The following is a 45,110-nucleotide window of genomic DNA, read 5'->3' as shown; positions in this document are numbered from 1 at the left end:
TATATACCCATTATATCGGAATTCCGCTTATCGTTTTCTCGGTATTCTGTTTGCTGAGCAAGCCAGGGTATCTTGTCAACGCACCAGTTTTTGGGGCTATGATAATTAGCCCTGCATTGTTTGTCTGGATTGTTGGTAACGCGTTTTATATTAAATTAGATCTGAAGCTTGGCGTAGTGATGACTGTCATCACCGGTGTCATGGTATATTTTGCTCAACCCATTGCACAGTTTGGAGTAGGCACATGGCTTGCTGTTTCGCTAGGCATTTTCATTGGTGGGTGGGTGCTACAATTTATAGGGCATCACTTCGAGGGTAAAAAGCCTGCGTTTGTGGACGATATTATGGGGTTGGCCATAGGGCCATTGTTTGTACTTGCTGAACTAAGCTTCGAGTTAGGTCTTAGAGATGGACTTAAACAAGAGATTGAGCGTCGCTCTGGCCCAGTAAGGTAAGCGCTTCTGTGCAACCCCCAGTAATTGGATTGTTCAACTATTGGGGGGGCCTTTTGAAAATGTTATCGTGTTTTTTATACTTGGTTTGAAGACCTAAGCGTTCATTTTCTTTAATGTCTCTTTGCGTAGCTGAAGTTTTGATTCAGCGAAAGACTGCCTAGGCAACATCTTCAATTTTTCAGCATAGCTCATAGCCGTGGCTAATACTTGCTCTTGAGGCACTGCCGCATCTAAAAAACCGGCTTTTACCGCTTCGCCACCTTGGTAAATACGGGAAAAGAGCAAGGCTTCAGTTTGGCTTGTATTAGCAAGTCTGGCTTTGGCTAGTTCCATACCGAAAGGCGGTAGTACCATACCAATTGCGGTTTCATTAAGACCATATTTAGTATCCGCATCTTTACCAATACGCAAATCAGCGGCCATAAGCATAATCGCGCCCAAGGCAATACTGTGGCCTTCTGCTGCAACAATCACTGGTAAGGGAAAGCTATAAAGGCGTACGATTAGTTTAGCGCCTTTTGACACCAGCTCGTGTTGTTTGGCTTTGTCGTCGGCTTTCATTACCGATAGATCGAACCCACCACAAAACTTGCCTTCACCTCCGTGAAAGACTACTGCTTTTGCATTTTGCTCTGCTTCATCTAGGGCGTTGTTGAACTGCTCTATAAGCTCAAAGCCTACGGCGTTAACTTTTCCGTCGTCAAAGGTAATTACTGCAATATCGTTATTAATAGCTAAATTAAACGCCATGGTATGTCCTATAACTTTCTGGGTAGGAATAAATGTACTTCACACTTTTTCGAGCGCAACTTTCTAGCAGTGATTGTAGGTAATTGATATCTTTTATGATAGTGCTTTGCGCCTCATCTTCGGGATATGTGCTATGAATATCGGTGATAATTCAGGGAAGTTCTGCAATAAGCTTCTTGCTAAATCGGCGTTGCCTACGTCGTGCTTCGCATTGTTCGCTTTTTACTGCATCCGTTAGTCTCACTATTTGCTTTAGGCACTGGCTGTCTTCAATAAAACAACATTGATAGGGGATGTACGTTTGTCATGCTAAAACTTCAACTTTAGCTGCTTTTTTCGCCATTGCTTCGAGCGTTGGTTAAGTGCGTAAAGTGAGACACTTTCATTCGCTATCTGCTTGGCAAGATTTAGTGCGGCGCAGGCTTGTTCATCGGTTAGGTTTTTATAGGCTGGTGAAGGGATAGAGTCATACCACGCACAATTACAAATATTGTCCAAAATGACTCTTATGAAGCAGTGATCATGACGAATTGGCCAAGTGTTTTTCTTCGTTGATGCAATAGAAGGGAGCACGTTTTTCGCGTAATGTAAGAATTCTTGAAGGTTTTTCGTATGTTCTGGTGATTTTGAACGATCAGAGTTTGGAGGCTGGGTAAGAAGGAGAGATGTTTCCATTTTGTGATTTTGCCCTTCGTCTAACATTCGTTTAGGAGAACTACTAGTGCCACATAACACGAGGTTACACGACACCAGAAAAATTCAGAGTTACACTATTTTTAGTTTTGTTTTTAGTTTTGTGGCTTAGAGCTAAGTGTTCGTTTTACATTACTTGGTTGGTTAATGCGCCCTTACTTGAAAATTTTCGTTATAGAAGTTGCTGTTGATCTCAAGTAACTTAAATATTGAAAGCGTTGACAATAGAGTCATTGATAATAACGCCAGAGTTATAGACGCCATTAAACGCATTCGTCCTGAACTTTCCGTGCATGGCTTAGGGGGGGCAGTAAAAGGCTTGGCTATATTATCAATGACTTTGATGACAGAAACGAAACGCCCTTTTGGACTGAATACAAAGACTACGTAGTTGAATTTAACGATTCGTGGCATGTGCCGGATCACAGCGGTGGTGCCAGCGCATATTGTCTATCTTCAGGCATTGGCAAGCCTGAAGCTTACCGTGCAAGGTATTTATGACGGTGAAATTTACGTGGTTGCTGAAGCGTAAACCGCAAATAGAACTTTAAAGCGATAACAAAAGCATATTAATAAAAGGGATAAAAATGATAAAACCTTCTTCGCTAGCCTGTTTGTTAGCAGCGTCACTCGTTGTAGTGCCAGCCACTGCCAAAGATTATCTAACGAGTGAATTTCTGCCCGAGTGGTTCAATGCCTCATTAGTAAAAGAGGCAAAGAGCTTACCTCGAACTCGAGTATATCTACCTGCATTTCCGATAAATGCTACCGGCCTAGGAACATGGTCTGAGGCGCAGGCTGATGACGATTACTGGTACTTCACGGTAGATATCGGCTCTGAGACTCCTGTTGAATGTTGGGCTTTTCAAGATTATGACGGCTTAGCTAATTCTCTTGTTAACATGATGAAATACTCAATAAATAACGTCTCTGCAAACGCTAACAAAGCATTAGAAAGTCAATATAACTTCAGCTTAGATATTTCAACCTTAGGCAATGTTCCCGTATTCAGTTACGACATTCTTTATAATTTAGGTGAGTCTGATGAGCGCGTTTCCGGTTTAATGAAGGGCATGTCCGCGGAGTCTGCGAATGGCTTGCAGGTTTGCTTACACAATGAGATTGGCTATCGAGATACGTTCAAAGACGTATTCACATCATTTGTTAATGCGGTAGATAAAACGGCTAAAGTGCATCCTTTCTTTTTAGCAATAAATGGATTGATAATGGAGGACGAACTAATAGGTGTTGTGTCTGAAAAGTTCTCTAAAGACGCAGATGGTGATGTAGAAATTGTAGAAACAACTTCTATAATTCTGCCTGTTGACGCTAGTACAGTTTCACCTACCGATTCCAAGGTGAAGTCATGGAGTCATGCCGATGGCACCCTAATTAATACTTTTGAATTTACTGTGGAAGACAAAGAATTAACCTCATCCATGGGAGTTTCTAAGTCAGAAGGAAAATGGGTAATAGAAGGAGAAATTCACGGGCAGACAGTAACGTCAGAGCTTTCATATGATGGTGTATTTGTTTCGAATTTCGGCGTCTATCTTGAAACGGAAAAGTTAGCCAATTCAGACAAAGACTCTTTGAGCTACAACACGTGGAGCGTTGACCCGGACCCAACTCAGCCGGCAACTACAGTTATACGCAAAAAGGGCCAGAAAAATGGTTTGTTGCAACTACTGGCTGAATTTCAAAATCATAAGATTGAGTATACTGTTGATGATAACTTTATAATGGAAGAAGCGGTAATGAAAATAGGGCCTCTTAATATAGACGTTATTCCTATGTATGTGTCAGGTAAACCGACTGACTTATAAGGTGTCCAGTTACTCACAATGAAGCGTAGAAGTTTGAATATGGGTTAACGAAGGGATGGGCGATTCGCTCGGAGAATGGAAAGCTATTTTAAACATGCCAGAGCCGATCATTATTCGCTCAGAACATTAAACATTAAGCGCCGATCACCAAACTTTGCTTACTCTGTAACGCGCATTCAGACTTGTTGCTTTGCGTTTTGCGCTGTATACCTTACACTTGCGCCGAAAGTAACGAAAAGGGCAGTAAAAATGAAATTAAGTGACGTGAAAAAACTTCACCAAAAGAAGTACAGAACTCAGTTTGGCTTCTATTTGGTAGAAGGTGAGCACTTAGTTTTAGAACTGTTAAAAGTTTCGCATAGAGATAACAAAAGTTCGAGCAATCAAAGTGGAAGTGTTAAAAGTGTAAACAATACTACGCTTTACATCACAGCAGATTATCAACAATGGGTTAAAGAGCATGTTTTATCGTCTAATGCTCAGGTCCAAGTTGAAATCGTGTCTTCTCAACAAATGCAGCAATTAAGTGATACAAAATCCCCACAAGGGATCATTGCTCGCGTTCCACTTTCAAACATCGCGTTGCTGCAACCAAATACAGTAGCTAATAACCCCACTTCTGAAAAGTATATTTACCTTCATGAAGTTCAAGACCCCGGTAATTTGGGCACTATATTAAGAACCCTAGCATGGTTCGGTGACTTCACACTCTTGTTAAGCCCAAATAGTGTAGACCCCTATAATTCTAAGGTCGTGCGTTCAAGCATGGGGGCTATTTTTCACGTTAAAATGGAATTAAATGTGCCGCTTGAAAGTTTAGGAGAAAGATTTGAACGCTTCGCTTTCTTAGATATGGATGGCGAAGAAATTACCTCGGACACTTTCAAAGATTATCAGTGCTACCTTTTTGGCAACGAAGCCCGTGGAGTACCTGTTGAAGCTCTATCACAGCTTGACGCAACGGCATATACCATTGTCGGAAGCGGTAAAATTGATTCACTAAATTTAGCCAGTGCAGTAAACATTTGCGCTTATGAATTAACCCGTTAAGCACCGCACCTCAACTCGATTACGATAGGAATTAACCATGGCATTACAATGGTTCCCTGGGCATATGCACAAAGCCCTAAAAGAAATTAAAGAGTCGCTTAATCAAGTAGACATTCTTATTGAGGTGCTTGATGCGCGCATTCCGTATTCAAGCGAAAACCCTGAGATTGCAAAAATACGCGGCGATAAGCCCTGTATCAAGATCCTGAACAAGTTCGACTTGGCAGACCCAGAAATCACCGCACGCTGGCAAGAAAGCTTAGAAAAAGAACGCGGCGTTAAAACCATTACAACGTCTAGCGACAACCCGGGTAACAGCAAGCAAATTATGCAGCTTGTTAAAAGTATTTGTTCGTATAAGGAAGGTCAACCCAAAGCGATAAAAGCCATGATTACGGGTATTCCCAACGTAGGGAAGTCAACGCTAATTAATATTTTAGCCGACCGAATAATTGCCAAAACCGGCAACGAACCGGCTGTAACAAAAAGCCAGCAGCGCATTAACTTGGGCAGCGGTATTATATTGTTTGATACACCTGGGGTACTGTGGCCTAAACTTGAAAACCCCCATTCTATTTATCGATTAGCGTCATCAGGCGCTGTTAAAAATACGGCGATGGAATATGACGATGTTGGTTTTTTTGCGGCGGATTACCTGATTAAAGCCTACCCAGAGGTCATGAAAGAGCGCTATAAATTAGATGAGCTACCAGATACTGAAATTGAATTTCTAGAGGCTGCCGCCAGAACCCGTGGGGCTATACAAGCTGGTGGACGGGTAAATCTTCACAAGATATGCGAGATTCTGCTTAAAGAACTGCAGTCGGGTAAACTGGGGCGGATTACGCTAGAAACCCCAGAAATGCTAGAAGTCGAAAAAGAAGAAATGGCGCTAGCAGCAGCCAAAAAAGCAGAAGCCAAAGCTAAGCGCAAAGCAAAATTCAAAACCGGTTCGTTGACGCCAGATAAAAAGGACAGGAAAGAAAAACGAGAAGAAAAGCGTCAAGAGCAAAGCCGCAGAATGCGTGGAAATAACAAGAGATAAAAAATAAATTTAAAAAAACTGCATCCAAGCAGCCTGATGAATCGTTAAGTGGTTTACTAACCGGCCTAACGGAAGAGTTAATTGCAAATCCTTTCGACGCTTTGGCACCTATCATTTACGACCCGCATCGCGTAGCTGACGTACTGCTGGCTTCAGAGGCTCTACATTTTCCATGGTGTTGCCACTAACACCAAATGAATACGGTACATACAGTAAAGCCGAATTCCTTACCGCTGGTGGCGTATTAACGGGTGTTGCGGCAGCAAGCCCAAGGTTGTATCTGGGCGCAAATTTGGCGCGCTCTTACCACAATTCGTTATAAACGCTTGCGCCAATAAAGTGAGTAGCGATACGATTAAAGTCATGACCGAAGCGATAGTAAGGAAGTGACGTTGGACAATACCAAGTACTTTGATAAAGCATTGTTTAGTGAGTTAAAACAGAAAGCAGCAGAGAGTGCTCGCCGACGAGCTAATTTTAACGTTCACAAATCTTACGCTGATATGGTTCAGCGTCTTTTCATTGCAATGATGCCAGACTCCTACGTACGACCCCATCAACACGTACAGCCTCACAAATGGGAGTTTTTCATGGTGGTAGAAGGCGAATTAGATATTTTATTTTTCGACGATGAAGGCCTCGTAAAAAATAAAGTAACGCTAACGGCAAATGGAGCAACCAGCGGTATCGAAATCCCCCCCAATACTTGGCATGCAACGGTGTGCCATCGCCCAGTAGTTTTTATGGAAGTTAAACAAGGTCCTTATGAAGTGACTGATGATAAAGGTTTTGCGAGCTGGTCTCCGCAAGAGGGGAGCGATTTAGTACCACGTTTTCTAGCGATGCTAAAGCGTGCAGAAGTTGGCTCTGAAGTTAATTGCTTAAACTCGTCCCTTTCTTAAATAAACTAGTTCCAGTCCGTGTTGGGCACTTTCCTTTTTGGAAAGTCATTGCTATTGCTTATCTACATGGTATGGTTAAGGATAAGTAACAGAAGGCCGCTACAGTATTTTTGAAAAGTACTGAAGCCGCAACATTTCGCTTAGTCGCGGCAGAGTGCCGTTGGTACAAGCACATTGTAAAAAGAGAATTATCATGCAAAACGTTTCAACTGGCTATTTTTATAATTTTAATTACTGATTGCACCTGACCATCGGTGTTCAGGGGCAAATATTGGCTTCTGGGCACTGCAGGTAGAACGTTTTGCAAAAGCCCAGAAGGTATCACCATCTGGGCTTTTTTAATGCCCGAAATTCTCGGTAAAAGACAATGAAAGAAATCACACTAGGTGACATTAGAAAGCAGCATAGAGTTAAGCAAGAAGTTGTAGCAATGGCGTTATCAGTAACGGCCTCTGGTGTAAGCAAGTTGGAATCGAAGCGTATTCAGGATGTTTCACTTCAGCGTGCTGCAGCTTATTTAGCTGCGGTTGGTGGAAACATGAAAATTGAAGTGACAATGCCAGATGGCGCTACCCTACAAGTAGGATAGTAGGGAGGAACTCATACTAAAAATGGCTAATCCAACCGCTACTGGGTTGGACTTGCCATGCTTTTTTTGGTCAACTTTTAATACAAGTTCGCACTTCGTGTTTTATTGATAGTATGCAGCGCTGTTTTCTCTAAATCGGCGCGATGTAGCGAATGTGTACAGCCACTCATTAAATGAAATTCCTCGAGCACTTTGTTCATTGTAAAATGGGCTAGGTGACGATACTGGAAAGGCATTGTCTTCACAAAAGTCGTTTAGCACCATGTGGCAAGTGCCTTCACCAAGGTAGAATTGATAGTTCCATGTGAATGCTGAAAGAGCATGAACTGACGCATTTGCTTGAAGCTGCCAGCCGAGTATGTAACCTAAATCCGATTCTGTTACACCCCATGTTGTTGGATCTAAGTTACCTCTTGCGACCTGATCTGAGATTTTAGAGAACTGAATTTGAACAATATCGGTACCCGTTGAGTATTGGGCAAAACGATTCCAAGGGTATTGATAAGCTAATCGCAACATCACCTGCTTATTAAGGGTAAGATGATTGAAGTTGCCAATTAATGACTGAAAGTTTCTTGGCAGCGTATCTTCAATCCCCCAAGGACCCTGATAATTCAGTACTGTTCGCGTAAAGCCACGGGATATGACGCCAAGCGATGCATCAGCGAAAAGTGCCACTTTTGTGCGACCAAATAGTGACTGGAAGTAAGGAAAGTTAAACGTAGCGCCATAGCCCCCGGCACTACTACCACTTAGTAATACTTTTTGGGGTGATAAATCATCGTTGTTCAGTTTTTCTTTTATCCATTGCATAACAACCAAGGCGTTGTCATGGCCTCGATGACTTAAAGTGACTTCAGCACCCGGTACACCAGTGACGATACCAAGCTCATCAACATATTGCGTTTCTTTAGAGCCTATGTGTAAATCACCAGTACAGTATGGAATAAACACTTTTGACCATGATTGGAATGGATTTTCTTCGGTATCTTCAAATATACCGCCTGATACAAACGGCGTATTCTCTACAACAACAGAAGGATTGTATGCCGCACGTGACATAGGGTTGTTGTCAAACTCTAGCTGCACTGAAGCAAGGCAGGTCGCATCATCCCAACAAGCACCTCCACCATTGAAGTAAATCAACAGATTATCACTTTCGCCTTGTTCGAAATAAAACGAGAATGGATTGGGGGTTAACCCTTCAGGCCCTGGTAGAGCTGGAAGAGAACACGATGGGTAGGCGGTTTTTTCTCCGACGCCGGGTATTGATACAGTAACTTCGTTATCAGGTGTAATTTGCTCCCATTGAGCAAAAGCATTATAAGCGCAAAAACTGAGTGCGATTAAAGCGATATAACGAAAACGTTTAGCGTAAGAATGCATAAACAATTCCTTTTGAAATAAATAAACATGGTTTGAAAAGCGAGGTTGAAAAGGCTTTTATGAAAGAACTGTACTTCCTAGCATCCTTTCAAGTGACCCTATTAATACTCTATTACTTTGATGTACAGCGAGCGTTAATTAGACGGGTCAACAAACGAATCCATGAATAAATACTCATGGTGACGGTAGCCTTATATGTAGGTTAAAGCATTTACACTTGCTGTCTAGAGTTATGTGTGTGATTTAAAGCACTGAATAACAGATTTATACGACTAATCGCTTTAACTCAGGTACTTCTCGGTTAAAATATAGCTAAGTCGATTACAAGGAGTCTTAAATGGCCGTTCACGAAATTACTCATCCTCTTATTGCGCACAAATTAGGTCTTATGAGATATGCCAAAATTAGCAGCAAAGATTTCCGCGAACTTGCTTCGGAAGTGGGAAACCTCTTGACCTATGAAGCAACCCGAACTCTACCTACAGAGCGTGCCTCAATAAAAAGTTGGTCGGGCGACGATGTGGAAGTAAGACAAATTAAGGGTAAAAAAATTACGGTCGTGCCCATTCTTCGTGCTGGTTTGGGTATGCTGGAAGGTGTATTAGAACTTATTCCAAATGCAAAGATTAGTGTTGTTGGCCTTTACCGCGATGAAGATACGCTCCAGCCTGTCGCTTATTTTGATAAAGTTGTTAAAAATATAGATGAACGAACGGCTCTAATTGTTGACCCTATGCTTGCCACCGGCGGAACTTTGATCGCTACTATTGATTTACTCAAAGAAAAAGGTTGTCGCAAAATTATGGGGCTATTTCTTGTAGCTGCCCCTGAAGGCATTAAAGCGGTGGTAGATGCTCACCCTGATGTGGATATTTTTACAGCCGCCATCGATGATAAATTGAATGATAAAGGATACATATTGCCTGGATTAGGCGATGCTGGGGATAAAATTTTTGGCACAAGATAAAAGTACACGCTTCTAGAAATTTAAACGGCTATTTATTTTGTAACGTGTCGCTGAACGTTGCACTTAAATTTCCGCGTTAAACGTCTAAGTTAGTGTTATAGTCAAAGGGTAGTCAAAGCGCACGTTTGCTACCCTTTTCTGTTTTAATTCAGGGTAGTAAGTCTCGTTAGAAGAGCTAATATTAATGAATAAAACCAAACTTACCCTTAAAGATGTTGCAGAGCAGCTCGGTGTTTCGACAGCAACGATTTCAAATGCATTCAATAGGCCCGATCAGTTATCAAAAGCTAAGCGCGAAGAAATTTTAGCGCAGTGCAAAAAAATTGGTTATAGCGGTCCGAATAGAGCAGCACAAATTTTAAGGAAGGGAACCTCGAATATAGTGGCCCTTGTGCTCGCCGACAGTATTTCTTATATGGTGAGCGATCCTGTCGCGAGTACTTTTATCAAAGGGGTTTCATCCGCGCTTCAGGAAAATGGTAAACATCTACTGTTATATGCGGGTGATTCCGACAGCATTTTAAATGTTGTAGACTTTGTAGATGGGTTTATTTGCTATGGCCAACCACGCAATAACAATTTGGTAAAAGAGTTGGCAGTATCGCCTAAACAGGTTGTTACAGTTGACTTTGATATTGACAAAAAACCTTCAATAAACATTGATAACGAAAAGGCAGCGTACCATATTGCTTGTCATGCGCTTAATGAAGGAGACAATGTGGCAATATTTGGGCTGCGGCTCATTGATTCGCCATCTACATGCCGTATTTACGATAATGCTTTAATTGACGTTGAAAGTTCAATTGCTCATCGCCGTCTGGATGGATATTTAAAAGCGGCTGAAGAACAGAATATTACCATAAGTAATGAGCGTATTTGGCACTTGCCTGAGAGTGATAGACATTTTGCCAGACAGGCCGCCAGGGAACTACTGACCAGCTCACCAAGACCAAATGTGGTTTTATGTATGAGTGACATCATAGCGTTAGAACTACTTCACCTAGCGTTAGATATGGGGATAAAGGTTCCAGAAGAACTCAAGATAACAGGGTTTGATGGTATTGAAGAAGCCGAGCGCTCACGTCCTAGCCTAACTACAATCTGCCAGCCAAGTGCCGGCAAAGGTGTTGAAGCAACTAAAGCATTACTGAATATGATCTCTTCTAAGAGTACTTTGCCTTTCGAGTTGCGGGTTGGGGAGACAGCGTAAGTAGGTTTCTATTACAAACTTTACCCAGGCTTAGATGGTAAACACGGGAACGGTGCCGCACGTGTTTTTCAATTTTTTTGAACCTTCATAGTGATGCGTAAAAAGCTCAGAAAAGCCTGCGATTACTACTTTTGTTTCAAGCTTATTCACCCTATAACAAGCTTTAGTGCTAGCACATTGTCTGATTAAATTGGAGTTAACAAGCCAGCCTTTAGCAGAGTTATATCCTATATGATGAGTAACGCAGGTTTAAGGGTGATAGCATTCTTCTCTATTTCACCTGCTAATGGTGTTAAATTTCGGTTTTGTTACCATAATTAAATAACAGTGCTAGGGATTGAGTATTAGCATATACAGAACTTAATTGTTTAAGTTTGTGAGTGGAAGTTCATGCGGATACTAGACGTACTGTTAAAAATAAGTGATAAATTTATAGGGGTGTAGAAGAAATAAAAACCTTGGTACGTGAACGCAGAATGGTTAGAAAGCAAGCTGACATAGACAGCTCGCTTCAAACTAAACCTCACCTTTTAATAACAGTGTGTGCTTTATATTAAATGAAGTGGTTAAGCCGTAACTTGGCGCTATAAGTCTGGTAGGCTAATCCCATACCAGCGCTTTAAAATGTTTACGGCACATTGATTCATAAGTGTCATTACCGCCTATCTGAACTTGGTCACCATTTTTCACTGCATTGCCATTTTCATCTAAGCGCACCACAAAACTTGCTTTTTTACCGCAATGACAAACGGTTTTTAACTCGGATAGTTTATCTGCCCAAGCCAGTAAATAGTGGCTGCCTTCAAAGGTTTCACCTAAAAAGTCAGTTCTTAGACCATAAGCTAGAACTGGCACGCCAAGTTCATCAACAACGTTTACTAGCTGCTTTACTTGCGCCTTAGTTAAAAATTGTGCTTCGTCTATAAATACGCAGTCAGGTTTGCGTACTTCGCAGTCTTGGTATATTGATGCAAACAAGTCGTCACCTTTTGCATATAGTTTTGCATCTGCTTGTAATCCAATACGAGATGTTACCTTTCCCACTCCGTATCTGTCGTCTAATGCTGCGGTATAGATGACTGAGTGCATGCCGCGTTCGCGGTAATTATAAGCTGACTGAAGTAAAGAGGTAGATTTCCCTGCATTCATAGCAGAGTAATAAAAATAAAGTTGAGCCATGGCGATTAGTGATTTTCGTTATACCAAGAGATTAAGTTTTGGGCATTCATGGGTTTAGCGAAGTAAAAACCTTGCAGATAATTAGTACCAAGTTGAGATAGATGAAATTTTTGTTGCTCTGTCTCAATCCCTTCCGCAATGGTTTTGCAGCCAAACTCTTTTGCCATTAAAAGTGTTGCTCTTATTATGGTATCACTCTCTTCAGAGCTATTCTGTACAAAAGATCGATCAATTTTAATAAAATCACATGGCATCGATTGTAGGCGACTTAACGATGAGTAACCTGTACCAAAATCATCATAGAAACTTTAATGCCTCGGGCTACGAGTTCATTGACTTTCACTCTTACCGCGCCCTTATCACTTGCGAAAAGGCTTTCAGTAATCTCTAAATGAAGCCGCTCTGAGGAGATTTGTGTAGTTTTTAGTGCATTGTCTAACGTCTTTAGAAAACTATCATTGAGGAGTTGGGAAACTGAGACGTTAACAGAAACTGCGAGGCCTTGCTTAAATTGCCAATGAGATAAATCTATTAACGCACGATTCAGTACCCATGCCCCTATTTCTGGCATAAGGCCACTGCGCTCGGCTAGCGGAATAAATATGTCTGGAGAGATTTGCTCATCGTCGCATTTCCACCTAAGTAATGCCTCGACCGACGAGAGCGTGTTTGAATTCACATCTAAAATTGGCTGATAAAAAACGGTCAATTCACGGTTGTCGATTGCGCAGCGAAGCCGTTCGCAAAGTTGTTGATCACGTTTTACCTCATTGTGAAGCACTTCGCTGAAAACACCGACAGAGCCACGCTGCTGACGTTTTTGATCGTACATAGTCAAATCTGCCTGTTGAATCAGGTCAACGGCAGTTTCTCCATGTTCGGGAAACATAGCAATGCCAATTGTGGCATCAAGGGTAACTTGGTTATCATTAGCAATTATAGGAACGGTAACACCGCTGCGCATAGCATGGGCTACCGCTCTTGCTGTATCGACATTAGCGTAGGGGATAACTGCAACGAACTCATCACCTCCCCATCTTCCTAAGTGATTTTCTTCTGTGTAATTTTGTAATCTATTGGCAATTTCTGCCAGTACTATATCTCCAACTTTATGGCCTAAACTATCGTTAACCTGTTTGAATCCGTCTAAATCGATAAACAATAGCGCTAATGAATTTTCAAGTGCGCGAGTGGTGTCGAGTAAGTTGTTTAAATGCTTTAAAAAACCGTTCCGGTTGAGCAGATTGGTTAACGGGTCTCTATTAGAAAGCTTGTATAAATCCGCTGTTCGTCGTTCTACTTCGCCCTCGAGGTTAGCGTTAGACGCATCAAGTTTTTCGTTTGATGCTATAAGCAATTTATTAACTTTTTCTGTTTCGCTGCGTTCAATTTTCATTTGCTCTACGAGACTGTTGTTGTTTGCCTTGAGACGTAGTGTGCTAATAAAAAATTTGTGATATCGAAATGCGCTTAGGAAAATACCAAACCAAAAAATCAACCCTAATACGCCTAAGATGAAAAACTTCTCTTCCTCATCAACAATGGCACATATCGACATGGGGACCAGCAATGCGGTGGAGTAAAAGCTTACAAGCGTCTTACTTGGCGATAGCACAGTGCCTGCACCGCCAGCCATTGCTGCAAGTACCACCATGGTAGCGGCCATTTCGATGGTTGTCATAGTTGAGTAAAAGAGGACTGAGTACAAAGCCCATATCACTCCCGTGCTGTATAGACCTGCAGAAAATCGTATTAGAGCGGGGCGAGGGTTATAAGGTTTCTCAGCTAACTTTACACGCCAGTAGAGTGAATCAAAGAGGCGAAGAATAGAAACACTCACCATGACGCCCCACAATTGTAATTTTTGAGTAAAGATGGAAGGAGCGTCGTTTTCGAAGAAAAAGACAAGCCCAGAAAAGGCGAAAATTGTCATTAGAAAGCCGACAAAACTGTTACCAATGAGCATGTCTGTGGTGTCTCTTTCTATTTCTATTTTCGAGATAACGTTTTGCTGCTTACTCAACCTATTAAAACCTTTAGCTGGTACTTATGGTGTACATAAGGATTGTTTATTGCACAGACAATGCCTCTTAGACATCGGTACTTATTCTACATTAATGAGCGTAAATACTCGTTGAAGTTTAAATATAGTACGTTTTTTCTCTTGTAGAGTGAATCGGACCAAAGTCCAAATTTCTATCGTGTACCGACTAATAGCGATGCTTTTCATTAACAATCGCGCTTTCCTGCTTGGTATTTTATTTTAAGTGAATGTTACTGTTCTTATATTGCTGAACTATCATTTGGATAATGGTCGCTATATTAAATTGTGAAATTATTAATACTTTTAGGTCGGATATTTTTTATTTAAGTGAAAATATTTCACAGGTTGTTTACAAGTTTGTTTTTTTGTTATAGATTCTTAATCGATTAAGTTACTTGCATTACCACTACCCTTAATTAAAGGGGAAGAGTCTATGTAGGATTTAACAACTCCACACATTGCCGGAGAAATTATGAAAAAACATCACACACTCAATGCACTATCTCTCGCTATTTGTACGGCGTTTTCTGGATCTGTAATCGCACAAGAGTTAGCGACAACTGACACGGATGCGAAGTCAAAAGAAAAGTTTGAACAAATCGTTGTTACTGCAGCGCCGGGTGGCGCTACGATGCAGGAAGCAAGTGTTTCTGTAAGCGCGTTTGACGAAGAAGACATTCTTAAACTTGCGCCTCGTTCAACTGCTGAAGTATTCCGAGCTCTTCCTGGTATTCGCGCAGAATCTTCAGGTGGTGGTGGTAACGCAAACATTACTATTCGGGGTATTCCACTTGCGACAGGTGGCTCTAAGTTTTTGCAACTACATGAAGATGGTCTTCCAGTACTAGAATACGGCGATATCAACTTCGGTAATGCAGACAATTTTTTACGCTATGACTGGTCAGTAGCGAACGTTGAAGCTGTGCGTGGTGGTTCAGCATCAACATTTGCAAGTAACTCGCCTGGTGGTGTAATTAACATGATAAGTAATACAGGTGAAGTAGGTGGTGGGGCTATCGGAACTTCATTTGGTGTTGACTATGAAGAATTTCGTTTAGATTTTCGCTACGGTGGCGAAATCACTGATGATCTTTACTATCATATTGCAGGTTTCGCTCGCGGTGGAGAAGGCCCTCGTGAAACAGGTTACAACGGTGACCAAGGTGGTCAAGTCAAATTTAACATCACTAAGATGCTAGATAATGGCCACATCCGCTTCTACTACAAAAACTTAAACGATAAAGTTTCAACTTATCTTCCTTCGCCAGTACTCGTAAAAGGTGATGGCGAGTACGGTCCTGTGCCAGGTTACGACGCTAGCTCACAAGCATTAAACTCAGCTTACAATACTAACATTTCTACTTTTGACAGCTTCGGTAACCCGGAAAACCGTGACGTTCGTGACGGGATCGAATCAAAAGTAAATTCATTCGGTGTGGAGGTTGATTTGGAAGTAGCTGAGAATTTGTTCTTACTAAACAAGTTCCGTATTTCTGATATCTCGGGCGGTTTCATCGCGCCATTCACTGATGGTTTCCCGGCGGGCCCTGGGGATGTTTCGAATTTCGCTTCTGCACTGTGTGCTGGCGCTACCGACGGCGACGGTAATGCACTGAACTGCGACAGCACAAGCGTTGTGCTTGCAAACGGTCCTGGCGCAGGCGAAGTGTATACTGGACAAGCGTTCACTAACCTTCAGTTCGACACACGCATTAATGATCTTGGCAACATGATCAACGATTTTAGCTTGCGTAAAGAATTTGATAACGGTATCGACCTGACAGTAGGTTACTACTACTCAAATCAAGATATCGCCACAAGCTGGTCTAGCTGGCAGACGTTTATTCAAACACTCGATGGTGACAACTCTCAATTGCTCACTATCACTGATGCTGACGGCGTTGAGCTAGTATCTGATGGTTTACTTTCGGCAAGTTTCCTTTCTTGGGAATGGGACCTTAATTACGTGACCAAAGCGCCTTATATGAACGTTGGTTTCGAACTGTCAGACAACATTCTTATCGATGCCTCAGTACGTCACGATACCACGGAAGCTTCTGGTGAACTTATTAATTCTTGCTGTGGTGGTAACGCAGATTTCGACCTAAACGGCAATGGTGTCATTGAGCAAATTGAAGACGCGTCTGCGACTAATAGCGGCTTTATTAGTGGTGGTGTTATCAACTTAAACCGCGCCGGTGCGGCTTCTCAAATCGTAAATTACAGTGCGAATAACACATCTTACTCAATTGGTGGTTCATATTTACTGAGCGATAGCCAAACTTTCTTCGCTCGTTACTCTAAAGGTGGCCGTGCGATTGCTGACCGTTTACTTCAGATAGGCGGTACATTAAACGCAGATGGTAGCCTAACAAGCACGACTTCAGGTTACGATACTACCAAACAGTTCGAGATTGGCTATAAGTACGGCACGAAAGACCTCATGGTTAACGCTACCTTGTTCGATACTGTTACTGAAGATACACAAGCAGAAGTGACAAGTGGTTTGACTTTCATGCGTGAGTACGAAGCAACAGGTCTTGAATTAGAAGGGCGCTGGAATGCGACTGACAACTTTGTGGTGTCAGGTAACTTAACGTGGACAGACGCAGAAATTAGTGACGACGTTAATAACTCTGCACTAGTGGGTAACACGCCACGCCGTCAAGCAGACTGGATTTGGACGATTACGCCTGAGTACGTTACAGATTACTGGTCAGTGGGCGCTTCATTGCAAGGTTCTACTGAATACTATGTTCAAGATAACAACGACCTTAAGCAAGAAGGTTACAATCTAGTAAACCTGTTTGCTACTTATTGGGTAAACGATCAGTTCTCTGTATCACTAAATGTGAACAATGCAACTGATGAGTTTATCATTACAGAATCTGAAGAAGGCTCTGCTGAGGTGGGAAGTTACGTACGAGCTCGTCCTTTGAATGGTCGTACTACCGTACTTTCACTTAAGTATATGTTCGATTAAAGCTAAAAATACAAAGCGCCCAATATGCTTAAAGACCCGTTAAGCATAGGGCGCTAAGAATTAGAACCTTTTAACGCCTACAATACTGTGGGCGTTTTTATTTGTGCTGATTGCTGCCACTTTCTCCTTGTTCGAGTTGCTTGGCTATGGCGGCGGAAAGACGGTCTATCAAATAAGCATGTTTTTTATGGATAACGTGAACTAATTTATGCTCTACAAGTGGAACGTACTCTATCCCTGACTGCTCAAAAATAGCTTTTTCTGAATAGTCACTCGGTAAAATAGCGTAATCAAATCGGCCATTTAACAATAGATTGATAACGTGATTAAAGTCATCAAACTCAAAGATGTTGGCATTTAGTTTATCGGGACTTATCTGCATATTAAAGAAGAAGCGCGTGGTAACGGCTATTGCTTTTTCTGGGTCTTCTATAATATTTTTATCGCACTGAACTCCTCTAATGCATAGTAAAAATGACGCGCCACGGGAAAGTGCAGGGGGAACAATAACAATATTATTGTTAGGTTGAGAGGCTACTTCATAGCGAATTATGTCTGCATCTGTCATCCCTTGATTCAAAAGCCTAAGCCCTCGTTCACCGCCGACTCTTTCAAATGTTACGTCTATTCCAATATCGCTGTAGGCGCGTTCGACAAGAGGTTTGTAAAAATTCTTAACGCGAGGGTGGTTTAACTCACCAACAACAAATCTTTGCTCAACATCCTGAGCATTAACATTTGTCAATAACACTAACGATAATGTTAAAAGGAAAAAGAAAAATGAAACGCTTTTATTCATTGAAAATAGCGTCGTGTTCACTGCATAAATCCTTGCTTAAAAAGGTAGGGTTACTGAAAGGATAGAGCACGAATTAAACAATGAAAAGCGAGGTGATGTTTGGCGTGAAGTTTTGGATAAATAAAAAAGCCCTGTCACCGAAGGTGACAGGGCTTCGTATCAACAATATTGCATTATTGCATATTACGCAGCGTTTTGACCGCCATCAATTGCTTTAAGCGTTTGTGACGCTGGAACAAGTTCCATATCGAACGTGTATTCGTCTACACGAACTGCTAGCTTGCGTTTTTCATTGTAATCATGAAGCTTAGCGGCTTCATCAGCTGTTACAACGCCTTTTTCCTGTAGTTTGTTAAGCGCATGCTCAAAAGAGATAAACGGAACAACAGGCTCTTTGCGAAGTGCTTTTTGCACTTTACCTAGAAGATGCGCTACTGCATGCTTCGCTTTAAACGCTTGCTCGTTAATGTCGTTACCATCACCTGGGCTTACACGAACTAAGTGGGTAAGCTGGTCTTTCACGCTATTATCTTGCATAGACGCAATTGATAGCTCACGTACTAAGTCGTCGCTAATACCCGCTACACTGTTGGTGTAAGTGTTAGTAAGAAGACGCATTAAGCCGCGTGTTGCTGTGTTCGGGAAATTGTTGATGAAGTTAACAATTGCCTGATCAGCTTGTTGCAAAGACCATTGCATAGCGTATTCAAAGTACGGAAGTGCAAGCTTTCTGTCTTCAATACGTTGCTCGTAGAAACGAATCGCTGCCATTGCACCGTATAGATAGCTCATTACGTCACCTAGACGTGCTGATAGAAGCTCTGCTTTCTTAAGGTCACCGCCTAGTACCGCAAGCGACAAGTCAGCAAGTGGTGCTAGTTTTGCAGAGATGCTATTTACACGCTTCTCATACTTACGAACTTCTGGCAATGCAGATTCGCTCTCACGTAGGAAAGGAAGATAGCCTTTACCTAAGCTGCGGAACGCATTCTTAACGCTGAAGCCAACTGTCTTACGAAGTACCTTGTTAAACTCTGTATCCGCTGAACTTTCGTTACTGTGGATTAGGTCAACCATATCTTTAAGGTAAGGGTGACAACGCATTGCACCTTGACCAAAGATCATCAGGTTACGAGTAAGAATGTTCGCGCCTTCTACCGTAATCGCGATAGGAAGTGCAGCATAACCGCCCGCCAATGTATTTTGAGGGCCACGCTGAATCGCTTTACCCGCTTGGATATCCATAGCTGAGTTCATTACGTCGCGACCGAGTTCGGTCATGTGGTATTTAGCAATTGCCGTTACAACTGATGGCTTCACGCCTAAGCCAAGACCTTCAGTAGTTAACACACGCATCGCTTCAAGTAAGAACGTCTTACCAGCGATGTCTGCCATTTTCTCTTGAATACCTTCGAAGCGGCCAATTGGAAGACCAAACTGCTCACGTACGAATGAATACTCTACTGTGCCTTTAAATGCAGATTGTGCTGTAGCCACACCCATTGCTGGAAGTGAAATACCACGGCCTGCACCTAGGCAGCTAACTAGCATCTGCCAGCCACGACCAATGTTCTTTTGACCACCAATGATGAAATCCATAGGAATGAATACGTCTTGACCACGAGTAGTACCGTTGTAAAAACGTACGCCCATAGGGTCGTGACGGTTGCCAAGCTCAACACCTGGATGTGACTTAGGTAGAAGGGCACATGTAATGCCTAACTCAAGCTTGTCGCCAAGAAGTTGGTCTGGATCGAATACTTTAAATGCAAGACCAAGTACTGTCGCAATTGGTGCAAGCGTAATGTAACGCTTGTCCCAGCTTACACGTAAACCGAGAACTTCTTCACCGTTGTATTCGCCTTTAGTTACTATAGCCGCATCTGGAATAGCGCCCGCGTCAGAACCAGCTTCTGGGCTAGTTAGCGCAAAGCATGGAATATCGCGACCGTCTGATAAGCGAGGTAACCAGTAATCTTGCTGCTCGGTTGTACCGTAGTGCATAAGGAGCTCGCCTGGACCTAGCGAGTTCGGAACCATTACGGTTACCGCAATCGCTCCGCTTTTTGCCGCAATAGTTGCAACGATAGTTGAGTTTGCATACGGGCTAAATTCAAGACCACCAAATTTCTTTGGAATGATCATAGAGAAGAAACGGTTTTTACCTAGGAAATCTAGGATTTCCTGTGGAATGTGCTTACCGTTACCAAGTTCGAAGTCATCGACTATGTTCAGTAACTCAGTTACTGGACCGTCCATGAATGCTTGTTCTTCCGCGCTCAGTTTTGCCTGAGGGATATCGCGAAGCGCCTGCATGTCAGGCTTACCCTGATAAATTGAAGATTCAATCCATACATCACCCGCATCTAGGGCTTCTTGTTCTGTAATTGAAATTGGAGGTAATACTTTCTTTAAGCTAGTTCTGATACTCATAATAACTCATCCGCTCATCTGACCAGTTGTTTTGGTTAATACTACACCTTATTTGAAAAAGATCAAATTTTGTAAAAAGTGGCTGTTTTACAGTTCTTTATGTTCCATATCGGAGCCTAATTAATACGTAAGTCTTAAACAATCGTTTAACATTACTCAAATTTAATGGTTAAAAAGTATACAAAGCTGTGGGGCGTAACAGTTATTTCGCGACAGTCGCGATAATCATTCGCTAATTCGCTTCAAGCTCGTTTTAATTACTCGCATTGTCTTTTATAGTTAGCGCTATTCAGCAAGGAGAAGTAAAAAATGCGAAGTCTTTCACAACCTCTCGCCAAGTTTGTTTTTAATAGTATGGTATTAGCGAGCATTATATTTTCCGGACTGGCCTCTGCAAATGGATACGCCGTTGCAAACATTGGGTATGGAAATGTAGATACTGAAGCAGATAACGATGCCGATGTTAGCTACTCTGCGGCTTTAGGATATCAATTTCATCGTCAATGGTACGTAGAAGGGGGGTATCTCTCTCTTATTGACGCGGATAACGATGAGCAATCTATTTCATCTAAAGGCCCGTATTTGGCATTGCTTGGCAAAGCAAGTAGCCAAAAAGGTGAGCTTTATTATAAGTTAGGTATTGCGAGTATTGATGTTGAACATGCTTCCTTAGAAACTTCTGCTTGTGGCGCTGAAGCTACTATTTGCGCTTACGATGACACTATTATTGCGGGACTAGCTGGATTAGGTTTTGATTATTATCTAGGGTTGCAGTCGATGGTTCGCATTGAATATACTTACTTTGGCGGTAAGGATGACTTTTCTGCACACATTGTCAACCTAGGCTTTCGTTACAATTTCTAGAGCGACTGATTCTAAAGCGACTAAAACTTCATGAGTTGTGACTCACTATTTATTTAGTATTTATCGCTTTTACAAGTACGAGAATGTAGTGGGTATAGGTTCTTGATTACTCGATGTTACCAAGGATAAAGAGAACAATAGGCTTTTTTTAAATCCAAAACCCGTTTGGTCGTGTAAAAATGAGTAAATTCACAACAACGGATTTAAAATGAAAAACGAATTAGACAGCAAGTTTTTACTTCAGGTTTTCGATAAAATACGCCAACACGGTGCGAAAGAAAACGAACAGTATAAGCTTAACGGTATAACAGCGTTTACAGATCACGACGGATATACGCTTTACATTGAAGATGTTAACGTGAAACTTCAGTTTGGTTTTCATAACCAGTATCACTTTGACTATGACTCAAAAGATCAATACGAGTCTTTTGAAAAAAAACTAAAGCAAATTGATAAAGAGTACTAAGTCATATTAAAGAGTATTAGGTCATATTTTTTATGTTTTTTTCAAAACTTGGTGAAAAATAAGTGACTAAGTAATTGAGCATTGCAGGTGGTAATACCGTGAAGATTTGTAATGCGCCGCCTGCACTTACTTTCGTAAGCAATTTCTATAGCAACCATCTGGTTGATTAACTGGCCCAATTAGCCCCGCTAAAAACCTTCTGCTACAATGCCGCCCACTTCATTTTATAGGAAAGAGACATTGGCGGCGGCAATTAAAGCTCCTAAGTTTAAATTGGCATTCCTTGGCCCTAAATTCTGGCCCGTTTGGTTGGGCGTTTTTATTCTATACGCTATTACTTGGTTACCTTTGCCTGTAATTCGCGCTATTGGAGGCGGTGCAGGAAAACTCATTGCACTTATCGTGCCTAAACGTGCGAAAGTTGCAAAGCGCAACCTACAGCTTTGGAACCCGTCTTTGTCAGAACGTGAAGTAGAATCTCTTTACAAAGAAAACATCCGCAGAACAGGTATGGCGCTGTTTGAAACTGCTATGGGGTGGTGGTGGCCCGACTGGCGAGTTAAGCGCGCGTTCGAGATAGAGGGTACCGAGCACGTAGAAGCAGCTCTTGCAGACGGTAAAGGCGTTTTCGGCATGGCACTCCACAACATGAACCTAGAATTCGCGTGCCGTGGTATTGGTTTTTATCATCCGAGTATCGCGTTTTACAGAAAGCACAACAATCCATTAGTTGACTACCTCCAATATCATGGGCGAAACCGTTCAAATAAGTACATGATTGACAAGCGCAATGCTAAGGCACTTATTGCTGCCCTTGATGATAAAGAGTTGTGCCTATATCTGCCTGATCAGGATTATGGCCCGCGACAAAGTATTTTTGTGCCATTTGGCGGCGTAAAAGAGACTGCAACAACAACAGCAACACTTATGTTTATTAGACGCACAAATTCTGAGCCTATGCTCATAACATCCCAATACACTAAACGCGGCTATAAAATAAAAATATACCCGCCACTTTCTGAACTTGGTGAAATGGAAGATGCCGAGGCTTTAACACTGCTAAATCAGCATGTTGATACAGCAGTGAAAGAACAGCCAGAAAGTTACTTGTGGATGCACAAGCGCTTTAAAACTCGCCCAGAAAGTAACCCAGAATCGCTTTATAAATCATTGTAGGTGGCATTCTGAGAAACCGTAAAAGAAAAACCGCTGACTATATTTAGGTAAGCCGTTTTCTGAAATAGTCAGCTAAGAATGAAAAGTTATAGAAAGCCACAGTAGACCTTATACGCTAAACACAATGCCTATTTTGTGTCGAAATAATGCGATTCGATAAAAATAGATAAATAGGATAATAGGTTTATTTCAGCCGGTTCGACTAAAATATAAAAATTCGTATAGATTTGAGCCGGAAGAAAAAGCTTAGATCTGGTTTTTACGTGACGACAGATTGGTAGGTTATGGGACAAACGAGTTATTCAAGTTCATCATTTTGGGCAAAGCAAATTGGTATTGCGGTAGTGCTTGTAATCGCTGCAGGCGTGCTTATTTATATGCTACAGACACACGAACAATCTCCTACGCCTGCTTCACAAAAAGAAGAGAAGTCCGTATCAAAGGGGCTTAGCGAGTTTTATCGCGATTTTCGTATGTCTTCAACTGACCCATTGAAAGAAGAGCAGGGCGATTTCGTGTTGGATATTGCCGGTGTAGATCCTAATCTCGATAGCAAATTATCGCAGATGTCTAGTCAAACGCGGCCCGTTGAAAAAAATTGGACCGGCGAGCACAAGTACCGAACCTTTCAGGAAGGCAACACGCTTCGAGAAGCTATCTCACAGTATGCGCAGGCAGAAGGCATGCAGTTGATTTGGAATCTGGAGCAAGACTTTGTAATCAAGCATCAATTTCAATTAGATAACACGGTAGCCGGGTCTTTAGCTAAAATCGCAAGCGCTATAGACAGTAGTTTTGAGGGCGAAGTTAAAGCCTACTTATGCGCAGGGCAGCGATCTTTAGTTGTTACGGCTGTTGAAACCGACTTTTTAAAGAATAAATGTCGAAGGGTTCGCGGGTAGCACCTTTTCATTTTTCACTTAAATTAGGAATTCATTAGAGGTTTACAGTGAATTCCAAAAATAAAGACTAACTCCCCATGAGGGGAGTTAGTCTTTTGGTTCTTAAATATTTCCCGCAGTCTTTGCAGTTTATAGCGCCAATGGCTAGCGAAATGATAGCAATTTACTTACTCTGCGGGTTTGCCAAACAGCGTATGCCAATGTTGTCTTACTTGTTCACGTATAACATCTAACTCTTCACTTTGGTCAGCATATTTAGTGTCGGCAAGGGTTAGGTGATGATACTGCTCTCGAAGCCGCAGGTACGCATTTTGAAGCTTCTGGGCAGTCTTGGCGTCAATAATGTTTGCCTTAGTTGCGACCTCGAAAATCCGAAGATTGTCTGGAAATTCCGTCATTTCAACAACTGTTTGAGCATTAGCGAGAACAAGGTACTGGGCCATGAACTCAATGTCGGTAATGCCGCCTTCACACTGTTTTAAATCGACTTTTTTAGTGTCTTTTGATAGAAGATGCTCGCGCATCTTAATCCGCATTTTACGCACATCATCAGACAGTGTTTTTGAATCTCTCGTCTGACAAAGGATTGTATGTCTTACACGTCTAAAATCACCTAAAAGTGATTCATCTCCATAAATAGCTCTTGCTCTCACTAAGGCTTGATGCTCCCACGTCCATGCTTCTTCTACCTGGTATTTTTCAAAACCGTCAATGTGGCAACACAACAACCCGGCGTTGCCAGAGGGACGTAAACGTAGGTCGGTTTCATAAAGTTGTCCAAACAGTGTTTTTGTATTGAGAAGGTGCATAATGCGCTGTGCTAGTTTTATATAGAACTGCTGAGCTTCAAGAGATTTTTTCCCGTCGGTAACGCTCGTGCGTGGCGCATTGTGTAAAAAAACTAAATCTAAGTCCGAGCCGTATCCCAACTCGTATCCACCTAATTTACCGTAGCCTATAACGGCAAAGCCCTTGTTGTTACCTTCAAGATGCGAAGGGGCGCCATAGCGTTGTCGCATTTGCACCCACGCTGCATTTACTACGTGTTCTAAGATGACCTCTGCTAATACGGTAAGTTTATCACTCACGTTATTAATCGGAAGGGACTCACTGATGTCACTGGCAGCGATGCGAAGTTGTTGACAGAGCTTGAACTGCCTCAGCCCGTCCATCAGCATTTCCACGTCATCCTGCTCTATTCGTAACATTGTTTCACGTAGTTCCAGCTGGTATTCCTGCTTACTGGTTTGAATGTCTGTATTTTGCTGCCCTAAATATAGCGGGGTAAGGAGTTCGTCTAGCAGCAGCGGGAACCGCTTAATTTCTTGAGCAATCCAGTCGCTTCTCTCGCAAAGTCTTACCAACTGTTTAAGTACATCTGGGTTTTCTAGCAACAGATCAAGATACGTTGTGCGACCGGTAATTGCCTCGATTACGCCAAGTAAGCGGCTTAGTACCTGAGCCGTATGATTAGGATGTTGGTTAATTAATACATACAATATTTCGGGAAGAAGCTTGTTAAGCGTATCTTCGCCTCTTTGACCTATACGATAGTTTCTTTGTTTCTCTTTAAAAGCGACAAGGATAGCGAAAATTTCTTTAGTGTCTTTCAAAGAGAGGTGATCGCTAAAGGTTTCAGCAAACTCTTCTTCTTGCAACGAAAGGCGCCACGCATCTTGGCATGCAGTAAATAGCTGGTCTTCGTCTGAATGTGTGTCATGAGATTCTTCAACTAGCTCATTGAAATGACCATGAATTCGCGCCATGGCATCGTCTAGCTGCGTTAAAAACTCACTGTAAGTGTTAAAACCCATGACATCGATTAGTGCAGCTTTCTGCCAAGGCTCCTCTGGCAATGTTTGAGTCTGACGGTCTTGGCTTTGTTGTAACGTGTGTTCTACTTTTCTCAGTAAAAAGTAGTCTTGCTTAAGTTGCTGCGTTACGTCGTTCTCTACAATATCTAACTCACTCAAAACATCTAAGGTGCGAAGTAATGACTTACTTTGTAAAGCAGGCTCACGACCACCGTGAATAAGCTGAAAACTCTGGGCAAAAAACTCTACCTCTCGAATGCCGCCTGCACCAAGTTTTATATTGTTACTCAAGCGTCGCCTGCGAATTTCAGTAGCAATAAGCTTTTTCATGTTGCGCAGCGCATCAAGCGTCGTGAAATCTAGATAGCGCCTAAATGTAAACGGATGCAGAATACTCTTTAGCCATTTTACATTGTCTGAATTGTCATCATTTATGACCCGCGCTTTAACCATAGCAAAGCGTTCCCAATGCCGGCCTTGGTCCTGATAATAGTCTTCGACAGCTGCGAAATGCATTACTAAGGGGCCAGAATCACCAAACGGACGTAAGCGCATATCAACGCGGTATACTTGCCCATCGTTGGTTACCTTATTCAACGCTTGAATAAGCTTTTGGGCGAGTTTTGTGAAAAATTGTTGATGTTCTATCGCTTTACGACTTCCATTGATTTCCCCTTTTTCTGGGTAAGCAAAAATTAAATCAATGTCTGACGAAAAGTTGAGCTCTCGCCCGCCGAGTTTACCCATACCAAGAATATACATATGCATATCTTGGCTACTGCTCTGCGGAGTACCATAACGATGAGCCAAATGCTTGTAAATCCAATGGTAAGCCCTGGTTATCAGTGCGTCGGCCAATGCTGAAACTTGTGCTAGTGAGGTTTCGATGTCCTGTTTATTAAGTACATCTAAGAACGTAATTCGCGCCATCTCTTGATTTCGGTATTCACGAAGTACTCTCAATAAATCGTCTTCGCTTTTTGTCGTCTCAAGAATAGCGCTCAATTCGGCGTTAAAATAAAACTCGGATGAGGCCCCTTCATTTGGCTCTTTTCTTGATTCTAGACTTTGCTGTGCCTGGTTTTGTTGTATTGAGTCACAAATTAAATTGGGGGCAGGCTCAATGACTCTTGAGATCATCGCAGGCTTTTGTATCAATGTTTCAGCTAAAAAAGCTGAGCGAGAAAAAGCGCTAAAAAGCGTCGCGCGGTGAGTTTCGGCTAAGGCTTTGTCTGCTGTAGAAATGTCTGGGGCTGTTAATAATTGCTTCCAGAATTTTTCTGCCAGCTCTATGTTTGTCATGCTATTTTCGTTGTCTGTTGGCATAATGCTCGCATCTTAAGAGATAACACTCGTGTTAAATTAATGAATACCCAGAGTTTTTCTCGATAGTATTCAATGCCTGCTAGTTCTCTATCTCTTTATATAGAATTGATAATATAAGCAGACCTTTATTAAAATAAATATGAACAAGTTCGTTGCCATATTTGTACAAGTTTTACAAAGATGGATGTTGTTTCCAGTTCGTTACTACCATGACGACACTAAGTTGAAGAGGGAAAGCAGCAAAGAACTTCGTATGTTCAAGGAGCAAAGATAACGTGGAAGCCTTATTAAAACTAGTACCCCTAACGCAGGAACTTTTAATTTACCTTGCCATGGATGTGGCTATAGCGTTAGTGCTACTGATGATTATGAAATGGCTGACAGGCGCATTTAGAAAATACTCAGTAACAGAAGAGCTTGGCGTTAAAGATAACTTTGCATTTGGGATCAGCATTGCCGGGGGCATGTTGTCTCTATGTATAGTGCTAAGTTCAGTAGTAGGCCGCCATTTAGGTGCTGGGTATCAAGAAGCTGCAATTGGAATGGTTACCTTTGGTATTGTGGGCATTATACTAGTGAAATTTGGTCGCTTCGCCCACGATAAATTGGTACTAAACAAAGTAGACACACAAGCAATGATTGCAGATCGAAGCGTAAGTGTTGCACTTGTTGATGCGGCGAGTTTGGTTGCTAGCGCTATTGTGCTTCGAAATATTATGATTTGGGTAGATGGTAGTGATATGAATGCACTTATCGCTATTGCAACGGGCTTTTCTGTTGTACTGACCATGCTACTTGTTATGACCCGCATTTTAGAGTTTAGGTACGCACGCGATAATCAAAATGACTCGTTTCAGGGAGCACTAGAGAAAGGGCAGTTAGCGCTCGCTATCGAGCATAGCGGCAACCTACTAAGTACAGCTATGATTGTGTCGGCAGCAAAGAACCTTCTTGTTTATAATCCATCTGGCTATGTAAGTAACGTGACGGGGTGGTTAATTGTTAGTGTAGGTTTAACCATTGCACTTCATTTACTGGTTCTAGTTAATAAAAAGATTATTCTTTTTGGCATGAATTTCCGAAGAGAAGTAGACCAGCAGCACAATGTTGGAGTGGCGGCTTTGGGGTTCACACTAAGCATTGGTAACGCCATGATCATCAATGGGGTTTTAGGTGGTTAGGGCTTGGAACCTTTCAGATTTCCCAAGCGTTTAAATACTTAGGAATGGACACTACCAAAATACAATGTCTGGCAACTAGGTCGTTGCCAGATGCTCAATCCTCGAACGTAGATTTTACACACAGCAGCTCGTTAAGCTGTTTTTTTTGAATGATTCTGTCTTTCTGAAGGCGACTCATTTGCTTAACTGCATATTCAAGCTTCGCAGCCTGAGCTTTGTCGGCAACTTCAAATACTGCCCTGAAGATTAACGGTGACTTGCCTTTAAGCGCCTTTGCTCCGCCTTTTAGTTGCCCCCTATGCTGGGCTATACGGCGTTTAGGGTCGGTTGTGATACCCGTATAAATTTGCCCAAGCTTGTTCTCGACCATATAAAGATACCATAGGGTATTAAGGCTTAGTTGGTGGGTATTGCCTGTCTTGGCTGTTATACTCTGTGCCAATGTACTCATTGTCTAAAAAGTTACTCTTAGCGTGATATTACCAGATTTTAGTAAAGCAAAAATGCTTATTGTGAGTTCAATAGAGGGTGAACAAACTACTTGTTAGTAAAGCGCTATAACTAAAAGAAAAGTTAGCGTTAAATGCACTGTTAGTTACGCGTTCCCAAGACGGCATGACCTTATTTGGACGCGACAACACCGAGCTTTACCTACCATCCAAAGCAAAAGATGTTTATGACGTAAAGGGGCAGGTGATACCCTAGTATCAACGCTTACTGTTGCTATTTGAAGAAAATACTCCTTAGCGTGTTATCGCTCGATTGCTTGTAGATGTATTGGTAAAAGGCTGCGACTATAAGATGAAAGAAATTGCTGGCGGTGTTGAAGTACTGGCGAATGGCGAAGTAGTTAACGTGTTGACGTTCAAAGATGGAGTGACTATCACAGCTATCATTGAGCGCATTACCCAAAACAAACTGCGCTAGAGTGTAATTAAATAGCGAGATAATACTTCGAGAATGGCGCGTAGTTGGTTACCATATAAAAAATAGCCAAGCGCCGCTTCGAATGCCAACAATATTACGTTTGTTTTTTTGAACGCACAGTCTTAAATGGAATAACGGTAAATTGCATGTACGAAAGTTATTACGGACTTAACTCGAAACCGTTTCAGTTAACCCCAGATCCTCAGTTTTTCTTCGCAAGTAAGTGGCACAAACGAGCTATGTCTTATCTGCAATATGGCCTTTCTCAGGCAGAAGGGTTTATTGTTATTACCGGTGGAATTGGTACGGGTAAAACCACGGTTGCCAACAGCCTACTGGAAGAGATTGAAGATGATATTGCGGCAGCGCAAATCGTAACGCCAAAACTTTCGCCAGATGAACTGGTAAAGATGGTAGCGTCTAAGTTCGATGTTCCTACTGAAGGCCGTTCTAAAGCCGATATTTTAAAAGCTTTAGAGATTTTCTTGTATGACTTAAATAAAGCAGGGCGACGCGCTCTGCTGTTGGTTGATGAAGCGCAGAATCTTCCGCTTGAAACCATCGAAGAGCTTAGAATGCTGAGTAATTTTCAGCTAAACGGGAAGCCACTTATTCAGAGCTTCCTGCTTGGGCAGGAAGAACTGCAGCCTATACTTCGTGCCCCGAATATGGAGCAGTTTAGACAGCGTATTGTTGCATCTTGCCACCTTGCTCCACTTTCGTTAGAAGAGTGCAAAGAATACATTGAATATCGTTTGCATCACGCGGGGTGGAATGGGTCTGCGCTATTTAGCGACGAAGCGTTAGAACGCATCCACATGTTCTCTCGGGGCATACCTCGTAAGATTAATACCCTTATGGATAGGATAATGCTTTATGGCTTTTTAGAAGAGCTAGAGAGCTTCGATGCTGATGCGGTAAACGAAGTTATTGAAGAAGTGAAAGCTGAAATGTTTGAGCCAGACAAAACTGGCGCGGAAGTGACCGAACATATGGGCTTTGCTGACCACCCTGAAAGCCAAACAATTATGACGCCAAAAGGGAATGTTATACGCGATACTAAGTACTACTTGGATATGTTAGCCGAGTTGGTAGACGCGTTAGATGATGCTATTTCACAGAAAGTGAAAATGACGCAATACGTAGATAAACTTATGAAGAAGAAGTTTAAAACCTATGTACGGCTTAAAAGTGATGATAAGAAAGAGTGATGTTTCAATTTTTCATCGTAATATCACTGAGTAAGATCAAAAAACGCCTCTTAGAGGCGTTTTTGCTCAAATAGAGTTAGGCTATTTTAATGTTTACTAGTAATCCGATTGTACTTAGGTATTACGGTTAGTCGTACGTATAAGTGATAGAAGCACTCAAGCGCCTGTCGGTATAGTTATTGCCAAATTGAGATATTCCCGTGTTTAAATCACCTTCTTGTTTAAGGTACCTAGCATCAATACTTGCCTTCAACCGGCGTCCGAACTCTCTTTCTAAACCAATAGATGCGTTCCAGTTCTCACTCTCACCTCTAAAGCTTTCTTCCGCCCCTAGACCTGTGATGTTCGCATATCTGATGCTGCTAGTAATGTTGGTGTAGCTACCAATTTTATAGGCTAGGTTTGTACCTAAAGAATAGGTGCGCCTAAGCCTATCTTCGTCTAGGTAGTCATCTTCAGAGTAGCGCCAGGAAAAAGCGAGGGTAACTCTCGAAAAATCGTACCCAGCTTGAAAATTCGAACTCTTTCTTAAAATAATATTGTCGTCGAATTCCAAGTTTTGAGACGTAATCTGGACCAGTTGCTCGCCGGCGTTTGGCGTATAGGATAAGCTATTTGGCTGAAAGCAGTCGGCGATGGATGTTGTTGCCGTAGGGCAAACGAATACGCCTAAATTTTCGGGGTCAGCTAGTAGACGAGATGTGTTTGTAACTTCTTCCGTATAACTGAACGAGGTGCGCAAATATTTAGAGTTATAGCCAATGCTTGCTGATGCGGCCTTCCCATAAAAACGACGTCCGTATGTGGCAGCGATGCGAGTTCGGGTGCTCAGCGCCCACTGCATATCGATACCAATGAAGGTCTCGTTGTCATCTTCTTCTAAATCTGAATCGCTTTTATTAGCCGTTACGGATATATAACGATTTTCAGCTTGGCGATAAGTTAAACCTGCACCATAAGAATTAAACTCTCTAACTAAGCTAGCAGTATCGTCCCTGTCTGAGATTTGGTTGGCTTCATGCCTTGCGGTTAAACGAAACGCCCAGTCACCGTATATTCGAGTGTCTATATAACCATCACCGGTTCTAGACTTAAAATCACCACTGTTTGTCTGGCCTCGCTCGGTATTTTGATAAGTGCCGGTCACTGACCAGATGAAGTACTTTGCTTCATCACCATTAATTAAGTTACCAGTAAGTTGATAACTGTCATTGTCTAAAGCGTTGTTGTTAGTTAAAGAGCGCTCAGATGCGGTGTCGGAGTATGACGCCGTGCCTTGCCCTCTTACCCAATCACCTTGGTCAAGGGTTAGCGTAGATGAGATTCTGTTAGAGCGTGTTTTTGCTAAACTGTCAGAGTTTGCAATAAAATCACTCACTAAGAAGTTAGCGGAACTAGTGTTTTGGTAGTTTAAAGCGCCAGCTGCTTGAAAAGATAATAGGTTCTCAAAAGGTACCCACTGCGCGGAATAGCTGTACTCAGCGTAATCTTGGCGCTGGCTAGCATCGTCGTTATCTCTTTCAAGATGGGTGTAGGTACCAGACCATAGCGCTTGAAAGGTTCTTGTTTGATAAGTCGCATTTACTTTTGGCGCGATAGTCACCGTTGTAAGTGAACGATTACCGTTCTCCTCGGTATCTATACTTTGGTAAATGGTATCGGCAGTGGCTACAGCGTTGACGTTGAGTTTTGCGAAAGCAGGCAGACTTGTTGCAACCGCTGCTGCAACAAGTGTCGGCTTTATAATTCTACTTTTAGGCATAGTGTTACGCCTATTCACTGCGCTCTGAGTAATAGTACCCATAATATCCGCTTCCATCGGTGTCATTATGTACAGATTTGTTCACTACAAACCCTATTGCCATGTCTGGGTTCAGTCGCTCCACAGACATCTTAATATCGCCTATTTTCGCTTTACCTTCCTCTACTACAACTACTGCCTGACCTGCAAAATTAGCTAGGATAGCACTCTCGTTTATCCCAATAAGTGGGGGGGTGTCGAAAATAACAATTCGATCAGGGTATCTATTAGCAAATTCGTTTACAGTGTCATGCATTTTTTGGCTTGCTAACAGTTCTGTAGACAAATGATGAGACTTTCCTGCGGGAATTATCTTTAGCTTGTCGATGTTGGTGGGGTATAACACATCTGAAATATCGTCAACATCCCCAGTCAAATATTCCATCAGCCCCTTTTGGCGGTCTAACCCTAAGGTGTTTAGTACATTAGGCTTAAGTACGTCGGCATCCACAAGCAAAACAGTTTTATCCTGTTCTGATGCTATACTCATTGCTAAGTTCGTGGCTGTAAAGGTCTTTCCTTCAGAAGGGCGACTACTAGTAACCATGATAATGTTCGGGTTATGAAGCGTTTTTGCAAGAGACCCGAAAGAATTTGCTAAAAGTTTACGCTTTATTTCTCGGTACTCTTCGTTAATTTGCTTGCGCTCACCATTCAATGAGATATGCCCATTTTTATCGAGGCGTGCGAAATCTATAACAAATTCGTCGAGAGGAGATTTTTTATTGGTAAATTCCTTTTCTTCAGCAACAACTGTTTCAGCAGGCGGCTCTAGTTCGGCAGTCTTAGGCTTATCAATTGTAACCTTAGAGTCTTCGGGTACATTTGGAGGCACTGCGTTTCCTAGCTGTTCTCCGACTATTTCGTTTTGCTTTGCTGCTTTCGCTTCTTTTTGCTTTTGAAGTGCTTTCTCAATAGTATTTTTCATTAAAGAAGCCCTCCAAATAAATCTATATTCATAATTTCAGCTGCAACTAATGCGCCGTACATTGCCAGAATAGTACCACTAGAGAGTAAGAATACGACGAGTCGAGTTCTGTTAGTTTTATTAATTTGCTCAATATTTAAATGAGTGACCGTGCCCCAGATTGGGTAATCAGACACATTGAGTAACTGCTTGGGTCTTATTAAAACTGGATTAAGTTGGCTAATAAGAAATGCGATACCAATTCCAGAGCCAAAACCTATAATCAAAACGGCAGTATAAAAAATGAGCCTGTTAGGACCTGAAGGACGCTTTGGAAGAAGCGGAGGCTCTATTATTCTAAATTGAAGGTCTTCTGCTGAAACATCAGCTCTACGAGATAAATCTGCTGACTCCTTTCGCGATAATAATTCTTCATATTTACGCTTAGTAACATCATAATCTCTATTTAATGCAGAAGATTCAGCCTCAATCTGAGGGATTAGGTCAACTTTACTTTCGAGCTCTGCAATTTTCCTCTGCAAATCTTTATCTTTAACATGAAGAGATGCAATTTGGCTTTCTAAACGACTGGCTTCGAGCTTAATCTCTCGGTTTAATTCAGTCATAGGTTGAGCATTATTGCTGTCATCAGAATTTAAAAAAGCATCTATCTCTTTTTGCCTAGACTTCTCAAGACTTTCTAGTAAAGTTTTTGCTTCTACAACGTCAGGGTGAAGGTCTGTGAATCGGAGAGATAACCTATCCAGTTCTTCCTCAAGAGCCTTTATTCTCGCGTCGTATCTCGTCTGTAAAACTGGGGCATTCTGATTGGTAACTCCAAAACTGTCAGCTCGTTTTACATTTCCGATTTGATTATTTAATGAATCAACTTGTTGCTGGGTTTGTTTTATCTGCAATCGAGTAGATTCAAGCTCGTTATTTAATGTTTGTAAATTTGAATAATATGTCCCAGCTAGTGGTAAGATATCATTATACTGTCTCTTAAAATTAGCTAGACGCTGTTCGGACTCTGATAGTCTAGATTCATATTCCGCTATTTGTTCATCCAAAAACCTACCTGCGGTGTCTGTATCTTTCCTATTGTTTCCCAGAGCGCCTTCCACAAATAAGTCTAGCGTTTCTTGAACTACACGCTGGGCTGTATTTGGAGATTGGTTGGAGTACGTTATATTATAAATATTATCCCTACCAGTTTTATTCAACTGTATATTATTAGATAGCCCGTTGACTAGTTCATCAAACTCATCTTCATTTTGCGTTGTTATATCAAGATCACTTTCCCTGGCAATTTTCTCTACATTACTTCTGCTCAGGAGTGTTTTAGCCATCATCTGAATTTCTTGATCAGGGTTTGTTTGTATTGCAAGCCCGCGAAGCAAAGGCTGCAACACTGAGCGAGTGTCCACGAATACCTGAGCTTTAGATGAATAGACATCGGGAAGGCTTGCGACATATAAAAAGCCGAGAGGGCATATTAGCCATGAAAAAATAATCACGTAACGCTTTTTAATCCATACCCCTTTAACATAATCAAGGATTTGGATTAGCGTTTGTTGTAAGTCCTGCATTTTATTATTTGTTCCGTTTACTGCTTTACAACTAGAACCATGCTTCTGGGATAATTACAATATCACCAGGCAACATATCGATATTTTTTGAAATATCACCGTCTCTTATCAAATCATCAATGTTTATTTCGAAGGTTTTTTGTTTTCCACTAACAACTCTTACTAATTTTGCGTTATTTCCATCCGCAAATTCAGTAAGCCCGCCTACAGCTATCATTAAGTCAAGCAGAGTCATGTGCTCGGAATAACTTACCGCGCTAGGGTTTGTAGCTTCACCAATTACGCGAACTTGCTCACTTAAAGGGCCTGCGAAGTTGTTTACACTGACCGTAACCCTAGGGTTATTTATATAAACCGAAAGTTGTTCTTCAATTTCCCTAGCAAGCATAGTAGGCGTTCTGCCGGCTACATCAATGTCTTCGACTAACGATGTGGTAACTTTTCCATCTGGTCGCACAATAAAATTGCCCGACACTTCTGGGTTACGCCAAACAAATATAGTCAAAGAATCGCCAGGGCCAATAAGGTACTGATAATCGTTTACGTCGGTCGTTAAAGAGGGCCTAGTGGTTGCTTCGGGCAATGCCGCAGTATTACTACAACCGTTAAGACCAATAAATAAAATGGGGGCACAGCATGTAACTAGCGTTTTAAAGCGGAACATAAGAGATCATCCTACACTCATTATGGTTAATAGTTGGCTTTTGTCGTTTACCCTACGGGAAATGTCACTATAATGCCAATATCAATTGTAGTCTATTGGAATAAATCCCTTTATGATGGGAAAAACGCCGCAGTTTTAGGGGGCCAGGGGTGGCAGTAAACAAGCGCAATCAAAATAAACGCTCAAATATACTAGTAATAACAGAAGCGTTACTCATAGCTTATATGGGCTATATCTCTCACTTTATTCTCACGCAAATTGGAATGTCGCCAACCGTTTCGGTTGAAAAGCTAGTTATAAACGTAGGAATGCTTACCGTTTCTATTCTATTATGCTCGCTTTCTGTAGGGTTGTATGAAGCGAAATTAAGGGAAACCTTCCGCGGAATTATTCGCCGGATTTTTGTAAGTGTGGGCCTTAGCTACTTTTTAGTTGAAGTATTGAGTCGCGCGTTTTTCGATGACTTAGTCATGGACTCATACTTTTTACCAGCTTCGGTTTGTTCAATAATTATCACTTTAGTCGTTTTTAGGTATTTCACAAATCGATTAGGCTTACTGGGCCTTGGTAAAGTGCGCATACTGGTTTTGGGAGCCGGTGAAAGAGCGTCAATAATTGAAAAACGTATGCGCAGAGACGTAGACAGAATAGGGTTTGAATTAGTTGGGTTTGTTCCTATTCCGGGTGACAATCGTGAAGATGGAATTAAGAAAGAAAAAATAATCCACCTAAAAGTGGATGAGAGTTTTCAACAGTTTATTACAGACAATGAAATTGAAGAAATAGTCATTGCATGTGACCAAAGACGAGGAACTCTTCCTGTAGAAGTGCTTTTTGATTGTAGACTCAGAGGTATAGAAGTTACAGAGCTTTTGGATTTCATGGAACGTGAAACTGGGCAAATTGTGGTAAATTTAATGTATCCGAGTTGGGTTATCTATTCCAATGGCTTCCAAAGCCAAAATTACCTACGTGATGCACTAGACTATACGCTTAATGCAATATTAGCCTTTTTTATCTTTCTCTTCGTTTGGCCAATTATGTTGGTTACAGCATTCATAATTTACTGTGATGATGGCAGACGCACAGGTGTATCTGTTTTTTATAAGCAGGAACGGGTGGGTCTTAACGGCAAGCTTTTTAAGATAATAAAATTTAGAAGTATGCGGCCGGATGCAGAAAAAGATGGGGCTAAGTGGGCGAGCAAGAACGATGACCGTGTTACTCGTATTGGCCACTTCATTAGAAAGTATCGTGTTGATGAATTGCCACAGCTTTTGAATGTGTTTAAAGGTGAAATGGCCTTCATAGGACCACGTCCAGAAAGGCCACAATTTGTAGAGCAACTTGTTCGCGAAGTGCCCTATTACAATCAGCGCCACAATGTTAAACCTGGTCTAGCCGGCTGGGCGCAGCTTAACTATCCTTATGGCGCTAGCGTTGAAGATTCTATGGAAAAGCTTAAATTCGATCTTTATTACGTAAAACATCAGAGTTTACTGTTGGATATCCTGATACTTATTCGTACGGTTGAAATCGTATTGTTTGGCAAAGGGCGTTAATCATGAAATTAGATAATCGTCTTAATGCTATGACAGTAGATGTGGAAGATTACTTTCAAGTTTCTGCATTTGAAGGTGTGGTTGATAAAAAAGATTGGGATAGCATTAGCCTTAGAGTTGGAGACAACACACATAGGCTGTTGGATTTATTCGCAACGAACAACGTAAAATCTACATTCTTCACACTTGGCTGGGTAGCGCAGCGCTGTCCTGACGTAATAAAACGAATAGTAAGAGAAGGTCATGAATTGGCGAGCCATGGGTTAGCGCATCAGCGCGCTACGACCATGAGCGAGCAGGAACTTTTCGATGATATTAAGCAAAGTAAAGATATCCTTGAAGATATAGGCGGTGTGGCGTTAAAAGGATACAGAGCGCCTAGTTTCTCTATCAACGATTCGAACACGTGGGCTTACGACATACTTAAGGACCTCGGTTTTACATATTCGTCCAGTACTTACCCAATTAGTCATGACCTTTACGGTGTGCCTGAATGGCCGCGATTTAAGTACAAGCGTGACAATGGACTTATTGAAATACCTATTCCTACCGTTCGTAAAAAAGGAAGCAATGTAGGAATTGGCGGAGGAGGTTATTTTCGCTTGTATCCTTATTGGCTGTCGAAACGCCGCATTACTGAGTTCATGCAATCTGAAAGTGCGCCATACAGTTTCTATTTTCATCCTTGGGAAATAGATGCAGATCAGCCAAGATTTAGTTCTGCACCATGGAAGTCTAAAGCTCGTCATTACGTAAATCTTTCAAGAATGGAAGGTAAGGTGAAAAAGCTGCTGAATGACTTTAATTGGGTAAGCATGTGCGAAGCTTATGGAATAAAGTAAGCTATAAAATACAATAAAAAAAGATAAGGAAATGCGAATGGACAATGGCGGAGAGCAGAATAATAAACAGCAAAACCTAGCCGACTTTTCATTTGCTAAAAACAGAGACCTTTACGTTTCAAGCTTTTTATTACTGTTTTTGTGGTTAGTATTTTGTTGGCAGGGGCTTACTACCGCTGTTGAAATTTGGTACGGAAATGAGATATTCAACCACTGCTTTTTTATCGTTCCCGGTGCTCTATACCTTATTTACCTGAAACGCTACGAGTTACTTGCCCAGCCTATACGGACAAGTGTACTGGCGCTAATAATAGTAATCCCAGCGTTGTTGTTATACGTTTTCGGCGTCGCTGGAGATATACAGCTATTTTTACACGCAGCTACATTTACTCTATTGCCAGCTCTTATCTGGTTATTAATAGGCACTCAAGCCGCTAAAACAATTCTGTTCCCATTGGTGTTTATGCTGTTTAGTATTCCAGTCGGCGAGCAACTAATTCCTTATCTGCAAGAAATTGCAGCGGACGGTTCTGTAGTTCTGTTACGTTCAACTGGCGTGCCACTTTTTAGAAGCGGCTTGTACATTGAAATACCGCAAGGGCGTTTTTTGGTGGCCGAGGCATGTTCTGGCGTTAGCTTCTTCATTGCTAGTTTCGTTATTGGTAGCTTATACGCTTACCTGAATCTAGTTTCGATTAAACGTAGAGCAGTGTTTGTAGCGATTTCTCTAATTTTTCCAGTATTAGCCAATATTGTGCGTGTGTATGGCATCATTCTTATAGCATACTGGACTGACATGGAGCATGCCGCAGGTGCCGATCACCTTATATATGGTTGGTTCTTTTTTGCGTTTGTCATTGTGTGTTTGTTAGGTATTGGGGAGTTGATGAGAGAGCAAGCAACACCTAAGCTCAATTTGATTTTGCTTGCTCCGACTGTTGCCGTGAAACGTTCAGTTGTTTTTGTTGCGGTAATTGCATGTTCTTTAGCAGTATTGTGGGTAGCGAACATATCAAATTTAGAGAATAATGCATTTCCCTCGCCGTCACTCAGTGGCGTAACAACTGATAAATGCAAGCAAAGTGTTTGGACCCCTCTAATTCAAAATCCAGATATGGAAGAAAAGGCTTTTGTAGAGGGCACAAATTGTATGGTAAAAGTTCATACAGCTTGGTTCAGTGAGAAAGATAACGAGTTGGTAAGTGATTTGCACAGAGTGTTCGACCCTGAACGTTTTTCATTGCGGGGCACCCGTACCTTGAACATAGAACAATACAATTTTGTTGTTTACGACGTGGTTTCTTTAAGTGGTAAAACGTTAAGCATAGTAAAGTGGTACGAGATTGAAGGTACTGTGTTCACAAACGCTATACAGGCAAAACTGCGTCAAACAGTGAATGTTCTAGCGGGCAAAAATAGCGGCGGTAGATTGTGGGTAGTAATGTCTGAAGACGATGATCTAAAGTTGCTTGTTCAAACTTTTGTGCAATTACAGCATTAATATTTAATTAACCGTTTAATCGCACGGAGTAAGCAACAGAATGAATAATGCCTTATCATCTCCTCATGATTTGATACCTATATTTTTTGCAGCGCTTTTAGCTTTGTTCGCATGTGTAGGCTTATTCACTTTCCCTTCACACCACATTTTCTTATTGGTGACGGCTTCAGCTTATATCGCTGCTTTAAGATACTTCAGTTTCACTTGGCTCTATGTGCTTTTGTTTGCCACTTTTGCAATAAATTTAGCACCGTGGACTGGGCGATATTTAGTAGACGAACTAGACATATTTGTCGCGATCACTGGGGCTTATTTTTTCATTAAATACCGCAATGAATACGAGGTGTCGCACCACTTGCTTCTAAGCGTATTACTAGTTGTATATTGTTTATTAACATCATTTGACTCTTCTTGGGTTAACGTATTTGCGCCGCTCTCAGTTAATTTTTACGTTTCGCCGTTAAATGGCTTCGTTATATTTAAGGGATTAGTATGGGCATTAGTGTTGGTGTGGGCGTTCAATCAACAGAAGCGAAATAATAGTACGAGAGCGCTTAAGCACCTTTTGCAAGCTAGTATGTTGGCTGCGTTTGCGTCATTTATAATTGTGATGTGGGAAAAGCTGGTATTTGGAACATTGTTTTCGGCTACAGACATTTATACTAAGGTGAACACTTTTTTCAATCTAAGTTCCGCGTATAGAACAACGGGAATAGTAAGTGGCATGCATACCGGAGGTGAGAGCATTGATGGCCTTTACCTTACGTTACTGCCCCTTGCGTTCGGCGCATGTTTTTTCTTTAAACAAAGTACAACTCGGTTTGTTGCGATTGCAGCAGTCGTTGCGGTTATGTATTGCGTATTAATGGGGTTTACTCGCGCCACGTATGCCGCAAGCTTTATCTCAATGGCTGTATTTAGTGTTCTTTATTTTTTTGAAAAGTGGCGTGACAGTTCGACGTCTAATGCAGATGCTACCAACAGCATACGTCATTCCAATATGTCCATCGGTTTAGTTATTGGAAATGTTGGGGCTTATTTACTTCTTGTGTATTCAGTTTACTCACTACATAAATATGCAGGTTACTACGCTGAATTATCTGCAGGATTATTGTATGTAATAGCCATTGCACTTAGCCAACTACGCGGCATTAATTTGTTCATGAGACTTATTGGAACGATCATTAGTTTTATAGGCTTTATTTATATCAATGTTGATAGTTTCAATAATAGTCAGTGGGTTGATACTACTGTGGTATCTAAATCAGCACTTTATTTTGCGGTTAGCTTACCACTTGTCGCGTTCACGTCGCTTTTTGTCATAAAGCGCAATGGCATTTTGGAGTTACCGCGCTTAATTACCGAAACAATTATATTGGTTTTGGTGGGGGTATTAATGGCTGCAGCCTTTTCTGGCGCTCGAATAAACATTCGAGCCGAAACCAGTGCTAGCGACTTAAATACGCGACTGGATCATTGGCAAGGTATTGTCGATAGCGGTAGATGGAGTGCCATAGATATAGCACTAGGTCATGGATTAGGAACCATGCCGACCAACTATGCGCTGTCAGGCAAAGGAGAACTAGACAAAATTGGTACCTTTAAGATAGATCCGCATTCCGGTGTATTGACGATTATACCGGGTTCAGACCTGATGCTTACGCAAAGAACCCCAATTGATTCAAATGGCGCGTATTTGTTTGAAATGACTTATACAGCGAATGATGAGATCAAGGTAGCGGTAGCGCTGTGTAGGCGCAATATGATTATTTTTGAGTTTTGGGCTCATGGTTGTGGAAATATAGTACGGCGAACGCTACCTCCAACCAACGCTGGTGAGAGTAAGACCTATTTAATGGGGCTCACCGCTACCAAAGACACCTTTTTTGGCTTACCTGGTGCGCTTACAATAAAAACAACAGCGGGCGATGTTCCTTTAACGATTGAGTCTATTTCGCTGGTTAATGCAGATGGCGTACAACTTCTTAAGAATAATTCGTTCGATGATGGGGGCGACTTCTGGTTCTTTTATTATGATTTTGAGCATTTAGTCTGGCACATTAAAAATTTATATTTGAGTTTTGCGTACCAGTTTGGCGTTGTAGGTGCATTGTTAATAGTCGCTTTGATTGTGTCGGCTACGCTTGCATTCAACTCAAAAGAACAGTTGCTTAGTTTACCCGCAGCCATATTTAGTGCATTTTTAGCTGGGCAGTTTGCTTTTGGCTTATTTGGAGACCCTTTAGATTCATCACGTACCAACATGTGGTTTTTCTTTCTACTCTTTGGTGCCTTACTTCCAAATACCAAAAGACAGTATCGGCAACCTTAAAAATGCTAAACGCTAACAGGCTCATTAACAGTGCGTTTTTTTCAGTTGCCGCAAAATTACTGGGTAAAACTCTTGGCCTTATTAGTACCGTAATTGTTGCGCGTATTTTAACTCCGGAAGATTTTGGCTTTATCGCTATAGTAAGTATGGCATTGTATTTTTTTGATATTCTCTCGCACGCTGCAGGCGAGCAATACATTATGCAAAAGGGTAGGGTGGGATTTTACGATTTACATACAGCTTGGACATTGAATGTAGTACTTAAAGTGTTGATAGCAATAGGACTTGTTTTAAGCGCAAGTAGTGTTGCTTCATTTTTTGATAAACCTCAGTTAAGTAGTGCAATTATATTTAGCGCGACTATTCTGCCGCTTCAAGCGCTTAAGTCGCATAAAATAATGCTGCTAAAACGGCAACTTCGTTTCAAACCTTTATTTTGGCTTTCTTTTCTTGAGCGGCTTTTCGCGCTTCCCCTATTAATATCATTAGCTTTTTTACTGGGCGATTACTGGGCATTCCTTATAACCGATGTGTTAATTGCGATGTTTGGTTTGCTGCTTTCGTTTTTTATGCTGAAGGGTGCACCACGTTTTACGTTAAAGTGTGTTGGTAAGCAGTGGCATTTTTCTCAATGGATGCTAGGCAAACATCTATTAGGTTATGCACGCTCACAAATAGACACATTAGTAGTTGCAAAAATCTTCACCGCTTCAATGCTAGGTAATTACCATATGGCGCGCGATCTTGCCATGATGCCCGCGCATTATCTACTCAGCCCGGCCATTGAGCCATTACTCGCCGTGTTAAAAAATGATAGGGCAAACAAACGTGAATTGTTAAACAACGTTGCATTTGCATTGTTAGTTGTTGTTTCGGTTAGTCTTCCTATTCTAGCTGTTTTGGCTCTGTATTCGAAACCTATTGTATATGTAATTTTGGGAGAGAAATGGCAGCTGGCAGCGCAATTACTACCTGTGCTATCGATTTTGTTTTTTTATTGGTGCGTTGTTCAGGTACTCGAAGCTGCACTGATTGCCCTTGATAAAGTACGGTTCTTGTTTCTATTTGATGTTGCGTCGTTAACTGTCGTTGCCTTAACACTAATGATGGCGATTTTGTACAACGCAACGTTAACAGAGTTAGCTTGGTGTCGTGCGCTATCTGGCCTATTCACATCTTTTGTTTTGTTGATATGGGTATTTATCGGGCATTGGAACTTACTGAAAGCCCTTTTAAAACTTGTTACCATCGTTATAGCCCTTACAGGGCTTGCGTTTATTACGATTTGGCTGACTGGCTTTAACGAGTTTTCTAGCGCTTCTGTATCAACTAGTTATGTCTTGCAAACTGGTGCTTCTCTAGCTACATTCTCGGCTATATATACAGCTCTGTTCTTACTATTCCTGACAAAATCAAAGCACTATCATATAGTCAGGCTAAAACAGCTAGTTGCGCTGTATTCACCTACCTTATCAACACGGAAGTTTTAGATGAAAATAACAGTGATTATTCCTTGGGTATTCCTATTTTTTCTAGTCGTCCATTACGGTGATGCACGAGCAGAAAAAAAGGGCGGCATACTGAGTGCAACGTTGGCCAAATCACAAATGATGCAGATCATTAGTCCACGGTTAGATTGGGCAATGACCAATAACAATTATGCAGTACAATCATTTGATGCGGATTGGAAGGTGGTGCCTAACGAATCTATTGCGTTATATCAGCAAGCTAGACAAGTGTATATTTTCGCAAAAGGCTTTGAGGCCACAAACGATGATCGTTATCTTATCGCAATGACTAAAAGCGCTGATTTTATGATAGACCACATGTATGACGAGTCGACGTCAAACTGGTTTGCTGGCCTTAATAGAGATAACTTCTTACAGCGCAGCCAGCCAAAGGAATATGACAATGCATTTGCGCTTTTTGCCATGTCACATGCCTACGAAGTTTCAAGAGAAAAACGATATTTAGACAAGGCTTTGGCGACGTGGATGTTAAGTGATTTGGCGACTGGCTTTTTGCTTGCCAAGAGCAAAAATGTTAGCAGTGCCGAAAGTACTCTTTATGACGAAACATGGTCTACAAACGCATTAATGCATTTGCTTGAGGCACTTCTAGCCTTACATGACGTAACCCAAAGCGGCACTGTTTGGCAGGATATAGAGATAATTGCGAACTTTGTCGCCACTTCGTTAATGCAAGAAAGGGGCTATATAGCAGATTATTATGAGAACGTTAACCAGCCGCTGGCAATTAGTAGCGGTGGTTATGTTGAGCTAGGCCATCAAATAGAGTGGGCGTATTTGTTTCATATTGCGGTGGATAGAGGGCTTGAACCTAAATACCGGACGCTAGCAAATTCGCTAGTTGAATATGCATTAGCGGTTGGCTGGAATGACTCTGAAGGTAGCTTAGGGGGAAGAGCTGACTACAGGAAAACTTTGATTGAAAAGCAGCCTGTTTGGTGGGCTCAAGCAGAATTTATGAAGCTTAACCTCTACTTAATCAAGCGTGAATTTGCTACTACGAAGAGTAAATACCTTTTGTCTAGTAGTTACAGTTTCGTAGTAAATAACTTCATTGATTATAAAGCGGGAGGGTGGTTCATAAGTAGTCGAGAAGGTAAAAGAAGGCCTGTCGGATACCATCCAGTGGGAATGTATAGTGAAGAGCTGGTCAAATATTATTAGTATAGGTAATTAAGTCAATGAAATTAAATGATTTTAAAGGAAAGGTATCCAGGAAGGTTCAAGAACATCGTTTAAACCGTGTGCTGAAAGGTTATTTACATTTAGATCCTATCGAGTCAAATTCCGGTGCAGAAGTTACGGTAATGACCCAGTTATACGCAAAAGCTATCTATATGGGGATTGCTGCTATTCACTCCTTGGTTAGAAGATTAGCGTGTTCTGTCAATATCGAAATAATTGACGATGGAAGTTTAACGAAAGATCACCATCAAATCCTATTCAATGTGTTTCCTGGAATAACAATCACAAAAATAGAGAACATAGCCCGACATGGTTGCCCATCTGGCGGATGTTGGGAACGTTTACTCAGAATTCAGGAGCTTACAAATGATTATTATGTCATTCAAGTTGATACGGATATTCTTGTAATAAACGATATTCCGGAAATCAACGATTGCATAATTAACAATCGTGCTTTCATTTCATCATCGCCGGATTGGCCGGAGCCAGTTAGCATCAATGAAATAGTGGAATATGCGTCAAAATCCGGTAGTCAAAATATTCAGTTTGAATCTGAAAGGCAACTAGCAAAAATTAAGTCGGTAGAGTTAAGCCGTTATGTAAGGGGGTGTGCAGCATTTACCGGTTTTCCTAAAGGAGCCGAACTTACAGATAAACTATCTCAGTTTTCCCAAGAAATGGAGTCGATATTAGGTGAGCGTTGGTTTGAATGGGGGACAGAGCAGTTTGCGTGCAATACCATGATTGCGTTGTGTGAAAAACTTAATGTACTCCCTTGGCCTAAATATCAGAACTTTTGCTTTCCAGAGTTTAAACCGTTAATAGAGGGCGCTAGTTTTGGTGACGAGGTCTCCGTTATACATTTTATAGGGAGTAACCGTTTCAAATATAATGTATATTTGAACTACGCGAAATCCTCTCTACAGTCATTTTCAAAAAAGTAACACTGGTTGTTCAGTCGGCAAAAGTTTGAGGTTTTTGGAAATTGTTAAAAGCAACGTACAGAATAAAATATTAAAC

General features: G+C 41.6%; 36 protein-coding genes and 1 pseudogene. 24 read left to right on the top strand and 13 right to left on the bottom strand.

The features are described from left to right. Window positions 1–455: DUF962 domain-containing protein (locus KL866_RS11310; protein ID WP_214995112.1), on the top strand; the 455-nt coding region annotated here is incomplete at its 5' end. Between the two features lie 93 nt (window positions 456–548). Here the strand turns inward: KL866_RS11310 and KL866_RS11305 are convergent. Both KL866_RS11305 and KL866_RS11300 read right to left on the bottom strand, forming a co-directional pair. Beyond that, window positions 549–1,205 carry a crotonase/enoyl-CoA hydratase family protein gene (locus KL866_RS11305; protein ID WP_025256012.1) on the bottom strand — a complete coding sequence of 219 codons (657 nt, stop codon included), beginning with the start codon at window positions 1,203–1,205 and terminating at the stop codon, window positions 549–551. Window positions 1,206–1,514: 309 nt separating this feature from the next. Further along, window positions 1,515–1,880, bottom strand: a complete 366-nt coding sequence (locus tag KL866_RS11300) for a hypothetical protein (protein WP_025256011.1) — start codon at window positions 1,878–1,880, stop codon at window positions 1,515–1,517. A gap of 605 nt (window positions 1,881–2,485) precedes the next feature. Here KL866_RS11300 and KL866_RS11295 point away from each other — a divergent pair. The 6 genes from KL866_RS11295 (at window position 2,486) to KL866_RS11270 (ending at window position 7,310) form a co-directional block, all read left to right on the top strand. Next, on the top strand, window positions 2,486–3,724 hold the full coding sequence (locus KL866_RS11295; protein ID WP_214995110.1) for a hypothetical protein: 1,239 nt from the start codon (window positions 2,486–2,488) through the stop codon (window positions 3,722–3,724). 249 nt (window positions 3,725–3,973) lie between these two features. After that, a complete protein-coding gene (locus tag KL866_RS11290) occupies window positions 3,974–4,774 on the top strand; it encodes an RNA methyltransferase (RefSeq protein WP_214995108.1) in 801 nt (266 codons plus the stop codon). Window positions 4,775–4,811: 37 nt separating this feature from the next. Then, a complete protein-coding gene (gene ylqF, locus KL866_RS11285; protein ID WP_214995106.1) occupies window positions 4,812–5,819 on the top strand; it encodes a ribosome biogenesis GTPase YlqF in 1,008 nt (335 codons plus the stop codon). Between the two features lie 172 nt (window positions 5,820–5,991). Beyond that, window positions 5,992–6,141 carry a hypothetical protein gene (locus KL866_RS11280; protein WP_155852441.1) on the top strand — a complete coding sequence of 50 codons (150 nt, stop codon included), beginning with the start codon at window positions 5,992–5,994 and terminating at the stop codon, window positions 6,139–6,141. Window positions 6,142–6,211: 70 nt separating this feature from the next. Continuing rightward, window positions 6,212–6,721, top strand: coding sequence for a WbuC family cupin fold metalloprotein (locus KL866_RS11275; protein ID WP_214995104.1), 510 nt, complete (start codon window positions 6,212–6,214; stop codon window positions 6,719–6,721). A gap of 367 nt (window positions 6,722–7,088) precedes the next feature. Further along, entirely contained in the window at window positions 7,089–7,310 is a 222-nt protein-coding gene (locus tag KL866_RS11270; RefSeq protein ID WP_014950268.1) for an XRE family transcriptional regulator, read from the top strand. Window positions 7,311–7,412: 102 nt separating this feature from the next. On the opposite strand, the gene KL866_RS11265 is transcribed toward KL866_RS11270, so the two are convergent. Continuing rightward, a complete protein-coding gene (locus tag KL866_RS11265) occupies window positions 7,413–8,696 on the bottom strand; it encodes a pectinacetylesterase family protein (protein ID WP_214995102.1) in 1,284 nt (427 codons plus the stop codon). Between the two features lie 337 nt (window positions 8,697–9,033). Between KL866_RS11265 and upp the strand changes: the two genes are divergently transcribed. Together upp and KL866_RS11255 are read left to right on the top strand one after the other, a co-directional pair. Further along, entirely contained in the window at window positions 9,034–9,663 is a 630-nt protein-coding gene (gene upp, locus KL866_RS11260; RefSeq protein ID WP_025256006.1) for a uracil phosphoribosyltransferase, read from the top strand. A 184-nt stretch (window positions 9,664–9,847) separates the two neighbouring features. Then, entirely contained in the window at window positions 9,848–10,873 is a 1,026-nt protein-coding gene (locus KL866_RS11255; protein ID WP_214995100.1) for a LacI family DNA-binding transcriptional regulator, read from the top strand. 600 nt (window positions 10,874–11,473) lie between these two features. On the opposite strand, the gene KL866_RS11250 is transcribed toward KL866_RS11255, so the two are convergent. Both KL866_RS11250 and KL866_RS11245 read right to left on the bottom strand, forming a co-directional pair. After that, a complete protein-coding gene (locus KL866_RS11250) occupies window positions 11,474–12,052 on the bottom strand; it encodes a thymidine kinase (RefSeq protein ID WP_025256004.1) in 579 nt (192 codons plus the stop codon). A gap of 5 nt (window positions 12,053–12,057) precedes the next feature. After that, window positions 12,058–13,448: pseudogene (locus tag KL866_RS11245) on the bottom strand (putative bifunctional diguanylate cyclase/phosphodiesterase). Window positions 13,449–14,568: 1,120 nt separating this feature from the next. On the opposite strand from KL866_RS11245, the gene KL866_RS11240 reads away from it, so the two are divergent. Beyond that, entirely contained in the window at window positions 14,569–17,079 is a 2,511-nt protein-coding gene (locus KL866_RS11240) for a TonB-dependent receptor (RefSeq protein ID WP_025256002.1), read from the top strand. Window positions 17,080–17,176: 97 nt separating this feature from the next. Here the strand turns inward: KL866_RS11240 and KL866_RS11235 are convergent, their stop codons facing one another. Both KL866_RS11235 and KL866_RS11230 read right to left on the bottom strand, forming a co-directional pair. Then, window positions 17,177–17,899, bottom strand: a complete 723-nt coding sequence (locus KL866_RS11235; protein WP_025256001.1) for a hypothetical protein — start codon at window positions 17,897–17,899, stop codon at window positions 17,177–17,179. A gap of 162 nt (window positions 17,900–18,061) precedes the next feature. Then, entirely contained in the window at window positions 18,062–20,311 is a 2,250-nt protein-coding gene (locus tag KL866_RS11230) for an acyl-CoA dehydrogenase (RefSeq protein ID WP_025256000.1), read from the bottom strand. Window positions 20,312–20,620: 309 nt separating this feature from the next. Between KL866_RS11230 and KL866_RS11225 the strand changes: the two genes are divergently transcribed. From KL866_RS11225 to KL866_RS11210, 4 genes are all read left to right on the top strand, one after another. Then, a complete protein-coding gene (locus KL866_RS11225) occupies window positions 20,621–21,175 on the top strand; it encodes an outer membrane beta-barrel protein (protein ID WP_025255999.1) in 555 nt (184 codons plus the stop codon). A 208-nt stretch (window positions 21,176–21,383) separates the two neighbouring features. Beyond that, window positions 21,384–21,641, top strand: coding sequence for a DUF3081 domain-containing protein (locus KL866_RS11220; RefSeq protein ID WP_025255998.1), 258 nt, complete (start codon window positions 21,384–21,386; stop codon window positions 21,639–21,641). A 240-nt stretch (window positions 21,642–21,881) separates the two neighbouring features. Continuing rightward, a complete protein-coding gene (gene lpxL / locus KL866_RS11215) occupies window positions 21,882–22,817 on the top strand; it encodes an LpxL/LpxP family Kdo(2)-lipid IV(A) lauroyl/palmitoleoyl acyltransferase (RefSeq protein ID WP_025255997.1) in 936 nt (311 codons plus the stop codon). Between the two features lie 284 nt (window positions 22,818–23,101). Then, the gene (locus tag KL866_RS11210; protein WP_025255996.1) at window positions 23,102–23,719 is read left to right on the top strand and encodes a TcpQ domain-containing protein; all 618 of its coding nucleotides are present in this window, start codon (window positions 23,102–23,104) and stop codon (window positions 23,717–23,719) included. Window positions 23,720–23,886: 167 nt separating this feature from the next. On the opposite strand, the gene glnE is transcribed toward KL866_RS11210, so the two are convergent. Continuing rightward, window positions 23,887–26,859, bottom strand: coding sequence for a bifunctional [glutamate--ammonia ligase]-adenylyl-L-tyrosine phosphorylase/[glutamate--ammonia-ligase] adenylyltransferase (gene glnE / locus KL866_RS11205; RefSeq protein ID WP_214995098.1), 2,973 nt, complete (start codon window positions 26,857–26,859; stop codon window positions 23,887–23,889). Window positions 26,860–27,134: 275 nt separating this feature from the next. On the opposite strand from glnE, the gene KL866_RS11200 reads away from it, so the two are divergent. Then, window positions 27,135–28,040, top strand: a complete 906-nt coding sequence (locus KL866_RS11200; RefSeq protein ID WP_214995096.1) for a DUF350 domain-containing protein — start codon at window positions 27,135–27,137, stop codon at window positions 28,038–28,040. Between the two features lie 94 nt (window positions 28,041–28,134). Here KL866_RS11200 and KL866_RS11195 read toward each other — a convergent pair whose 3' ends face one another. Then, complete coding sequence (locus KL866_RS11195; RefSeq protein WP_025255993.1) at window positions 28,135–28,482, bottom strand: GIY-YIG nuclease family protein; 348 nt, start codon at window positions 28,480–28,482, stop codon at window positions 28,135–28,137. Between the two features lie 359 nt (window positions 28,483–28,841). Here KL866_RS11195 and KL866_RS20480 point away from each other — a divergent pair, with 359 nt between their 5' ends. Then, entirely contained in the window at window positions 28,842–28,967 is a 126-nt protein-coding gene (locus KL866_RS20480) for a hypothetical protein (protein WP_285801320.1), read from the top strand. A gap of 146 nt (window positions 28,968–29,113) precedes the next feature. Then, on the top strand, window positions 29,114–30,178 hold the full coding sequence (locus tag KL866_RS11185; protein ID WP_025255992.1) for an XrtA/PEP-CTERM system-associated ATPase: 1,065 nt from the start codon (window positions 29,114–29,116) through the stop codon (window positions 30,176–30,178). Between the two features lie 127 nt (window positions 30,179–30,305). Here KL866_RS11185 and KL866_RS11180 read toward each other — a convergent pair whose 3' ends face one another. From KL866_RS11180 to KL866_RS11165, 4 genes are read right to left on the bottom strand one after another with little or no spacing between them, the layout of a single operon-like run. After that, on the bottom strand, window positions 30,306–31,982 hold the full coding sequence (locus KL866_RS11180; RefSeq protein WP_214995093.1) for a TIGR03016 family PEP-CTERM system-associated outer membrane protein: 1,677 nt from the start codon (window positions 31,980–31,982) through the stop codon (window positions 30,306–30,308). After that, on the bottom strand, window positions 31,951–32,907 hold the full coding sequence (locus tag KL866_RS11175) for an XrtA-associated tyrosine autokinase (protein ID WP_214995092.1): 957 nt from the start codon (window positions 32,905–32,907) through the stop codon (window positions 31,951–31,953). The genes KL866_RS11180 and KL866_RS11175 overlap by 32 nt, the downstream gene beginning before the upstream one ends. Further along, window positions 32,907–34,475 carry an XrtA system polysaccharide chain length determinant gene (locus KL866_RS11170; protein ID WP_214995090.1) on the bottom strand — a complete coding sequence of 523 codons (1,569 nt, stop codon included), beginning with the start codon at window positions 34,473–34,475 and terminating at the stop codon, window positions 32,907–32,909. The genes KL866_RS11175 and KL866_RS11170 overlap by 1 nt, the downstream gene beginning before the upstream one ends. Window positions 34,476–34,506: 31 nt before the next feature. Then, window positions 34,507–35,139, bottom strand: coding sequence for an XrtA/PEP-CTERM system exopolysaccharide export protein (locus KL866_RS11165; RefSeq protein WP_214995088.1), 633 nt, complete (start codon window positions 35,137–35,139; stop codon window positions 34,507–34,509). 149 nt (window positions 35,140–35,288) lie between these two features. Between KL866_RS11165 and KL866_RS11160 the strand changes: the two genes are divergently transcribed. From KL866_RS11160 to KL866_RS11130, 7 genes are read left to right on the top strand one after another with little or no spacing between them, the layout of a single operon-like run. After that, window positions 35,289–36,701 (top strand): TIGR03013 family XrtA/PEP-CTERM system glycosyltransferase, encoded by a 1,413-nt coding sequence (locus KL866_RS11160; RefSeq protein WP_214995086.1) that lies wholly within the window; start codon window positions 35,289–35,291, stop codon window positions 36,699–36,701. A 2-nt stretch (window positions 36,702–36,703) separates the two neighbouring features. Next, window positions 36,704–37,543 (top strand): XrtA system polysaccharide deacetylase, encoded by an 840-nt coding sequence (locus tag KL866_RS11155; RefSeq protein ID WP_214995084.1) that lies wholly within the window; start codon window positions 36,704–36,706, stop codon window positions 37,541–37,543. A 37-nt stretch (window positions 37,544–37,580) separates the two neighbouring features. Then, window positions 37,581–39,044, top strand: a complete 1,464-nt coding sequence (gene xrtA, locus KL866_RS11150; RefSeq protein WP_214995082.1) for an exosortase A — start codon at window positions 37,581–37,583, stop codon at window positions 39,042–39,044. A 40-nt stretch (window positions 39,045–39,084) separates the two neighbouring features. Further along, window positions 39,085–41,376: a hypothetical protein gene (locus KL866_RS11145; RefSeq protein WP_214995074.1), complete on the top strand. Its 2,292-nt coding sequence runs from the start codon at window positions 39,085–39,087 to the stop codon at window positions 41,374–41,376. Between the two features lie 2 nt (window positions 41,377–41,378). Next, entirely contained in the window at window positions 41,379–42,866 is a 1,488-nt protein-coding gene (locus tag KL866_RS11140; RefSeq protein WP_214995072.1) for an oligosaccharide flippase family protein, read from the top strand. Next, the gene (locus KL866_RS11135) at window positions 42,867–44,069 is read left to right on the top strand and encodes an AGE family epimerase/isomerase (RefSeq protein ID WP_214995070.1); all 1,203 of its coding nucleotides are present in this window, start codon (window positions 42,867–42,869) and stop codon (window positions 44,067–44,069) included. 17 nt (window positions 44,070–44,086) lie between these two features. Next, window positions 44,087–45,034 carry a hypothetical protein gene (locus tag KL866_RS11130; RefSeq protein WP_214995068.1) on the top strand — a complete coding sequence of 316 codons (948 nt, stop codon included), beginning with the start codon at window positions 44,087–44,089 and terminating at the stop codon, window positions 45,032–45,034. The last annotated feature ends 76 nt before the right edge of the window (window positions 45,035–45,110 follow it).

Source organism: Alteromonas sp. ALT199, assembly GCF_018619335.1.
Lineage (GTDB): Bacteria > Pseudomonadota > Gammaproteobacteria > Enterobacterales > Alteromonadaceae > Alteromonas.
Note: the sequence above shows the minus strand (reverse complement) of the source record. Positions and strands in the feature narration are given on the sequence as shown.

What these genes read in the sequence shown, in the direction of transcription:
- KL866_RS11305 (WP_025256012.1), bottom strand. Translation starts at nt 1,205, where the DNA reads ATGGCGTTTAATTTAGCTATTAATAACGATATTGCAGTAATTACCTTT.
- KL866_RS11300 (WP_025256011.1), bottom strand. Translation starts at nt 1,880, where the DNA reads ATGGAAACATCTCTCCTTCTTACCCAGCCTCCAAACTCTGATCGTTCA.
- KL866_RS11295 (WP_214995110.1), top strand. Translation starts at nt 2,486, where the DNA reads ATGATAAAACCTTCTTCGCTAGCCTGTTTGTTAGCAGCGTCACTCGTT.
- KL866_RS11290 (WP_214995108.1), top strand. Translation starts at nt 3,974, where the DNA reads ATGAAATTAAGTGACGTGAAAAAACTTCACCAAAAGAAGTACAGAACT.
- ylqF (WP_214995106.1), top strand. Translation starts at nt 4,812, where the DNA reads ATGGCATTACAATGGTTCCCTGGGCATATGCACAAAGCCCTAAAAGAA.
- KL866_RS11280 (WP_155852441.1), top strand. Translation starts at nt 5,992, where the DNA reads ATGGTGTTGCCACTAACACCAAATGAATACGGTACATACAGTAAAGCC.
- KL866_RS11270 (WP_014950268.1), top strand. Translation starts at nt 7,089, where the DNA reads ATGAAAGAAATCACACTAGGTGACATTAGAAAGCAGCATAGAGTTAAG.
- KL866_RS11265 (WP_214995102.1), bottom strand. Translation starts at nt 8,696, where the DNA reads ATGCATTCTTACGCTAAACGTTTTCGTTATATCGCTTTAATCGCACTC.
- upp (WP_025256006.1), top strand. Translation starts at nt 9,034, where the DNA reads ATGGCCGTTCACGAAATTACTCATCCTCTTATTGCGCACAAATTAGGT.
- KL866_RS11255 (WP_214995100.1), top strand. Translation starts at nt 9,848, where the DNA reads ATGAATAAAACCAAACTTACCCTTAAAGATGTTGCAGAGCAGCTCGGT.
- KL866_RS11250 (WP_025256004.1), bottom strand. Translation starts at nt 12,052, where the DNA reads ATGGCTCAACTTTATTTTTATTACTCTGCTATGAATGCAGGGAAATCT.
- KL866_RS11240 (WP_025256002.1), top strand. Translation starts at nt 14,569, where the DNA reads ATGAAAAAACATCACACACTCAATGCACTATCTCTCGCTATTTGTACG.
- KL866_RS11230 (WP_025256000.1), bottom strand. Translation starts at nt 20,311, where the DNA reads ATGAGTATCAGAACTAGCTTAAAGAAAGTATTACCTCCAATTTCAATT.
- KL866_RS11225 (WP_025255999.1), top strand. Translation starts at nt 20,621, where the DNA reads ATGCGAAGTCTTTCACAACCTCTCGCCAAGTTTGTTTTTAATAGTATG.
- KL866_RS11220 (WP_025255998.1), top strand. Translation starts at nt 21,384, where the DNA reads ATGAAAAACGAATTAGACAGCAAGTTTTTACTTCAGGTTTTCGATAAA.
- KL866_RS11210 (WP_025255996.1), top strand. Translation starts at nt 23,102, where the DNA reads ATGGGACAAACGAGTTATTCAAGTTCATCATTTTGGGCAAAGCAAATT.
- glnE (WP_214995098.1), bottom strand. Translation starts at nt 26,859, where the DNA reads ATGCCAACAGACAACGAAAATAGCATGACAAACATAGAGCTGGCAGAA.
- KL866_RS20480 (WP_285801320.1), top strand. Translation starts at nt 28,842, where the DNA reads ATGAAAGAAATTGCTGGCGGTGTTGAAGTACTGGCGAATGGCGAAGTA.
- KL866_RS11185 (WP_025255992.1), top strand. Translation starts at nt 29,114, where the DNA reads ATGTACGAAAGTTATTACGGACTTAACTCGAAACCGTTTCAGTTAACC.
- KL866_RS11180 (WP_214995093.1), bottom strand. Translation starts at nt 31,982, where the DNA reads ATGGGTACTATTACTCAGAGCGCAGTGAATAGGCGTAACACTATGCCT.
- KL866_RS11175 (WP_214995092.1), bottom strand. Translation starts at nt 32,907, where the DNA reads ATGAAAAATACTATTGAGAAAGCACTTCAAAAGCAAAAAGAAGCGAAA.
- KL866_RS11170 (WP_214995090.1), bottom strand. Translation starts at nt 34,475, where the DNA reads ATGCAGGACTTACAACAAACGCTAATCCAAATCCTTGATTATGTTAAA.
- KL866_RS11165 (WP_214995088.1), bottom strand. Translation starts at nt 35,139, where the DNA reads ATGTTCCGCTTTAAAACGCTAGTTACATGCTGTGCCCCCATTTTATTT.
- KL866_RS11155 (WP_214995084.1), top strand. Translation starts at nt 36,704, where the DNA reads ATGAAATTAGATAATCGTCTTAATGCTATGACAGTAGATGTGGAAGAT.
- xrtA (WP_214995082.1), top strand. Translation starts at nt 37,581, where the DNA reads ATGGACAATGGCGGAGAGCAGAATAATAAACAGCAAAACCTAGCCGAC.
- KL866_RS11145 (WP_214995074.1), top strand. Translation starts at nt 39,085, where the DNA reads ATGAATAATGCCTTATCATCTCCTCATGATTTGATACCTATATTTTTT.
- KL866_RS11140 (WP_214995072.1), top strand. Translation starts at nt 41,379, where the DNA reads ATGCTAAACGCTAACAGGCTCATTAACAGTGCGTTTTTTTCAGTTGCC.
- KL866_RS11135 (WP_214995070.1), top strand. Translation starts at nt 42,867, where the DNA reads ATGAAAATAACAGTGATTATTCCTTGGGTATTCCTATTTTTTCTAGTC.
- KL866_RS11130 (WP_214995068.1), top strand. Translation starts at nt 44,087, where the DNA reads ATGAAATTAAATGATTTTAAAGGAAAGGTATCCAGGAAGGTTCAAGAA.